We start from the raw sequence: 56,125 nt of genomic DNA, 5'->3' as shown, positions 1-56,125 counted from the left end.
TCGACATCCGCTCGCTGCTGCAGGTGTTCGCCGACTTCACCAACCTGAACATCATCACCAGCGAAAGCGTGCAGGGCAACCTGACCCTGCGGCTCAAGGACGTGCCGTGGGACCAGGCGCTGCAGATCGTGATGGATGCGAAGGGGCTGGCCTCGCGCCGCAACGGCAATGTGCTGTGGGTGGCGCCCAAGGCCGAGCTGCAGACCAAGGAGAAGCTCGAGCTCGAGTCGCAGCAGCAGATCAACGACCTCGAGCCGATCCGCAGCCAGGTGTTCCAGCTCAATTACCAGCGCGCCGAGGACGTGCGCAGGATGCTGCTGGGCATGGGCGCCGGCGGTGGCGCAAGCGCCTCGATCGGCAGCGCGGGGGCGGCGGGCGCCAGCACGCGCATGCTTTCCAAGCGCGGTTCGCTGACCGCCGATGCGCGCACCAACCAGCTCTTTGTCTCGGATATCGCTTCCAAGCTGGAAGAGGTGCAGACCTTTATCGGCAAGATCGACATCCCCGTGCGCCAGGTCATCATCGAGGCGCGCATCGTCGAGGCCACCGACACCTTCAGCCGCAACCTGGGGGTCAAGCTGGGCTTTGCCGGGCAGTACAACAACGCCCGCGTCGGCAACACCTACAACAACGTGCTGCCGGGCTCGACCTCCGACAACGGCCCGTTCCTGAGCCTGCCGGCCGGGTCCATCAACGGCACCAACCCGGCCAATATCGCGGTGAGCCTGTTCAACAGCGCCGCCACGCGCTTCCTGGCGCTGGAGCTGTCGGCGCTGGAGGCGGACGGCAAGGGCAAGATCATCTCCAGCCCGCGCGTGGTCACGGCCAACAACATCAAGGCGCTGATCGAGCAGGGCACCGAACTGCCTTACCAGGCGGCCACGTCCAGCGGCGCCACCTCGGTGCAGTTCCGCAAGGCCAACCTGAAGCTCGAGGTGACGCCGCAGATCACGCCCGAAGGCAATGTGCTGCTCGACGTCGACGTGAACAAGGACAGCGTGGGCATACAGACTACCTCCGGCTTTGCCATCGACACCAAGCACGTGCAGACCCAGGTGCTGGTCGAGAACGGCGGCACCGTGGTGATCGGCGGCATCTACACCCAGACCGAGTCCACCGATGTCGACAAGGTGCCGCTGCTGGGCGATATCCCGGTGCTGGGCTACCTCTTCAAGAACAACGCCAAGGTCCGCAACCGGACCGAGCTGCTGGTGTTCCTGACCCCGCGCATCCTGAACGAAAGCGTATCGCTCAAGTAGGGCCGGGGCGCCGGATACAGTAGACTGGCAGGCCGCATCGACCGATGCGGCCTTTTTTTGCGCCGCGCGCCGCGAACCGCCGGGCCACGAATGCCTGCGCGACGGCAAGAAATGCGGTCTATGCCGCATTCGGCACTTGCCGGCCGCGCCACAACATAAGAAGATGATGCAGTTCCCAACCGGGGAGGACGGCCCGCATGCCGCGCTCCCGAACCACAGTCCCGTGACAGCCTCAGCGACAGGGCCGGCGGCGCAGCGCCAGGCGCCGGATCGGCGCGAAGCCGAACGATCCGGTGCCGACCGCCCGGAATCCGATCGACCCAACCTCTTTTTCGTCGGCCTGATGGGCGCCGGCAAGACCACCGTGGGCCGCACGGTGGCGCGGCGCCTGCACTATCCGTTTTTCGATTCCGACCATGAGCTGGAAGCGCACTGCGGCGTGCGCATCCCGGTGATCTTCGAACTCGAGGGCGAGGCCGGCTTCCGCGACCGCGAGGCCGCGATGATCCGCGAGCTGGCGCAGCGCCAGGGCATCGTGCTGGCCACCGGCGGCGGCGCGGTGCTGCGCGCCGAGAACCGCGAGGTGCTGAAGTCCCGCGGCACGGTCGTGTACCTGCGCGCCAGCCCGCACGACCTGTGGCTGCGCACCCGGCACGACCGCAACCGGCCGCTGCTGCAGACCGACGACCCCAAGGGCAAGCTCGAGGCCCTGTATGCCGAGCGCGATCCGCTGTACCGCGAAGTCGCCGACTTCATCATCGAAACCGGCAAGCCCTCGGTGGCGCAGCTTGCTAATATGGTGTTGATGCAACTTGAAATGGCCGGTTTCCGGATCGATCCCCCGCAGCCGGCGTCCCCGCCCGCGGGCGATGACGGGCCGCCGGCGCAGGACCCCAATCCATGATTACCCTTGAAGTCGACCTGGGCGAGCGCAGCTACCCCATCCATATCGGCACCGGCCTGCTCGACGACGCCGAGCTGCTGCGCCCGCACGTGCGCGGCCAGCACGCCGTCATCGTCACCAACGAAACCGTCGGGCCGCTCTATGCGGCGCGTGTCGAGGCCGCGCTGGCGGCGCTGGGCAAGACCGTGCGCACCGTCACGCTGCCCGACGGCGAGGCCTTCAAGCACTGGGAAACGCTGAACCGCATCTTCGACGCGCTGCTGCAGGCCGGTGCCGACCGCAAGACCACGCTGGTGGCGCTGGGCGGCGGCGTGGTCGGCGACATGACCGGGTTTGCCGCCGCCTGCTACATGCGCGGCGTGCCGTTCATCCAGATGCCGACCACGCTGCTGGCGCAGGTGGATTCGTCGGTAGGCGGCAAGACCGGCATCAACCACCCGCTCGGCAAGAACATGATCGGCGCGTTCCACCAGCCCAACGCGGTGATCGCCGACATCGACACGCTGCGCACGCTGCCGCCGCGCGAACTGGCCGCGGGCATGGCCGAGGTGATCAAGCACGGCGCCATTGCGGACGCCGATTACTTCGGCTGGATCGAGCGCAACATCCAGGCGCTGAACGCCTGCGACCCGGAGCTGATGGCGGTTGCCGTGCAGCGCTCGTGCGAGATCAAGGCGGGCGTGGTGGCGCAGGACGAGCGCGAGGGCGGACTGCGTGCCATCCTCAATTTCGGCCATACCTTCGGCCATGCGATCGAGGCCGGCATGGGCTACGGCGCCTGGCTGCACGGCGAAGCGGTGGGATGCGGCATGGTGATGGCCGCGGACCTGTCGCACCGGCTCGGCTTTATCGATATCGAGACGCTGGCGCGCGTGCGCACCCTCACGCAGGCGGCGATGCTGCCGGTGGTGGCGCCGGAACTGGGCGCCGACCGCTATATCGAACTGATGAAGGTCGACAAGAAGGCCGAGGCCGGCAGCATCAAGTTCATCCTGCTGAAGAAGCTCGGCGAGGCGTTCATCACCAGCGTGCCGGACGCGGATCTGCGCGCGACGCTGGCCCACGCCGTCCTGAAACCTCCCACCGAGGCGCCGGTCGCCTGACCGATCGGTTATGCCTCGCCAACCCGCCCCAGCCACCGGACGCGCTGCATGACCGACTTTGAAAGCCACCTCGCCCCGTACGCCGCCCGCTCCGCGCAGACGCGCGGGCGCGTGCACGCCGAACCCGCGTCGCTGTCGCGCAGCGAATTCCAGCGCGACCGCGACCGCGTGATCCACAGCACGGCGTTCCGGCGGCTCGAGTACAAGACCCAGGTCTTCGTCAACCACGAGGGCGACCTGTTCCGCACGCGCCTGACGCACAGCCTGGAGGTGGCACAGATCGCCCGCTCGATCGCGCGCAACCTGCGCCTGAACGAGGACCTGGTCGAGGCGATCTCGCTGGCGCACGACCTGGGCCACACGCCCTTCGGCCACGCCGGGCAGGACGCGCTGAACCAGTGCATGAAGAACCACGGCGGCTTCGAGCACAACCTGCAGAGCCTGCTGGTGGTGGACGAGCTGGAAGAGCGCTACGGCGGCTTCAATGGCCTGAACCTGACCTTCGAGACGCGCGAGGGCATCCTCAAGCATTGCTCGCGCGTCAACGCCTCGGCGCTGGGCGAACTGGGCCGGCGCTTCCTGGAGGGCACGCAACCGTCGCTGGAGGCCCAGCTGGCCAACCTTGCCGACGAGATCGCCTACAACAACCACGATATCGACGACGGCCTGCGCTCCGGTCTGCTGACGCTGGAGCAGCTCGACGAGGTGCCGATGTGGGGCCGCCACCGGGCCGAGGTGGCCGAGGCCTTCCCCGGCATCAATGGCCGGCGCGCCATCAACGAGACGGTCCGGCGCATGATCAACACGCTGATCGTCGACCTGATAGAAACCACCAGCCGCAATATCGCCGACACCAACCCGCGCAATATCGACGCGGTGAGGGCGGCCGGGCCGCTGGTCGGCTTCAGTGCGCAGATCCACGAGGAAGCCGCCGCGCTCAAGCGCTTCCTGTTCCGGCACTTGTACCGGCACTACCTGGTGATGCGGATGTCGGCCAAGGCCCAGCGCATCGTCGGCGACCTGTTCCAGGCCTTCATGTCCGACCCGCGCCTGCTGCCGCCGCAGTACCAGGCCAGCCATGGCGGCGACCAGTCGCGGCTGATCGCCCATTACATTGCCGGCATGACCGACCGCTACGCCATCCGCGAGCACCGCCGCATCTTCGCTGTCAGCGAGGGTACCGCCCCCTGAAAATTAGGGACGGATCAGGCTATGATGCGGGCATCGCAGCCCGCACGACCCTGTCATGGCCCGCCTTCCCCGTTTTTCCCCCACCGGACTGCCCGCGCTGGTGTTGCAGCGCGGCAACAACCGCCAGCCCGTGTTCCTGGGCACCGACGACTACCTGCATTACCTGGATTGCCTGCGCATGGCGGCGCGCGAGCACGACCTCGCCATCCATGCCTATGCGCTGCGGCCCAACCACGTGCACCTGGTGGCAACGCCGAAAAGTGAGGACGCGCTTAGCCTGACCATGCAGGCGGTCGGGCGCCGCTACGCGCGCTACTTCAATCGCGTGGCGGGCCGCACCGGCACCCTGTGGGAGGGGCGCTTCCGCTCCGCCGTGTTCGATCCGGCCCAGTGGCTGCTGCCGGCCATGCTGTACGTGGAGGGCAACGCGGTGCGCGCGGGCGAGGTCAATACCCCCGAAGCCGACCGCTGGAGCAGCTACCGCCACCACGCCGGCATCGAGGCCAGTCCCTTTGTCAGCGACCACGCCGCCTACTGGGAGCTGGGCAATACCCCGTTCGAGCGGCAATCGAACTACCGCATGCTCAGCGCCGAAGGCCTGTCGGGCAAGACGCTGGACACCTTGCGCGCCCATGCGCATAGCGGCTGGCCGCTTGGAGGCGACGCGTTCCTGGCGCAGCTGGAGAGACATGGCTCACGGCGCGTCCAGCCGTTGCCGAAGGGTCGCCCCAAAAAGGTGCAAAAAGAGCCTGGGAATACGGCGAAAACGCCATAAATTTAATGTGTCCCCGTTTAATTCATTCACCGAAACGGTGCGCGTTTTAATGTTATCAGACCCCATTTAATTTTTTTGCGAGGCGCAGGCGATTCCCATATAGTTGCTCCACCCACAGTCATTGTGCGGCGCGTCACGCTCGTGTACGCCGCTGCGGCCCGCAGACAGCTTCGTCCCCATTTCCCTTCCCGCCGGTCCACCGGTTTGGGTGGATTTAAAGAAAGCGCGCGGTCCCCGTTCCGGTAGTCCAGCAATTCGCGCAGCCATCACCGGAATTCAGCCCGTGGACCAAATGAAGAACCTTTCGGCCCAAGCGCAGACCAGCGAGCAAATCAGCGAGTCTTCCTCCGCCCTCGACCTGCGTCCGCAGGCGCAAGGCATGTACGACCCGAGCAACGAGCATGACGCCTGCGGCGTCGGCATGGTCGCGCATATCAAGGGCAAGAAGTCGCACGAGATCATTTCCCAGGGCCTGAAGATCCTGGAGAACCTGGACCACCGCGGCGCCGTCGGCGCCGACCCGCTGATGGGCGACGGTGCCGGCATCCTGATTCAGATCCCCGACCAGTTCTACCGCGAAGAAATGGCGGCGCAGGGCGTGAGCCTGCCGCCCGCCGGCGAGTACGGCGTGGGCATGATCTTCCTGCCGAAGGAACACGCCTCGCGCCTGGCCTGCGAGCAGGAACTGGAGCGCACGGTCCGCCTGGAAGGCCAGGTCGTGCTGGGCTGGCGCGACGTGCCGGTCGACGCCGCCATGCCGATGTCCCCCACGGTGCGCAAGACCGAGCCGGTGATCCGCCAGATCTTCATCGGTCGCGGCCGCGACATCATGACTACGGACGCGCTGGAACGTAAGCTCTACGTCATCCGCAAGACCGCCAGCCACGCCATCCAGGCGCTCAAGCTCAAGCACGGCAAGGAATACTTCGTGCCGTCGATGTCGGCCCGTACCGTGGTGTACAAGGGCCTGCTGCTGGCCAACCAGGTCGGCGAGTACTACCTGGACCTGCAGGACCAGCGCGCCGTGTCGGCCCTGGCCCTGGTGCACCAACGCTTCTCGACCAACACCTTCCCGGCCTGGGAACTGGCCCACCCGTACCGCATGGTCGCCCACAACGGCGAAATCAACACGGTCAAGGGCAACGTCAACTGGATCAACGCACGTACCGGCGCGATCTCCTCGCCGGTGCTGGGCGACGACCTGCCCAAGCTGTGGCCGCTGATCTACCCGGGCCAGTCCGACACGGCATCGTTCGACAACTGCCTCGAACTGCTGACGATGGCCGGCTACCCGCTCGTCCACGCGATGATGATGATGATCCCGGAAGCGTGGGAACAGCACACGCTGATGGACGACAACCGTCGCGCGTTCTACGAATACCACGCCGCCATGATGGAGCCGTGGGACGGCCCGGCCGCGATCTGCTTTACCGATGGCCGCCAGATCGGCGCCACGCTGGACCGCAATGGCCTGCGCCCGGCACGTTTTTACGTGACCGAGGACGACGTCGTGGTGCTGGCCTCGGAAGCCGGCGTGCTGCCGTTCCCCGAGTCGCGCGTGGTGCAGAAGTGGCGCCTGCAGCCGGGCAAGATGTTCCTGATCGACATGGAGCAGGGCCGCATCATCGACGACAAGGAGCTCAAGGACAACCTGGCCAACGCCAAGCCGTACAAGAGCTGGATCGATGCCGTGCGCATCAAGCTGGACGAGATCGATGCCAAGCCGGAAGACGTCGCCGCCGAGAAGAAGCCCGTGGCCAAGCTGCTGGACCGCCAGCAGGCGTTCGGCTACACCCAGGAAGACGTCAAGTTCCTGATGGCGCCGATGGCGCTGGCCGGGGAGGAAGCCACCGGCTCGATGGGCAACGACTCGCCGCTGGCGATCCTGTCGTCGAAAAACAAGACGCTGTACCACTACTTCAAGCAGCTGTTCGCCCAGGTCACCAACCCGCCGATCGACCCGATCCGCGAGAACATGGTGATGTCGCTGGTGTCGTTCATCGGCCCGAAGCCGAACCTGCTCGAGCTGAACAACATCAACCCGCCGATGCGTCTCGAAGTGTCCCAGCCCGTGCTGGACTTCAAGGACATCGCCAAGATCCGCAACATCGAGCACTACACCGGCGGCAAGTTCCGTTCGTACGAACTGAACATCTGCTACCCGACCGCATGGGGCAAGGAAGGCATCGAAGCGCGCCTGGCCTCGCTGTGCGCCGAAGCCGTGGACGCGGTTCGTTCGGGCTACAACATCCTGATCGTGACCGACCGCCCGGTCGATGCCGACCATGTCGCCATCCCGGCGCTGCTGGCCACGTCTGCCATCCACCACCACCTGGTGGAGAAGGGGCTGCGCACGTCGACCGGCCTGGTGGTCGAGACCGGCACCGCGCGTGAAGTGCACCACTTCGCGCTGCTGGCCGGCTACGGGGCCGAAGCCGTGCACCCGTATCTGGCGATGGAAACCCTGGCCGACATGGCCAGCGGCCTGTCGGGCGACCTGTCGCCGGAAAAGGCGGTCAAGAACTTCGTCAAGGCGATCGGCAAGGGCCTGTTCAAGGTGATGTCCAAGATGGGCATCTCGACCTACATGTCGTACACCGGCGCGCAGATCTTCGAGGCCATCGGCCTGTCGCGCGAGCTGGTGCAGAAGTACTTCCACGGCACGCCGTCGAACGTCGAGGGCATCGGCATCTTCGAGGTCGCCGAGGAAGCGCTGCGCCTGCACACGGATGCGTTCGGCAACAGCCCGGTGCTGGAGAACATGCTCGACGCCGGCGGCGAGTACGCCTTCCGCATCCGCGGCGAAGAGCACATGTGGACCCCGGACTCGATCGCCAAGCTGCAGCACTCGGTGCGCGCCGACGACGGCAAGGGCGCGTACCAGACGTACAAGGAATACGCCAACATCATCAACGACCAGAGCAAGCGCCACATGACGCTGCGCGGCCTGTTCGAGTTCAAGGTCGATCCGGCCAAGGCGATTCCGCTGGAAGAAGTCGAACCGGCCAAGGAGATCGTCAAGCGCTTCGCCACCGGCGCGATGTCGCTCGGCTCGATCTCGACCGAGGCCCACACCACGCTGGCGCTGGCGATGAACCGCATCGGCGGCAAGTCCAACACCGGCGAAGGCGGCGAGGACGAGAAGCGCTACCGCAACGAACTGCGCGGCATCCCCATCAAGCAGGGCGATACCCTGAAGGGCGTGCTGGGCGACGGCGTGATCGAGAAGGACCTGGAACTGCAGGCCGGCGACTCGCTGCGCTCGAAGATCAAGCAGGTGGCGTCGGGCCGTTTCGGCGTGACCGCCGAATACCTGGCCTCGGCCGACCAGATCCAGATCAAGATGGCGCAGGGCGCCAAGCCTGGCGAAGGCGGCCAGCTGCCGGGCCACAAGGTCTCGGACTACATCGGCAAGCTGCGTTACTCGGTGCCGGGCGTGGGCCTGATCTCGCCGCCCCCGCACCACGACATCTACTCGATCGAGGATCTGGCGCAGCTGATCCACGACCTGAAGAACGTCAACCCGTCGTCGGATATTTCGGTCAAGCTGGTGTCCGAAGTGGGCGTCGGCACCGTGGCCGCGGGCGTGTCCAAGGCCAAGGCCGACCACGTCGTGATCGCCGGCCATGACGGCGGTACCGGCGCCTCGCCGTGGTCGTCGATCAAGCATGCCGGCACGCCGTGGGAACTGGGCCTGGCCGAGACCCAGCAGACGCTGCTGCTCAACGGCCTGCGCAACCGCATCCGCGTGCAGGCCGACGGCCAGATGAAGACCGGCCGCGACGTCGTCATCGGCGCGCTGCTTGGCGCCGACGAGTTCGGCTTCGCCACGGCGCCGCTGGTTGCCGAGGGCTGCATCATGATGCGCAAGTGCCACCTCAACACCTGCCCGGTGGGCGTGGCCACGCAGGATCCGCAGCTGCGCAAGAAGTTCCAGGGCAAGCCGGAGCACGTGGTCAACTTCTTCTTCTTCGTTGCCGAAGAAGCGCGCGAGATCATGGCCCAGCTGGGCATCCGCACCTTCGACGAGCTGATCGGCCGCGCCGACCTGCTCGACACCAAGGCCGGCATCGAACACTGGAAGGCGCGCGGCCTGGACTTCAGCCGCATCTTCCACCAGGTGTCGCTGGGCGCGGACGTGCCGCTGTACCACACCGACGTGCAGGACCACGGCCTGTCGGCCGAGGCTGGCAAGGCGCTCGACCACGTGCTGATCGCCAAGGCCCGTCCGGCGATCGAGAAGGGCGAGCGTGTTTCGTTCATCCAGCCGGTCAAGAACGTCAACCGTACCGTCGGCGCGATGCTGTCGGGCGTGGTGGCCAAGCAGTACGGCCACGAAGGCCTGCCTGACGACACCATCCACATCCAGCTGCAGGGCACCGCCGGCCAGTCGTTCGGCGCGTTCCTGGCGCACGGCATCACGCTGGACCTCGTCGGCGACGGCAACGATTACGTCGGCAAGGGCCTGTCGGGCGGGCGCGTGATCGTGCGCGCCCCGCATGAGTTCCGCGGCGATCCGACCCGCAACATCATCGTCGGCAACACCGTGCTGTACGGTGCCATCGCCGGCGAAGCGTTCTTCAACGGCGTGGCCGGCGAGCGCTTCGCGGTGCGCAACTCGGGCGCCGTGGCAGTGGTGGAAGGTACCGGCGACCACGGTTGCGAATACATGACCGGCGGCACGGTGGTAGTGCTGGGCGGCACCGGGCGCAACTTCGCGGCCGGCATGTCGGGCGGCGTGGCCTACGTCTACGACGAGGACGGCCTGTTCGACAAGCGCTGCAACACCTCGATGGTGGCGCTGGAAGCGGTGCTGGCCTCGGCCGACCAGGAGAAGGGCCAGCCCCAGGCTTCGTGGCACAAGGTCGACGGCAAGCGCGTGCTGGATGAAGTCATCCTGCGCAACCTGATCGAGCAGCACTTCCGCTACACCGGTTCCGAGCGCGCCAAGGCGCTGCTGGCCGACTGGACCACGGCACGCCGCAAGTTCGTCAAGGTCTTCCCGACCGAGTACAAGCGCGCGCTGGGCGAGATGTACGCCAAGGAACAGGCCGCCCGCGACAGCGACCGCGAAGCCATCGCGGCCTGAGCGAGACGAGCGCAGCAAACCAACGTAGCGAAGGGCCGCGGCAAGCCGCCGCGGCCCCGACAAGATACTGACCCCACCGCAGGGCCGGCGACGCCGCCGGTCCCGCGCAGCATGACCAAGGACGCAACATGGGTAAGGCGACTGGCTTTCTCGAATTTCCGCGCCAGAATGAGGGCTACGAACCGGTAGTCAAGCGCGTGAAGCACTACAAGGAATTCGTGTTCGCGCTGTCCGACAGCGAAGCGAAGCTCCAGGGTGCGCGCTGCATGGACTGCGGCATCCCGTTCTGCAACAACGGCTGCCCGGTCAACAACATCATCCCCGACTTCAACGACCTGGTGTACCGCCAGGACTGGAAGTCGGCGATCGAGGTGCTGCACCAGACCAACAACTTCCCCGAGTTCACCGGCCGCATCTGCCCGGCACCGTGCGAGGCCGCGTGCACGCTGGGCATCAACGAACTGCCGGTGGGCATCAAGTCGCTCGAGCACGCCATCATCGACAAGGCCTGGGAAGAGGGCTGGGTCAAGCCGCAGCTGCCGCGCCACAAGACCGGCAAGACCGTCGCCGTGGTCGGCTCCGGCCCCGCCGGCATGGCGGCAGCGCAGCAGCTGGCACGCGCCGGCCATGACGTGACCGTGTTCGAGAAGAACGACCGCATCGGCGGCCTGCTGCGCTACGGCATCCCCGACTTCAAGATGGAGAAGTCGCTGATCGACCGCCGCATGGAACAGATGCAGGCCGAAGGCGTGACCTTCCGCGCCGGCGTGATGGTGACCGACGGCGAACTGCCGGCCGGCATCAAGAACTATGCGCGCGAAACCATCTCGGCCCAGGCCCTGATGGAGCAGTTCGACGCGGTGGTGCTGGCCGGCGGCTCGGAAGTGCCGCGCGACCTGCCGGTGCCGGGCCGCGACCTGGCAGGCATCCACTTCGCGCTGGAATTCCTGATCCCGCAGAACAAGGAAGTGGCCGGCGACGGCGCCAACGAGATCCGCGCCGAGGGCAAGAACGTGATCGTGATCGGTGGCGGCGATACCGGCTCCGACTGCGTCGGCACCTCCAACCGTCACGGCGCCACCTCGGTGACCCAGTTCGAGCTGCTGCCGCAGCCGCCGGAAGAAGAGAACAAGCCGCTGGTGTGGCCGTACTGGCCGATCAAGCTGCGCACCTCGTCGTCGCACGACGAAGGCTGCGAGCGCGACTGGTCGGTCGCCACCAAGGAATTCATCGGCGAGAACGGCAAGGTCACCGCACTGAAGGCCTGCCGCGTCGAATGGAAGGACGGCCGCATGCAGGAAGTCGAAGGCAGCGAGTTCATCCTGCCGGCCGACCTGGTGCTGCTGGCAATGGGCTTTACCAACCCGGTGGGCTCGATGCTGGAGGCCTTCGGCGTCGATACCGACGCGCGCAAGAACGCCAAGGCCTCGACCGAAGGCGAGCGTGCCTATCACACCAACGTGCCCAAGGTGTTCGCCGCCGGCGACGTGCGCCGCGGCCAGTCGCTGGTGGTGTGGGCGATCCGCGAAGGCCGCCAGGCCGCGCGCTCGGTCGATGCGTTCCTGATGGGGCATAGCGACCTGCCGCGCTGATCCGGCGTCCGCGCCGCGATAAAAAGCCCGCCTGGCGCAAGCCGGCGGGTTTTTTTTGTCTGTGCGATGGCGGCGTTCAGCCGGCCAGCGTTCGCTCCATCAGCACCGCGCTGGCGCCGTATGCGGCCAGCTTGCCGGCGTGCCGCGCGGCCGTTTGCGCCGGCGCCGGGGCGTACCCGAGCCTGCGCCACCACGGCGCCGCGGACTGCACCGCGATCAGCCGCGAGCGCCGCAGCCCGGCGGCGTGCGCCGCCGCCCGCGCCACCGCGTACAGGCGCGGCGCCAGCCCGGCGCCGCGGCCGGCGGGCGCCACGGCCATGTCGTGCACGAACCAGGTCAGGGTGTCCGGGGCGGCATGCTGGCGCCAGCCATCGTCGAGCACACCATCCAGCGGCGGCAGGCTGTCTTCGGGCCAGGCGTGGGTGAACAGGTAGGCGGCGAGGGTGCCGCGCTGCGCGGGCTCGTGCGCGACCCAGCAGGTGCTCGGCGACAGCGCCAGCCGGCTGGCCAGCGCTGACTCGCCTTCGAGCAGACCCCCGGAATAGCAGCTGGCCTGCACCGCCAGCACGGCCGGCAGGTCGGACAAGACCATGGGCCGCACGGTGAAATTCGTCATCGGCGGATTATAGCCGCGCCCCTCGTCGCCCCTCACGGCGCTCCTCGCCAGGGCGCATTTGGCAAGGCGCAGCAAGGCCTTCAGGGTTCTCCCGGCTATGGTTTACGTGCCTGTGGCGGCCCGGGCATAGTCCTTACAATTTTCAAAAACAAATAACGGAAACTGCCTCGCCAATCCTTTTTCCCCAGAACCAGTTTGCCGTCTCCTCAGGAGACGGGCCGGAGGAAAACGATGTCCGAAGTGCGCAATTTGTCGCGGCTTTGGCGAGGTAAAGCGAAAATCGCGCCGCGCCTGCCCGCGGCCGCTGCCCGGCGCTGGCTCCCGCCCGCGCTGTGCCTGGTCGCCCTGGGATGCGCCACGCTGGCGTTCGCCGTGCCGGCCAGGCCCGCGCTTGCCGGCACCCAGCCGCTTGCGCGCAGCATGTCGTTCCCGGATCGCCCGATGCGCCTGATCGTGCCGTTCCCGGCCGGCGGCGTCGCCGACGCCGTGGCGCGGATGCTGGCCGAGCGCCTGTCGGCCAGGCTCGGCGTGCCGGTCGAGGTCGACAACCGTCCCGGCAGCGCCGGCACCATCGCCGGCGATGTCGTCGCCAAGGCCAGCTCCGACGGCCACACGCTGCTGTTCCACCAGGCCAACATGCTGATCCAGCCAGGGCTGGAGCCGGTGCCCTACGACGTCGTGCGCGATTTCACGCCGGTGGCGCGCGTGGCCACCACGCCGCTGTTCCTGGTGATCGACGCCCGGCTGCCGATGCGCACGCCGGAGCAATGGATGACGGCGGTCAGATCGAGTCCCGGTTCCTACAGCTACGGCTACGGACAACCCGGCAGCCCGTCGCACCTGTACGCCGAGTACGCGGTGCGCGGCCTGCGCGGCGGCGTGCCGTTGGTCACCGGCAAGGGCGAGGCCGCGGTGGTGCAGGAGATGCTGGCCGGCCGCATCAGCGCCTGCTTCTGTTCGTTCGCGGCGGTCCAGAGCCAGGTCAAGAGCGGCGGGCTGCGGCTGGTCGGCGTGACCGGCGTGGCGCGTTCCCCGCTGGCGCCGCTGGTGCCGACGCTGCAGGAATCCGGGCAGGACGGCTATGCCGCGGCGGCCTGGTTTGGCGTGATGGCGCCGGCCAAGACGCCGCGCGCCATCGTGGCGCGGCTGGCCGGCGAGCTCGACGGCGTGATGGCCGAGCGCGAGGTGCGCTCGCGCCTTCAGGCCGCCGGCCTGACGCCGCTGCGCGACTCGCCGGAGGCGTTTGCCACCGCGATCCGCTCGGAATCGATCCAATGGCAGGTCATCCTGAAGGACGTGCCGATCGCGCAGGAGCCCTGAGCGGCACTGCGGCGTGGCGGGACACTGGCCGGTTTCCAGCGGAAACCGGCCAGATTGCCTGGCGGGCAGGAGAATCCTGACGCATACAGGCACGCTTCATGTGGCGCGGGACACACGGGTGCCAGCAGGGCTAGGTAGTACACCTTATAATGCGCCCCTGTCCCGACCGGTGCCAACGTGACCGATTCTCCTCAAAACCTTGTCGAACTGACTGCGGTGGATTTCGCCTACGCGGACCACGGCAAGCCGATCCTGTCCGGCCTGACCATGCAATTCCCGCGCGGGAAGGTGATCGCGGTGATGGGCGGCTCGGGCTGCGGCAAGACCACGGTGCTGCGGCTGATCGGCGGTCAGGTGCGGCCGCAGGCGGGTGCGGTGCGCTTCGCCGGCACGGACATCCACCAGCTCGACACCACCGGCCTGTACGCCGTGCGTCGCCAGATGGGCATGCTGTTCCAGTTCGGGGCACTGTTTACCGACCTGTCGGTGTTCGACAATGTCGCGTTCCCGCTGCGCGAGCACACCGACCTGCCCGAGTCGATGATCCGCGACCTGGTGCTGATGAAGCTCAACGCGGTCGGCCTGCGCGGCGCGCGCGACCTGATGCCGTCGCAGATCTCCGGCGGCATGGCGCGGCGCGTGGCGCTGGCGCGCGCGATCGCACTGGATCCGGCGCTGCTGATGTATGACGAGCCCTTCGCCGGCCTGGATCCGATCTCGCTGGGCCTGACCGCGCGGCTGATCCGCAGCCTCAACGACGCGCTCGGCGCCACCACCATCATCGTGTCGCACGACGTGCACGAGACCTTCCAGATCGCCGACTACGTCTATTTCATTGCCGACGGGCGCATCGCTGCCGAAGGCACGCCCGAGGCCCTGCGCGCCTCCACCGATCCATTCGTGCATCAATTTGTCCATGCCGAGGCCGATGGCCCGGTGCCGTTCCACTACGCCGGACCGTCGCTGGCCGAGGATTTCGTCGGGGGCGCGCGATGACCGGCTTCCTGGCAGGTTTTTTCAGCGCCATCGGCGCAGCCGTGCGCCGCAGCATTTCCGGGCTGGGCCACGCCACGCGCATGTTCCTGAGCGTGCTGGCGCTGTCCCCGGCACTGCTGCGCCGCTTCCGGCTGGTGACCGACCAGGTCTTCTTTGTCGGCAATTTGTCGCTGGTGATCATCGCGGTCTCGGGCCTGTTCGTCGGCTTCGTGCTCGGGCTGCAGGGCTACTACACGCTCAACCGCTACGGCTCCGAGCAGGCGCTGGGGCTGCTGGTGGCGCTGTCGCTGGTGCGTGAACTGGGCCCGGTGGTGACCGCGCTGCTGTTCGCCGGCCGCGCCGGCACCTCGCTGACCGCCGAGATCGGGCTGATGAAGGCGGGCGAGCAGCTCACGGCGATGGAAATGATGGCGGTGAATCCGCTGCAGCGCGTGGTAGCGCCACGCTTCTGGGCGGGTGTGATCGCCATGCCGGTGCTGGCCGCGATCTTCAGCGCGGTGGGCATCCTGGGCGGCTACGTGGTCGGGGTGCAGCTGATCGGCGTCGACGCCGGTGCCTTCTGGTCGCAGATGCAGGGCGGCGTCGATGTGCGCGCCGACGTGCTCAATGGCGTCATCAAGAGCTTTATCTTTGGCATCGCGGTGACGTTCATTGCGCTGTACCAGGGGTTCGAGGCCAAGCCCACGCCGGAAGGCGTCTCGCGTGCGACCACCCGTACCGTGGTAATCGCGTCGCTGGCGGTGCTGGGGCTGGATTTCCTGCTGACGGCGCTGATGTTCAGCAACTGAGGCGGGCGCCCGCGACAATCATGCGGGAAGTACGATAACAAGACGGCGATAACAAACAGCGTCAACAGGGCAGCGACAGACACTACGGGGTTGAAGAAAGAGATTCCAATGAAAAAGAACACACTCGATTTCTGGGTGGGGCTGTTTGTGGCGGCAGGCTTCGTCGCCTTGCTCTTCCTTGCCCTCAAGGCGGGAAACATGAGCGCCTTCAGCTTCCAGGACACCTATAGCGTGCAGGCCCGCTTCGACAATATCGGCGGGCTCAAGCCGCGCGCGCCGGTCAAGAGCGCGGGCGTGGTGGTCGGCCGGGTCGCGGCGATCCGCTTCGATGACAAGACCTACCAGGCCACCGTCGAGATGAGCCTGGAGACGCGCTACCAGTTCCCCAAGGACACCTCGGCCAAGATCCTGACCTCGGGCCTGCTGGGCGAGCAATACATCGGCCTGGAAGCCGGCGGCGACACCGCCATGCTGGCCAACGGCGCGCGCATCACCATGACGCAATCCGCGGTGGTGCTCGAAAACCTGATCGGGCAGTTCCTGTACAACAAGGCCGCCGATGCCGGCGGCGGCTCGTCCCCCGGCGCCAGCGCGCCGGCCCCGGCTGGAGATCTCAAGTGAACGCCGCGCGCCCCATCCGCAACCTCCTGGCCACGGCCGCCGCCGCGGCGGCGCTTGCCGGTTGCGCCACCGGCCCCACCGCCAACCCGAAAGACCCGCTGGAGCCGTTCAACCGCGAAGTCTCGAAGATCAACGAGGACTTCGACAAGGGCATCCTGCGCCCGGTGGCCGAACTCTATGCCGACTACATGCCGACGCCGGTGCAGCGCGCGGTGGAGAATTTCTTCTCCAATGTCAGCGATGTCTATTCGGCGGCGAACAACCTGCTGCAAGGCAAGCCTACGCGCGCGGCCGAAGACACCATGCGCGTGGCGATGAACACGGTGCTGGGCATCGGCGGCCTGATCGACATCGCTACCCCGGCCGGCCTGCCCAAGTACAAGGAAGACTTCGGCCAGACGCTGGGTGTGTGGGGCGTGCCGGCCGGGCCGTACCTGGTGCTGCCGCTGTTCGGCCCGAGCACCTTCCGCGACACCGCCGGCATGCTGGTCGACCGCCAGGCCGATCCGTCGGCGTACTTCTACCCGGTTTCGCTGCGCAATTCGCTGGCTGGCGCGCGCATCGTCGCCGGCCGCGCCCAGCTGCTGGGGGCGAGCAACCTGCTGGAGCAGGCGGCGCTGGACAAGTATTCGTTCCTGCGTGACTCCTATCTGCAGCGGCGCCAGTACCTGATCTACGACGGCAACCCGCCGGGCGCCGACGACGACGCCGAGACCGAAGGCGCTGCGCCGGCCGCGACTGACGCCGGTGCCGCGCCGGCACCGGTCCCGCCGGCGGAGGGTGCTTCGGCGCCTGCCGCCGAGCCGCCCAAGCCTGGCGCCGCGGGCGAGACCCAGCCCGAGGGCCAGAGCATGCCGGTGCCACCGGGACTGCCGGGCGGCCTGCCCGGTGTGCGTTTCCGTTGAGGCGAAGCAAACGTCACTGGCGCTGTGAATGCGCTGTGACCGCTGAAACAAATTGTTTGTAGGTGGTGTCCGGTGCGCTTTTGATGGCAACGCGCGCCACGCCGCTATGTTCCAATCTGCAAGGACCCGTGGCCTTCCCGCCGCGTAGCGAGGCGCCGGCGCGCGGGTCACGACCTCTTTGATAAAGAAGGAAATCTCACATGCTCAAGCGACTGTTGCTCCCCCTCCTGACGGCGGTTGCCTTCGCGGGGACCGCGCAGGCCCAGGTATCGGCTCAGGACGCGGCCACTCCGGACGGACTGGTCAAGGCCGTGGTCAATGACGTGATGTCGACCGTGAAGGCCGACAAGGACATGCAGGCCGGCAATATCGGCAAGATCACCACGCTGGTCGAACAGAAGATCATTCCCAACGCCAACTTCCAGAAGACCACGCAGATCGCCATGGGCCGCAACTGGTCCAAGGCCACGCCCGAGCAGCAGAAGCAGATCACCGAGGAATTCAAGACCCTGCTGATCCGCACCTACGCCGGCGCCATCGCGCAGATCCGCGACCAGACCGTGCAATACCGTCCGTACCGCGGCACCGCCGACGATACCGATGCCACCATCCGCACCCAGGTGATCAACAAGGGTGAGCCGATCCAGATGGACTACCGCCTGGAAAAGACCGCGCAGGGCTGGAAGGTCTATGACATCAACGTGCTGGGCGCATGGCTGACCGAGGCCTACAAGGGCAGCTTCAACACCATCGTCGGCCAGCAGGGCGTCGAGGGCGTGATCAAGACGCTGCAGGACCGCAACCGCCAGCTCGCCAACGCCAAGAGCTGACCGGCGCTTGCGCGGTGCCGTGCGTGCCGTGCCGTGCGGTACTCGCTGCGATGCAGCACGGCGCGCCCGAGTTGCACTACAATGGCCGTTCGCGACACAGGCTCCCGCTCCGCGCGGGAGTCTTCGTTTCAGCCCCTTTCCTTCTTTCCGCATCCAGGCCACTGACGCCATGCTTTCGCCGGGTAATTCGCTGACCAACCAGAATGCCGCCGCGGTGCTGCGCGACGGGCTGGCACGCGTGGCGCAGGGCGACGTCGAGGTGGACTGCACGGGCCTGGCTCAGGTGGATTCCTCCGCCGTCGCCGTGTTGCTGGCATGGCACCGGGCCGCCGTGGCGCGCGGCCAGGCGCTGGTGCTGCGTGGCGTGCCGGCGCAGCTGGCGCAACTGGCCAGCCTGTACGGCGTCGACGGCCTGCTCGGCCTGGCGAGCGCAGCCGCGCCTGCCGCCACCCCACCACGACACCACCACCGACATTGATCCGGCATCGCCGGTCGCCACCCTGGCGGCCACACGCGATGCCGCGGCGACCGCCGGCGCGGCCGCCGAGCCCCCGGGGCGGATCCGGCGGGGATCAAGCGGGACCGACCCCGCATCCCCTATAATTCCGGGTTGTTCGCCCATCCCCCGCCTGTTGCCGGCCCAATCCATGCCGGAGCAGGATATCCGGGCACGCAGTTGCTCCCCATTTCCTGGCGGCTGGCCCCGAAAGAGCCGGACCCGCCACAAACAATCGGCCATGAAAGCCATTGAAATCCACGACGTTCGCAAGCGCTACCGCAACCTGCAGGCGCTCAAGGGCGTCAGCTTCACCGTCGAACGCGGCGAATTCTTCGGCCTGCTCGGGCCCAACGGCGCCGGCAAGACCACGCTGATCTCGATCCTCGCCGGTTTGAATCGCGCCGATTCCGGCCGCGTCAGTGTGCTGGGTCACGATGTCGTCGCCGATTACCGGATGGCGCGGCGTATGCTGGGCGTGGTGCCGCAGGAGCTGGTGTTCGATCCGTTCTTCACGGTGCGCGAGACGCTGCGGCTGCAGTCAGGCTATTTCGGCCTGACCCGCAACGACGACTGGATCGACGAAATCATGGCCAACCTGGACCTGACCGGGAAAGCCGATGCCAATATGCGCCAGCTGTCCGGCGGCATGAAGCGGCGCGTGCTGGTGGCGCAGGCACTGGTGCACCGTCCGCCGGTGATCGTGCTCGACGAGCCCACCGCCGGCGTCGATGTTGAGTTGCGGCAAACGCTGTGGAAGTTCATCTCGCGCCTGAACCGCGAAGGGCACACCATCATCCTGACCACGCACTACCTCGAAGAGGCCGAGGCCCTGTGCGACCGCATCGCCATGCTCAAGTTCGGCGAAGTGGTGGCGCTGGACCGCACCAGCAACCTGCTGACGCAGTTTGCCGGCCTGCAGCTGGTGCTGACCTTCGCGCGCGGCGCCCTGCCGCCCGGGCTGGAGCCGCTGCGCATGCCGGCCAACCCCGGCGAGCGCGCGGTGCGCCTGCGGCTGTCGGGCTACCAGGCGGTCGAGCCGATCCTGGCCGCCTGCCGCGAAGCGGGCTGTGACATCGAAGACATGGAAATCAACAAGGCCGACCTCGAAGACGTATTCGTGCAGATCATGCGCCGCGAGGGGCATATGCCCGGCGCGCTGCCCGACCCGGCGATGGAGGCCGCGGCATGAAGCAGCCTGGCGACATCGAAATCCTCGACGACACCCGCCTCGGCCCGATGGCGGTCGGCGGCCTGGTGGGCTTCCGCACGCTGCTTTACAAGGAAGTGCTGCGCTTCTGGAAGGTGAGCTTCCAGACCGTGGCCGCGCCGGTGCTGACCGCGGTGCTGTACCTGCTGATCTTCGGCCATGTGCTGGAAGACCGGGTCAAGGTCTATGACCAGATCAGCTACACCGCCTTCCTGGTGCCCGGGCTGGTGATGATGAGCGTGTTGCAGAACGCGTTCGCCAACAGTTCTTCGTCGCTGATCCAGTCGAAGATCACCGGCAACCTGGTGTTCGTGCTGCTGCCGCCGCTGTCGCACTGGGAAATGTTCGGCGCCTACGTGGTGGCCTCGGTGATCCGCGGGCTGACCGTCGGCCTGGGCGTGCTGCTGGTGACGGCGTGGTTCGCCAACCTGCATTTCGCCAACGTGGGCTGGATCCTGGTGTTCGCGCTGCTGGGCGCCGGCATCCTGGGCACGCTTGGCGTGATCGCCGGCATCTGGGCCGAGAAGTTCGACCAGCTGGCCGCGTTCCAGAACTTCCTGATCATGCCGGCGACCTTCCTGTCCGGCGTGTTCTATTCGATCCATTCGCTGCCGGCCTTCTGGCAGGCGGTGTCCCATGCCAATCCGTTCTTCTACATGATCGACGGCTTCCGCTATGGCTTCTTCGGCGTCTCGGACGTGTCGCCGCTGTTCAGCCTGGCGGTGGTCGGTTCGGCGTTCGTGGTGCTGGCCGCGCTGGCGCTGCGTCTGTTGAAGTCCGGGTACAAGCTGCGCCACTGAGCGGCGGCCGGCCCTGTTGAATCAAGCTGAATCACGCTGAAGAGAACCCCATGCTGCCTACACCGGAACAAGTCAGGGACTACATTGCCCAGGGACTGCCCTGCGAACATCTGCAAGTCGAGGGCGATGGCCAGCATTTCTTTGCCACCATCGTCAGCAACGAATTTGAAGGCAAGCGGCTGATCCAGCGCCACCAGCGTGTCTACGCGGCGCTGGGCGACCGCATGCGCGCCGAGATCCATGCGCTGTCGATGAAGACCCTGACCCCCGCGGAGTGGCAGGCGGACGCAGGCAAGTAAGGCACTATGCGCCGCGCGCCTGCGCGGCTCCAGAACAATGATGCCGGGCGCGTGCCCGGAACAAACCATAGAACATGGACAAATTCCAGATCCACGGCAACGGCCCGCTCAAGGGTGAAATCCGCGTCTCGGGCGCCAAGAACGCCGCCCTGCCGATCCTGTGCGCGGGCCTGCTGACGGCCGACACCGTCGCGCTGGACAACGTGCCTAACCTGCAGGACGTGCGCACCACGCTCAAGCTGCTGCGCCTGATGGGGATGCAGGCCGAGTTCGACGGCGCGCGCGTGACCCTGAACGGCGCCGACGTCAATGTGCTCGAGGCCCCGTACGAGCTGGTCAAGACCATGCGCGCCTCGATCCTGGTGCTGGGCCCGCTGGTGGCGCGCTTTGGCGAGGCCCGCGTGTCGCTGCCGGGCGGCTGCGGCATCGGCGCGCGCCCGGTCGACCAGCACATCAAGGGCCTGCAGGCGATGGGCGCCGAGATCACGATCGAGCACGGCTTTATCCATGCCCGCGCCAAGCGCCTGAAGGGCGCGCGCGTGGTCACCGACATGATCACCGTGACCGGCACCGAGAACCTGCTGATGGCCGCCACCCTGGCTGAAGGCGAGACCGTGCTGGAAAACGCCGCACGCGAGCCCGAGGTGACCGACCTGGCCCAGCTGCTGGTCAAGATGGGCGCGAAGATCGACGGCATCGGCACCGACCGCCTGGTGGTGCACGGCGTCGAGCGCCTGCACGGCGCCAGCCACAGTGTCATCGCCGACCGCATCGAGGCCGGCACCTTCCTGTGTGCGGCGGCCGCGACGCTGGGCGACCTGGTGCTGCGCGGCGTGCAGCCCGAGATCCTCGACACCGTGCTCGACAAGCTGCGCGAAGCCGGTGCCAGCATCGAGACCGGCGCCGACTGGATCCGACTGGCGATGCCGCACCGCGCCCGCGCGGTGAGCTTCCGCACCTCCGAATATCCTGCCTTCCCGACCGACATGCAGGCCCAGTTCATGGCCCTGAACGCCGTCGCCGAAGGCACCGCGCGCGTGACCGAGACCATCTTCGAAAACCGCTTCATGCACGTGCAGGAACTGAACCGCCTGGGCGCCGACATCACCGTCGAAGGCAACACCGCGGTGGTCAACGGCGTGCCGCGCCTGTCGGGCGCCAACGTGATGGCGACCGACCTGCGCGCCTCGGCCAGCCTGGTGATCGCCGGCCTGGTGGCCGAGGGCGAAACCGTGATCGACCGCATCTACCACCTGGACCGCGGCTACGACCGCATGGAAGACAAGCTGTCGGCAGTGGGCGCGAAGATCCGCCGCATTGCCTGAGCACCAAGGACTGAAGCCCGATGAGCCCCGCTTTCAACGCATCGCCCAACCAGCTGACGCTGGCTTTGTCCAAGGGCCGCATCTTCACCGAGACGCTGCCGCTGCTGGAAGCGGCCGGCATCCGCGTCACCGAGGATCCCGAGACCTCGCGCAAGCTGATCCTGCCGACTTCCGATCCGGCGGTGCGCGTGGTGATCGTGCGCGCCTCGGACGTGCCGACCTACGTGCAGTACGGCGCGGCCGACTTCGGCGTGGCCGGCAAGGACGTGCTGATGGAAAGCGGCATGGCCGGCCTGTACGCGCCGATCGATCTCAACATCGCGCGCTGCCGCATGTCGGTGGCGGTGCCGGCCGGGTTTGACTACGCCAAGGCCGTGCGCCAGGGCGCGCGCCTGGCCGTGGCCACCAAGTACGTGCAGACCGCGCGCGAGCATTTTGCGAAAAAGGGCGTTCACGTCGACCTGATCAAGCTGTACGGTTCGATGGAGCTGGGCCCGCTGGTGGGCCTGTCCGATGCCATCGTCGACCTGGTCAGCACCGGCAGCACGCTGCGCGCCAACAATCTTGTGGAAGTGGAAGAGATCGTGCAGATCTCGTCGCGGCTGGTGGTGAACCAGGCCGCGCTCAAACTCAAGCGCGAGCGGCTGGCACCGATCCTCGACGCCTTCGAACGCGCTTCAGCGGCGCTGGCCTGAGGCCGGGTCGCCGCCTGACAGGAACAGAAGTCATGAACCCAACCGAAATGGAAAGCCTGCCGATCCGCCGGCTCGATTCCAGCGAGCCGGGCTTTGCCGAGGCGCTGCGCCAGGTGCTGGCCTTCGAGGCCGGCGAGGACGAGGCCATCGATCGCGCCGCCGCGCAGATCCTGGCCGACGTGAAGTCGCGCGGTGATGCCGCGGTGCTGGAATACACGCGCCGCTTTGACCGCGTCGAGGCGGCGTCGATGGGCGCGCTCGAGGTATCGCAGCAACAGCTCGAAGCCGCGCTCGAAGACCTCGAGCCCAAGCGCCGCGCCGCGCTGGAGGCGGCCGCCGCGCGCGTGCGCGCCTACCACGAGAAGCAGAAGATCGAATGCGGTAGCCACAGCTGGGAATACACCGAGGCCGACGGCACCATGCTGGGCCAGAAGGTGACGCCGCTGGACCGCGTCGGCATCTACGTGCCGGGCGGCAAGGCCGCCTACCCGTCGTCGGTGCTGATGAACGCGATCCCGGCGCGGGTGGCGGGCGTCAAGGAAATCATCATGGTCGTGCCCACGCCCGGCGGCGTGCGCAATGAACTGGTGCTGGCCGCGGCGCAGATCGCCGGCGTCGACCGCGTGTTCACCATCGGCGGCGCCCAGGCGGTCGGCGCGCTCGCCTACGGCACCGCGACGCTGCCGCAGGTCGACAAGATCGTCGGCCCCGGCAACGCCTATGTGGCCGCGGCCAAGCGCCGCGTGTTCGGCACCGTCGGCATCGACATGATCGCCGGCCCGTCCGAGATCCTGGTGATCTGCGACGGCACCACCGACCCCAACTGGGTGGCGATGGATCTGTTCTCGCAGGCCGAGCACGACGAACTGGCGCAGTCGATCCTGCTGTGCCCGGACGCGGACTATATCGCCCGCGTGGAAGCCAGCATCCAGCGCCAGCTTGGCACCATGCCGCGCCGCGACGTGATTGCCGCGTCGATCTCCGGCCGGGGCGCGCTGGTCAAGGTGCGCGACATGGAAGAGGCTTGCGAGATCGCCAACGCGATCGCGCCGGAGCATCTCGAGATCTCGGCCGAGAACCCGCGCCAGTGGAGCGAGAAGATCCGCCACGCCGGCGCCATCTTCCTGGGCCGCTATACCAGCGAGTCGCTGGGCGACTACTGCGCCGGCCCCAACCACGTGCTGCCGACCTCGCGCACCGCGCGCTTCTCGTCGCCGCTGGGCGTCTATGACTTCCAGAAGCGCTCGAGCCTGATCGAGGTGAGCGAGGGCGGCGCGCAGATGCTCGGACAGATCGCCGCCGAACTCGCCTATGGCGAAGGGCTGCAGGCCCACGCCCGCAGCGCGGAATACCGTTTCAAGCGTAGCTGAACCCCTGACCCAACCCACACTGGAGCTTCCATGTCAGCCGTAGAGCCCTCCCTGATCGAACGCATCATCCGTGACGACGTGCGCGCCATGGGCGCCTACCACGTGCCGGATTCGCACGGTCTGGTCAAGCTCGACGCGATGGAAAATCCGTACCGCCTGCCGCCCGCGCTGCGCCAGCAACTGGCCGAGCGGCTGGGCGAGGTGGCGCTGAACCGCTACCCGGTGCCGAGCAGCGAAGCGCTGCGCGCCGCGCTCAAGCGCGTGATGCAGGTGCCGGCCGGCATGGACGTGCTGCTCGGCAACGGCTCGGACGAGCTCATCAGCATGCTGGCGCTGGCCGCGGCCAGGCCGGGCGCGAAGGTGATGGCGCCGGTGCCGGGTTTTGTCATGTACGCGATGTCCGCGCAGTTTGCCGGCCTGCAGTTCGTAGGCGTGCCGCTGCGCGAGGACTTCACGCTGGACCGCGCCGCGATGCTGGCGGCGATGGCCGCGCAGCAGCCCGCCATCATCTACCTGGCCTACCCGAACAACCCCACCGGCAACCTGTTCGACGCCGCCGACATGGAGGCCATCATTCGCGCCGCGCAGGGCGAGGTGTGCAACAGCCTGGTGGTGGTCGACGAGGCCTACCAGCCGTTCGCCCAGCACAGCTGGATGCCACGGCTGACGGACTTCGGCAACCTGCTGGTGATGCGCACCGTATCGAAGCTCGGCCTGGCCGGCATCCGCCTGGGCTACCTGGCCGGCGCGCCCGAATGGCTGGCGCAGCTGGACAAGGTGCGGCCGCCCTATAACGTCAACGTGCTGACCGAGGCCGCCGCGCTGTTCGCGCTCGAGCATGTGGCGGTGCTGGACGAACAGGCCGCGCAACTGCGTGCCGAACGCACGCGCGTGGCCGACGGCATGGCCGCGCAGCGCGGCGTTACCGTGTTCCCCAGCGCCGCCAATTTCCTGCTGGTGCGCGTGCCGGATGCCGCACAGACCTTCGAGCGCCTGCTGGCGCGGAAGGTATTGATCAAGAACGTGAGTAAAATGCACCCGTTGCTGGCCAATTGTCTGCGCGTCACGGTCAGCACGCCCGAAGAAAACGCGCAGTTCCTTGAGGCATTCGCAGCGTCGCTGCAGGATTAACACCATGCGTGTTGCAGAGGTCACCCGCAATACTTCGGAAACGCAGATTCGCGTTTCCCTGAATCTCGACGGCAGCGGCCGCCAGAAACTGGCGTCGGGCGTGCCGTTCCTCGACCACATGCTGGACCAGATCGCCCGGCATGGCATGTTCGACCTGGAGGTCGAAGCCACCGGCGACACGCATATCGACGACCACCATACGGTGGAAGACGTCGGCATCACGCTCGGCCAGGCGGTGGCCAGGGCCATCGGCGACAAGAAGGGCATCACCCGCTACGGCCACAGCTACGTGCCGCTGGATGAATGCCTGTCGCGCGTGGTGATCGATTTCTCCGGCCGCCCGGGCCTGGAGTTCCACGTTCCGTTCACGCGTGCGCGCGTGGGCAGCTTCGACGTGGACCTGACCATCGAGTTTTTCCGCGGCTTCGTCAACCATGCCGGGGTGACCCTGCATATCGACAACCTGCGCGGCATCAATGCCCATCACCAGTGCGAGACCGTGTTCAAGGCCTTTGGCCGGGCGCTGCGCATGGCGGTGGAGCTGGATCCGCGCGCGGCCAACACGATCCCTTCGACCAAGGGTACGCTCTGAGCTTGCTGAAACCGTAGGCGTGCCGGCTGGTTGCGGCGCCCGCTGACTTTCCCAGCCCCGAATCCGGCCAGCGAATGCTGGCGACCCGCAACCAATGGACACGCTCAAGTCGTTTATCTCGCTGCTGGCGCTGATCAACCCGATCGGGGCGATCCCGTTCTTCATCAGCCTGACCACGCAGCAGACCGAAGCGGAAAAGCGGCATACCATCAAGATCGCATCGATCTCGGTGGCGATCGTGGTGGCGGTGTCGGCATTGCTGGGGCAGCAGATCATCGAGTTCTTCAATATCTCGGTGGCATCGCTGCAGGTGGGCGGCGGACTCATCATGATCATGATGGCCATGAACATGCTGAATGCGCAGACCAGTCGCACCAAGGCCACGCCGGAAGAAGAGGACGAGGCCGGAGTCAAGTCCAGTATCGCGGTGGTGCCGCTGGCGCTGCCGCTGCTGACCGGGCCGGGTTCGATCAGTACGGTGATCGTCTATGCGGGCAAGACCCAGCACTGGTATCAGTTGCTGATTCTGGTCGGCATCGGCGCGCTGCTGGGTTCGGTGGTGTACCTGGTATTCCGCGCGGCGGACCCGATCGCCCGGGTGATCGGGCGCACCGGCATCAATATCGGCACGCGCCTGATGGGCTTGATCCTGTCGGCGCTGGCCGTGGAATTCATCGTGGACGGGCTGAAGACATTGTTGCCTGTTTTGAAATCATGACTACCATAGCAATTGTGGATTACGGCATGGGCAACCTGCGCTCGGTGGCGCAGGCGCTGCGTGCCGCGGCGCCGGAGGCCGATGTCCGGGTGGTGGATGCGCCCGAAGGCATCCGCTCGGCGGACCGCGTGGTGCTGCCGGGCCAGGGCGCGATGCCCGACTGCATGTCGGCGCTGGGGGCGTCGGGACTGCAGCAGGCGGTGGTCGAGGCCGCCGCGAACAAGCCGATGCTGGGCGTGTGCGTGGGCGAGCAGATGCTGTTCGAGTTCAGCACCGAAAGCCGGGCCGGCACGGATCGCACCCCGGCGCTGGCGCTGATGCCCGGGCAGGTCGTACGGTTTGCGCTGGATGGCATGACGCAACCCGACGGCTCGCGTTTCAAGGTGCCGCAGATGGGGTGGAACCGGGTGCGCCAGGCCAGGCCGCACCCGCTGTGGGACGGTATCCCGGACGACAGCTGGTTCTATTTCGTCCACAGCTACTATGTGCAGGCGCAGGATCCGGCCCATATTGCCGGCGAAACGGAATACGGAGTCGTGTTTACCAGCGCGGTAGCGCGCGATAATATTTTCGCGACGCAGTTCCACCCCGAAAAAAGCGCGGCCATGGGCCTGCAGCTGTACCGGAACTTCGTCCACTGGAATCCCTGAAGCGCAGCTTGCCGATTCGCGATTCGCTTGTTTTCGCTTGTTGACCCGATGCTCGACCGCTGACCGACCCGGCACCTGACCCGTTTCCGATCGACTATCGACCCGACCTGACCGGCATGCGCCGGTCTCGCTCAATCTCACTCACTCAACCACGCTCGTCACGCATATGTTGCTCATTCCGGCCATCGACCTGAAGGACGGTCAGTGTGTACGCCTCAAACAAGGCGACATGGACCAGGCCACCGTCTTTTCCGAAGATCCCGCCGCCATGGCACGCCACTGGGTGGAGCAGGGCGCCCGCCGCCTGCACCTGGTGGACCTGAACGGCGCGTTCGTGGGCAAGCCCCGCAACGAGGCCGCCATCAAGGCCATCATCGCCGAGGTCGGCGACGAGATCCCGGTGCAGCTGGGCGGCGGCATCCGCGACCTGAACACCATCGAGCGCTGGCTGGACGACGGGCTCTCGTACGTCATCATCGGCACCGCGGCGGTGAAGAACCCCGGGTTCCTGAAGGACGCCTGCTCGGCTTTCGGCGGCCATATCATCGTCGGGCTCGATGCCAAGGACGGCAAGGTGGCCACCGATGGCTGGAGCAAGCTGACCGGCCACGAGGTGGCGGACCTGGCGCGCAAGTATGAAGACTACGGCGTCGAGGCCATCATCTACACCGACATCGGCCGCGACGGGATGCTGCAGGGGATCAATATCGATGCCACCGTCAAGCTGGCGCAGTCGATGTCGATCCCGGTGATCGCCAGCGGCGGGCTGTCCAACCTGGCCGATATCGATAACCTGTGCGCGGTGGAGGGCGAGGGCGTGGAAGGCGTCATCTGCGGCCGTGCGATCTATTCCGGCGACCTCAACTTTGCCGACGCGCAGGCGCGCGCGGACAAGCTGCGCAACGGGCAATAAGGCAACGGCGCCGCGGGGCGCGGCCGCCCGGCCACTGCCGGCACGGCAGCGGTGGCGGACAAGGAATCTCATGCTAGCCAAACGTATCATCCCCTGCCTGGACGTGACCAACGGGCGGGTGGTCAAGGGTGTCAACTTTGTCGAGCTGCGCGACGCGGGCGATCCCGTGGAAATCGCGCGCCGCTATGACGAGCAGGGCGCCGACGAGATCACATTCCTGGACATCACCGCGACCAGCGACGGGCGCGACCTGATGCTGCATATCATCGAGGACGTCGCCTCGCAGGTGTTCATCCCGCTGACGGTAGGCGGCGGCGTGCGCACCGTCGAAGACGTGCGCCGGCTGCTCAATGCCGGCGCCGATAAGATCAGTGTGAACTCGTCGGCGATTGCCAACCCGCAGCTGGTGTCGGATGCCACCGCGCGCTATGGCTCGCAGTGCATCGTGGTGGCGATCGACGCCAAGCGCAGCTCCGCCCCGGGCGAAGCGCCGCGCTGGGAGGTCTTCACCCACGGCGGGCGCAAGGCAACGGGGCTGGACGCGGTGCAATGGGCACGCGAGATGGCCACGCGCGGCGCCGGCGAAATCCTGCTTACCAGCATGGACCGCGATGGCACCAAGAGCGGCTTTGACCTGGAGCTGACCCGCGCGGTCAGCGATGCGGTGCCGGTGCCGGTGATCGCCTCGGGCGGCGTCGGTGGCCTGCAGGACCTGGCCGACGGCATCACCCAGGGCCGCGCCGACGCGGTGCTGGCCGCCAGCATCTTTCACTACGGCCAGCATACCGTGGGCGAAGCCAAGGCATTCATGGCCCGCGAGGGCATTCCCGTGCGGATCTGATCATGCCGAAGAAGTGGCTCAACAAGGTGAAATGGGACGACAACGGCCTGGTGCCGGTGATCGTGCAGGAAGTCGGCTCGAACGACGTGCTGATGTTCGCGTTCATGAACCGCGAGGCGCTGCTGCGCACCGTGGAACTGGGCGAGGCCGTGTTCTGGTCGCGCTCGCGCAAGCGCCTGTGGCACAAGGGCGAAGAATCGGGCCACGTGCAGAAGGTGCACGAGATCCGTCTGGACTGCGATGAAGACGTGGTGCTGCTGAAGGTGACGCAAATCGACAGCATCGCCTGCCATACCGGGCGCCATTCCTGCTTCTTCCAGAAATTCGAGGGCGATGCCGACGCCGGCGACTGGCAGACGGTCGAGCCGGTGCTGAAGGACCCTGCCCAGATCTACACCAAGCCATGAGCGACAACGCACTCAGCAGCAACGATGTCCTGGCGCGCCTGGCCGAGGTGCTGGAATCGCGCAAGCCCGCCAACGGCGGCGATCCCGACAAGTCCTACGTGGCGCGCCTGTTCAGCAAGGGCGACGACGCCATCCTGAAGAAGATCGGCGAGGAAGCCACCGAGACCGTGATGGCCGCCAAGGACGCGCGCGCCGCCGGCGAAAGCGGCGCCGCGGCCGGCAAGGTGGTCTATGAAGTCGCCGACCTGTGGTTCCACAGCATGGTGCTGCTGGCAAACTTCGGCCTGACGCCGGCTGACGTGGTCAACGAACTGGCGCGGCGCGAAGGGCTGTCCGGCCTGGAAGAAAAGGCCCGGCGCAAGGACTAGCCGGCGCGCGGGTGCCGGCCGGTCTCCCGCCTGCCGCGAGGCAGGCTTCCAACCGAGGGCGATTATGGCGAACGACTACACCGGGCAGGTCACCACTCCCAACGGCCAACAGCTGAGCAGCCTGCGCAAGCTGCTGCACATCCTTTACGCGCTGTATGCGATCTTCTGGCTCACCGGCGGCATCACCGCGCTGATCGCCATAGTGATCGACTACGTCAAGCGCGATGACGCCCGCGGGTCGCTGTATGCCTCGCACTTCGCCTGGCAGATCCGCTCGTTCTGGTGGTCGGTGGCCTGGGGCGCGCTGGGCGGGGTGCTGTTCGCGACAGTCGTGCTGATGCCGCTGGCCTTCGCGGTCTGGGGCGTGCTGTCGCTGTGGATGCTGTATCGTATCGTCAAGGGCTGGCTGTATCTGAACGACAGCAAGCCGATGTACCCGGACCAGCAGTTTTGATGCCGGGATGCCGGTCAGCCTTGCGCATGAGGTGGTCATCGGGGCCGCGGCCGTCGCAATGAAATTTTCATGAACGCTCGGGATAATTGCATCTTCTGCAAGATCGTGGCTGGCCAGCTGCCGTCGAACAAAGTCTATGAAGACGACGACATGCTGGCTTTCCACGATATCCATCCCAAGGCCCCGGTACACTTGCTGGTCATTCCCAAAGCGCATGTCGACTCGCTTGCCGATTGCGGCGCCGGCGAAGGAGAGCTGCTTGCTAGAATGATGCTGAAGGTGCCAGAACTGGCGCGCGCGGCCGGCTGTTCCAACGGCTTCCGGACGGTGATCAACACCGGCCCGGACGGCGGACAGGAGGTCTACCACCTGCACCTGCATGTGCTGGGTGGACCGCGCCACGCCTGGAAGGGACCGCTGCCCTGACCGGGCAGCCTTGGCAGGGGAGTGTCCGCGGCGGCAACGCCCGGGCAGAAGCTGCGCCGGCAACCGTCGCCCGGCGCGGCCATCACGGGACGGAACAACGGGTCCGGGCATCAATGATTGCGCCCGCGGCTGCATCAGGAGCAAGAGATGGGTTCGTTTAGCATTTGGCACTGGCTGATCGTGCTGGTGATCGTCATGCTGGTGTTCGGCACCAAGAAGCTGCGCAATATCGGCCAGGACCTGGGCGGCGCGGTCAAGGGCTTCAAGGACGGCATGAAGGACGGCGAGGACAAGGCGGCCCAGCCGGGCGCGTCCAAGGAACTGCGCGATTCCACCACCATCGACGTCGACGCCAAGGAAAAGACCCGCCAGCAATAAGCCGGCGGTGTGCCCTCCCTTCCACGCAAACCTCGCTGCGCGTGTCGTTGCGCGCCTGCGCCATTCCGCATGTTGTCCGCATGATGTGTCCGCATGATTGATCTCGGCATTTCCAAGCTGGCGCTGATCGGCGCCGTGGCACTGATCGTGATCGGTCCCGAACGGCTGCCCAAGGTCGCGCGCACGGTAGGCGCGCTGGTCGGCCGTGCGCAGCGCTATATCAGTGACGTCAAGGCCGAAGTCAGCCGCGAGGTGGAACTGGAAGAACTGCGCAAGATGCGCACGGAATTCGAGGACGCCGCGCGCGATGTCGAGCGCACCATCCACAAAGAAGTCAGCGAGCAGACCCAGGCGCTCAACGAAGCGCTCGGCGGCGCCGAAACCGGCGCAGCCTCCGGCCCAGGCGGCAGCAGCGACGCGGGCGGCGGCTTCGTGCCCAGCTGGGACGCGGCGCACAAGGCGCACAACGGGCGCAAGAGCTGGCGCGTCAAGCAGGGCGCGCGTCCGCTGTGGTTCAAGCGCCAGCACAATGTCCGCGTCTGGGTGCAGTCGGGCGCGGCGCGCGTCAAGCGGCACCGGCCGGCGAGCCGGCCCTCCCGTTCCTTCTTCGAATAAGCATGGCGCGCGGCGAACTCCTGCCGGCCGCCGTGGCCGCTGTCGTTGTGTCCGCCTCCTCACGCCGCCACGTTGCGGTTTCATCGATCCACTTGCCAGCCCTCGCGGCTGAGCGGTTCACGCCATGAGCGACACCAGGTCCTCCGATCCCCAAGACCCGCAAGACGAGTCGCAGCAGGAAACCTTCATCTCCCACCTGATCGAGTTGCGCCAGCGACTGGTCAAGGCGGTGGCCGGCATCATCCTGGTGTTCGTCTCGCTGGTCTACTGGGCGCCGGTCATCTTCAACCTGTTCTCCGCGCCGCTGATGGAATCACTGCCCAAGGGCGGCAAGATGATCGTCACGGACGTGACCGGCTCGTTCTTCGTGCCAATGAAGGTGACCTTGCTGGTGGCGTTCCTGATCGCGCTGCCATGGGTGCTGTACCAGGTCTGGCAATTTGTCGCGCCCGGCCTTTACCAGCATGAGAAGCGCCTGATCCTGCCGCTGGTATCGAGCAGCTATTTCCTGTTCCTGTGCGGCGTGGCGTTTGCCTATTTTCTGGTGTTCCCCACGGTGTTCCATTTCATGGCCCACTACAACGCGCCGCTGGGGGCGGAGATGTCCACCGACATCGACAAATACCTCAGCTTCGCCATGACCACCTTCCTGGCCTTCGGCATTACCTTCGAAGTGCCGGTGGTGGTGATCGTGCTGGTTCGGTTCGGCGTGGTGGAACTGGAAAAGCTCAAGCAGATCCGCCCCTATGTGATCGTCGGGGCCTTCATCATCGCCGCCATCGTCACGCCGCCGGACGTGCTGTCGCAACTGCTTCTCGCGGTTCCTCTCGTGGCTCTCTACGAACTCGGCCTGATCCTGGCGCGGTTTGTCGGCCGACCGGCAGCCGAGGAGGCCACTTCCGCAGAAACTCAGCCGGACGAATCGCGCTGAGGCAGGCTTTTTCGCAGGCTGGGGTGCTCGTTTGCACCAAAATGGGGATTTTTGCCCGCATTCCTGTTGCTCCCCGACAACAAAAAACGCCAGTAAGCATGGTTTACGCCGAAAAAGCCTTCTGACGGCCGGGGGGGCTGGCACATAATACGCAGCAGACGTGAATGTAAATGCGTCGCCCAAGCACTTGGGCAACCAAGATTTCCCAATCAGTTGACAAGGAAAGTGTCGATATGAAGATGAAACTGTTTGCTGCTGCCGTCGCCGCTCTGGCCGCTGGTGGCGCGTATGCCCAGTCGAGCGTGACCCTGTACGGCGTGGCTGACGTCGGCCTCGAATACGTCAGCAAGGCCAACGCTGCCGGCGACGATCTGTTCCGCATGTCGTCGGGTAACCAGTCCGGTTCGCGCTGGGGCCTGCGTGGCGTGGAAGACCTGGGTGGCGGTCTGAAGGGCGTGTTCGTCCTGGAAAGCGGTTTCGACCTGGATGACGGTCGTTCGGCCCAAGGTGGTCGTCTGTTCGGTCGTCAAGCCTACGTCGGTCTGCAAAGCAACTTCGGTTCGCTGCTGCTGGGCCGTCAACAGACCGCCTTCTATGACTTCGGTCTGATCTATGACCCGATGGCCATCTCGTCGCGCTACGGTATCCTGGCTCAGGACGCCGCTTTCGCTTCGCGCGCTGACAACACCGTCAAGTACATCGGCAAGTTCGGTGGCCTGACCGCCTCGGCCTTCTACAGCTTCAACAACAACGGCCAAGAAGTCGCCGGCGCCTTCCGCCGCGGCCAAGAGTACGGCGCCATGCTGAACTACGCAGCCGGCCCGTTCTCGGTTGGTGCTGCCTATGACGAAGCCCACGGTACCACGGGTACCGTTGGTGGTGTCACCGTTGACCAGAGCGGTCAGCGTATCCGCCGCGCCACCGTGGGTGCCAACTATGCCTTCGGCCCGGCCAAGGTCTACGCTGGCTACCGTTGGGCCAAGGCTGCCGACGGCGCAAGCCTGCCGGGCCAGGTCGCTACGACCGCCAACCCGGGTGCCATCAACGGTACCTCCAACCTGTACTGGCTGGGTCTGGGTTACCAGCTGACCCCGGCGTTCTCGCTGTCGGGCGCTGCGTACTACCAAGACTTCCGCAAGAGCGATGCGGATCCGTGGCAATTCGTCGTGACCGCCGACTACGCGCTGTCGAAGCGTACCGACGTGTACACCTCGCTGTCGTACGCTCTGAACGACAACGGTTCGCTGCTGGGCGTGAACGGCTTCAACACCGTGCAAGCAGGCAAGGACCAGTTCGGTGCTGTGGTTGGTCTGCGTCACAAGTTCTAATTTGACGCGGGTGCAAGCCCGCATCAGGTTGGCTTGAAAAACGCCGGTATCCGCAAGGATGCCGGCGTTTTCTTTGTACGACGAGGCGGCGGGGAAATGCGCGAGCGACTAATACCCTGTGTCATGCGCCATATGAGCCGGCACGCGGTTGTCCTGGCTGCTGCGATGCCCCCGACTTCCGCGCACGCCTGGCAGCCGGATAGAGGCCGCCGCGACAATCGGCACGCCAGCTAACGCCAGGACGAACGAGGCCTGGTTTCCGGGGTAGCAGCTGGTGCCGTCAGGCAGGACTCGGTCGCGCTGGCGAATCCGGACGCAAGCCGACGTCCCGATCTTGCCGCCACCCCAAGAGCCGGCAGGCGTCGGCAGCCATAAAAAAACCCGCCATCGCTGGCGGGTTTTGCTTACTCCGGCACTGGCGACGCCGGCGTTATTCTTCCTCTTCAAACGGCAGCGAGCGGCGCGGCGGGGGAGGCCGCTTGCCGATGGTAACCGTCAGGTCCGTCGGCTTGCCGCGGCGGATCACCGTCATCTTGATGTCCACGCCGGGCTTGAGCTGCGCAATGGCATTGAGCAGCGCCGTGGTATCGGTGATCGACAAGCCATCCACCTTGGTCAGCACGTCGCCGGGCCGCACGCCAGCCTTGTCGGCCGGGCCGCCCTGGACCACGGCGGCAATCAGTGCGCCTTCCTTGGCATCGAGCCCGAACGATTCGGCAATCTCCGGCGTCATGTCCTGCGGCTCGACGCCGATCCAGCCGCGCGTCACGCTGCCGGTCGAGATAATCGACTCCATCACCTGCTTGGCCGTCGATACCGGGATGGCGAAGCCGATACCTAGCGAGCCGCCCGAGCGCGAATAGATCGCCGTGTTGATGCCCAGCAGGTTGCCCTGCGCATCGACCAGCGCGCCGCCCGAGTTACCGGGGTTGATCGCGGCATCGGTCTGGATGAAGTTCTCGAAGGTGTTGATGCCCAGGTGGCTGCGGCCCAGCGCGGACACGATGCCCATCGTCACGGTCTGGCCCACGCCGAACGGGTTGCCGATGGCCAGCACCACATCGCCGACCTTCACGTTCTCGAGCCGACCCAGGGTGATCGCGGGCAGGTCCTTGAGCGTCACCTTCAGCACGGCCAGGTCGGTTTCGGGGTCGGAGCCGACCACCTTGGCATTGGCCTTGCGGCCGTCCGTCAGCGCGATCTCGATCTCGTCGGCGCCATCGACCACGTGGTGGTTGGTTAGAATGTAACCTTCGGCGCTGACAATGACGCCCGACCCCAGGCTCGAAACCGGCTCCTGCCGCTCAGGCAGGCGGTCGCCGAAGAAGAAGCGGAACCACGGATCCTCGGCCTGCGGATTGGGCGAGCGCTTGTTGCCGTTCTTGCTGGTAAAGATATTGACCACCGCCGGCATGGCGAGCTGGGCGGCTTCGCTGTATGACCCTTCCGCCGCAGGACCGGACACGTTGGGCACGACCTCCTTGAGCGCCACGATGGGCGAGCCGGATTGGACCGCGACGCGCCCCCTCTGCAGCCATTCAGGCTTGAGCGTTGCCACGACGAACCAGACCGCCAGCACGACGGTGACAGCCTGGGCAAAGAACAGCCAAAAGCGCCGCAACATATTGGAGTTTTGAGCAGAAAATGAAAACAAAAGAGCTTGAATTGTACTTGAACGGCCTGTTGGAAGTTTCCCGCTACAAGGACTATTGTCCCAACGGGCTGCAAGTGCAAGGTCGCTCGGAGATCACACATGTGGTGACCGGGGTGACGGCAAGCCTGGCGCTGGTCGATGCCGCGGTCGAGGCGGGCGCCGACGCCATCCTCGTGCATCACGGCTATTTCTGGAAAAACGAGGATGCGCGCGTGGTGGGGCAGAAGCACGCGCGCCTGAAGCGCCTGCTCGGGGCCGATATAAATCTGTTCGCCTACCATCTGCCCCTGGATAATCACCCGGAATTCGGCAATAACGCGCAACTTGGCCTGCAGCTCGGTTTCACGCCCACCGGCCGCTTCAGCGACGACCAGCTGGGCTGGACCGGCACGCTGCCCGCGCCGATGCCGCTCGCCGCGCTGGCTGCGCATGTCGGCGGCGTGCTCGGGAGGGAGCCGCTGGCGATCGGCGCTCCGGAGCAGATGATCCGCACCGTTGGCTGGTGCACGGGCGGGGCGCAGGGGTATTTCGATGCCGCGGTGGCTGCCGGCGTCGACGCCTATCTGAGCGGCGAAGTCTCGGAACAGACCACGCACCTGGCGCGCGAGAGCGGCGTGGCCTATCTGGCGGCGGGCCATCACGCGACCGAGCGCTATGGCATCCGCTCGCTGGGCGAGCATGTGGCCGAACGCTTTGGCCTGCGCCATACCTTTATCGATATTCCGAATCCGGTCTGATCTGACAAAAAACAAAACGGCCCCAGCGGGGCCGTTTTATCGTTCGGGATTCGAATCAGCGGGTCTTCAGGCTGTCGCGGATTTCTCGCAGCAGCGCGACTTCCTCGGGCGGAGCGGCGGGCGGCGGCGGCGGTTCCGCGGCGCGCATGCGGTTGAAGGCACGCACCATCAGAAAGATGATGAAGGCCAGGATGATGAAGTTGACAACGATGGTCAGGAAATTGCCATAGGCAAATACCGGTACGCCGGCCTTCTTCAGGGCATCGAGCGTCAGCGGTGTCCCCGGAGGGGGATCCGCCAGAACAATGAACATGCTGGAGAAATCCAGCTTGCCCACAACCCGGCCCACCAACGGCATGATCAGGTCGTTGACCACGGAATCCACGATCTTGCCGAAGGCCGCGCCAATGATCACACCGACCGCCAGGTCGATGACGTTGCCGCGTACGGCGAAGGTTCTGAATTCCGAGATCATGCCCATGGGGGGTTCTCCTTCTTGTGGCGATGGGTGAACGGTTTCAAGCTGGAAGCCTGCCGCATCACTCACCGGAAATCAAGCGTGGAGGCGGATTTCCGGGATGCATGTCCGATAATCGCGCGAGGCCGTGGCATTTTCTGCCTATCTAGTGCGCAGGTCTCTAAGGTACACTTTATGGTTGACGCAAAATCTAAATTGACTTCCCCTGGGGTTTGGAATGAGTGACCAGCAAGACGTGAAGAGCGTGGATAAAGGTCGCCGCAATTGGTTGATCGCGACATCCGTCGCTGGCGGCGTCGGAGGCGTGGCGGTAGCGGTTCCTTTCGTCAGTACCTTTGCACCATCGGAGAAGGCCAAAGCCGCGGGTGCTCCAGTCGAGGCGGATATCGGCGCCCTGAAGCCGGGCGAGATGATGACCGTCGAGTGGCGTGGCAAACCGGTCTGGATCATGCGGCGCACGGAGGAGCAACTGGCGTCGCTGAAGAAGACGGACGGCGAAGTGGCCGATCCCAATTCCGATATTCCGTTCACCATGCAGACGCCCGAGTACTGCAAGAACGAAACCCGTTCGCGTCCGGAACACAAGGACGTGCTGGTAGTAGTTGGCATCTGTTCCCATCTTGGCTGTTCCCCCTCGGGCCCCTTCGCCCCCGGTGCCAATCCTCAGCTCGGCACTGATCCCGGTTTCCTTTGCCCCTGCCACGGATCGACCTTCGACCTGGCCGGGCGCGTCTTCAAGAACAAGCCGGCTCCGCAGAATCTCGATGTTCCCCCCTACCAGTTCCTGTCCGAAAGCAAGATCGTGATCGGCAAGGACGAGAAAGGAGAAGCCTGATCATGGCGGCCGAAAAACAAGTCAAGACGACCGGCCTGATGGGCTGGATCGACGCCCGCTTTCCCGCGACCCAGCTGTGGGAAGACCACCTGTCCCGCTACTACGCGCCGAAGAACTTCAACTTCTGGTATTTCTTCGGTTCGCTGGCGCTGCTGGTGCTGGTGATCCAGATCGTCACCGGGATCTTCCTGGTGATGAACTACAAGCCGGACGGCACGCTGAACGCCGCCGGCATTCCGGTGGCCTTTGCCAGCGTGGAATACATCATGCGCGAAGTCCCGTGGGGCTGGCTGGTGCGCTACATGCACTCGACCGGCGCCTCGGCCTTCTTCGTCGTGGTCTACCTGCACATGTTCCGCGGCCTGCTGTACGGTTCGTATCGCAAGCCGCGCGAGCTGGTCTGGATCTTCGGCTGCCTGATCTTCCTGTGCCTGATGGCCGAAGCCTTCATGGGCTACCTGCTGCCGTGGGGCCAGATGTCGTACTGGGGCGCCCAGGTGATCGTGAACCTGTTCTCGGCCATCCCGGTGATCGGCCAGGACCTGTCGCTGTTTATCCGCGGTGACTACGTGGTCAGCGACGCGACCCTGAACCGCTTCTTCTCGTTCCACGTCATCGCCGTGCCGCTGGTGCTGCTGGGCCTGGTGATCGCCCACATCATCGCGCTGCACGAAGTGGGTTCGAACAACCCGGACGGCGTCGAGATCAAGGCCAAGAAGGACGAAAACGGTGTCCCGCTGGACGGCATCCCGTTCCACCCCTACTACTCGGTGCACGACCTGCTCGGCGTGGGCGGCTTCCTGATCCTGTTCTCGGCCGTGATCTTCTTCTTCCCCGAAGTAGGCGGCTATTTCCTGGAAGCCAACAACTTCTTCCCGGCCGATCCGCTGAAGACCCCGCCGCACATCGCGCCGGTCTGGTACTTCACGCCGTTCTACTCGATGCTGCGCGCCACCACGTCGAACTTCCTCCCCATCCTGTGGGTGTTCTTCGCGCTGCTGCTGGGCATGGTGTTCCTGCGCAGCAAGGATGCGCGGGTGAAGATCGGTGCCGTCGCCATCGCGGTGATCCTGGCCGTGGGCTTCTACTTCATCGACGCCAAGTTCTGGGGCGTGCTGGTGATGGGCGGCTCGGTGGTGATCCTGTTCTTCCTGCCGTGGCTCGACTGCTCGCCGGTCAAGTCCATCCGCTATCGTCCCGCTTTCCACAAGACCATCCTGATCGTCTTCGTGGTGGTGTTCCTGGTGCTCGGCTATCTCGGCGTGCAACCGCCGTCGCCGGTTGGTGAGAAGGTGTCGCAGCTCGGTACGCTGCTGTACTTCGCCTTCTTCCTGACCATGCCGCTGTGGAGCCGTGTCGGCGAGTTCAAGCCGGTCCCGGAGCGTGTCACGTTCCACCCGCACTGAGCGAAGCGAACCCCGACAAGAGCACAAGGACACAAGATGAAAAAGCTGCTTTCGATCCTCGCGCTGGCCGGCGCCTGCATTGCCGGCGCGCCCGCCATGGCATCCGAGGGGGGCTTCCCCCTCGAGCCGGCGCCGGTGAACACCGCCGACCTGTCGTCGCTGCAGCGCGGCGCCAAGGTGTTCGTCAACTACTGCCTGAACTGCCACGGCGCATCGATGATGCGCTACAACCGGCTCAAGGACATCGGCCTGACCGACGACCAGATCCGCGAGAACCTGCTGTTCACCGCGGACAAGGTGGGCGAGACCATGAACATCGCCATGCAGCCGAAGGAAGCCAAGGCCTTCTTCGGCGCGCAGCCGCCGGACCTGTCGGTGATCGCCCGCGCCCGTGGCGACGACTGGCTCTACACCTACCTGCGCACCTTCTACCGCGACGACAGCCGTGCCACCGGCTGGAACAACCTGGTGTTCCCGAGCGTCGGCATGCCGCACGTGCTGTGGGAACTTCAGGGCCAGCGCGCCGCCAAGTTCACCGAAGTGGAAGAACACGGCGAGAAGGTGCACAAGTTCGCCGGCTTCGAGCAACTGAGCCCGGGCAAGCTGAGCAAGGTCGAGTACGACCAGATGACTGCCGACCTCGTCAGCTTCCTGGACTGGATGGCCGAGCCCGCGCAGAACCACCGCAAGCGCCTGGGCGTGTGGGTGCTGCTGTTCCTGGGCGTGTTCACCGTGTTCGCCTGGCGCCTGAACGCGGCGTACTGGAAAGACGTGAAGTAAAACTGTGACGGGCCTGATCGGGCCCGGATCCGACAAGGCCAGGGGCGGTCGCTGCCAAAAGGGTAGCGCCGCCCTTGGCCTTTTTTGCTGGTCACGACCCCGAAAAGCGCCGTATTTGCCACTTATTTGCTTTTCGGTAGGCGACTTTGGCAGAATGGCAGACCTTACTGTCCGACCCAGCTCCGGCTAAGCCCAAGGAATCCAACCATGATGGTGTTGTATTCGGGTACGACTTGCCCGTTTTCCCAACGTTGCCGCCTTGTCCTGTTCGAAAAGGGCATGGATTTTGAAATCCGCGACGTCGACCTTTTTAACAAGCCCGAAGATATTTCGGTGATGAACCCGTACGGCCAGGTACCCATCCTGGTCGAGCGCGACCTCATCCTGTATGAGTCGAATATCATCAACGAATACATCGACGAGCGCTTCCCGCACCCGCAGCTGATGCCGGCCGATCCGGTGCAGCGCGCCCGCGCCCGCCTGTTCCTGTTCAACTTCGAAAAGGAACTGTTCACCCACGTCTACACGCTGGAGAACGAAAAGGGCAAGGCCGCGGAAAAGAACCACGAACGCGCCCGCGCCGCCATCCGCGATCGCCTGACGCAACTGGCGCCGATCTTCGTCAAGAACAAGTACATGCTGGGCGAAGAATTTTCGATGCTCGACGTCGCCATCGCGCCGCTGCTGTGGCGCCTGGACCACTACGGCATCGAGCTCTCGAAAAACGCCGCGCCGCTGCTGAAGTATGCTGAACGCATTTTCAGCCGCCCTGCGTACATCGAAGCGCTCACCCCGTCCGAAAAGGTGATGCGCCGCTAACCGGCACCGGCCCGACGGCATCCGCCCTCGGGCCCTCGCGGCGCCATTGGAAGCACAATGCCTGAAACCTCCACCAAGCCCTACCTGATCCGCGCCATCTACGAATGGTGCACGGACAACGGCTTCACGCCGTACATCGCCGTCTTCGTCGACGCCAACACCAACGTGCCGCGCGAGTTCGTCAAGAACAACGAGATCGTGCTCAACGTCAGCTTCGACGCCACCAGCGGCCTGGACATGGGCAATGAGTGGATCACCTTCAGCGCACGCTTCGGCGGTGTCTCGCGCAAGATCGACGTGCCTGTAGAGAACGTGCTGGCGATCTACGCCCGCGAGAACGGACAGGGCATGGCCTTCCCGGTCGAACGCAGCCTGCCGGAAACCCAGGCCGCCACCGAGCGTGAAAACAACCCGCCGCCCAAGCTCGCCCCGGTCGAAGCCGAAACCCCGGCAACCACCAGCGACACCGGCCCCGGCGACGACGACACGCCGCCCCCGGTGCCCCGCATCGGCGGCAAGAAGCCTGCACTGAAAGTGGTGAAGTAAGCCATCCCAAAGCCGACCGCAATGCAGTAGAATCGCGGTCTGCACCAGACATGCCGGCTTAGCTCATCAGGTAGAGCAGTTGATTTGTAATCATCAGGTGGCGGGTTCGAGTCCTGCAGCCGGCACCAGAATTGAAGAACGGGCTACGCATTGCGTAGCCCGTTTTGTTTTTGCGCATCAGCACTCGAGAAGAGTCGCTATTTGCCCTTCTCAGCTAACACCTGCGCCCCGTCGCTACAGCGATCAGCATAGACGGGCGGCTGAGCAAAACCTGCAAGGCCATGCTTGACAGTCGGAGAAGCTCTCCAGATCCACACGCCGAAGTGGATTTGGTCCAACGGACACGGTCCGTCAACGCTCAGCGGTGTCCGGGGCATATTGTTCATCTCACGTCAGTCGATCCTTGTCTTGATCTGACACTCCGCCCACGCCAATCGAGTGATACTATTTATGTTAGGCGCAAGTCACGTGCCTCCATGCGTGGCCTTTCATGTTGATCGAGAACACAAAATGCTGACAAAGCTCGAAGCGCACGGCTTCAAGAATCTCCTTAATTTTGAAGTGTCGCTGGGCCCTTTTAATTGCATCGCCGGACTCAATGGTGTCGGTAAATCAAATATCTTTGATGCGATAAGATTTCTTTCGCTACTGAGCGATAAGTCGATAATTGAGGCGGCGTTGGCGGTACGTGATTCCGAATCCAATGATCCGCTCGATATATTTTGGACAAACGGTGACTACCGGAGTGAGCGCCTCAAGCTGGCCGTCGAAATGATCGTTCCGTTGGACGTGATTGACGATTTTGGTAGAAAGGCCCGGGCAAAATCCACTTTCTTGCGCTATGAAGTCGAGATCGCTAGGGACTTGCACGAAGAGGAATCAAATTCGCTGGGATTGTATCTCGCGCGCGAAAGTCTCGTGCATATTAATAAAGGTGAAGCGGTAAATCTGCTGCAATTTCCTTTGAGTGCTGCCCAGTTTCGCGATAAGGTTATCGTCAACAAAAGAAAGGGCGCGGGTTTCATTTCCACTCAAGTTGTCGAGGATGACGGAATTATCGAAATCCATCTGCACCAAGATGGGGGAAGTAGTGGCCAGCCGCAGAAAATTCCGGCGCGACATATTCCTAAGACAGTGATTGCAAATACTAATAGTTCGGTGTGGCCCACCATTCTTTCTGCCCGAAGAGAAATGCAATCGTGGCGCTTCCTCTCGCTTGAGCCGAGCGCAATGCGCCGCTCAAATAAAATGCATGAAGAGGGAACCGTAGGGGCTGATGGGGGAAAGCTTGCTGCGGCTCTGTATAGATTGTTCCGTAAAGATGAGAACGTCTACTCTCGCATTGCAAGTAGGCTTTCGGAGATTATGCCTACGTCTGATGTAAGGGTTGACGTAGACCCCGTGAGGCAATTGTTAACCGTGGAGGTGCGCGAGCGATCTGGAGCTTTTCTTCCTGCGCGGGCGCTTTCGGATGGGACATTGCGCTTCCTCGCACTCTGCATTATGGCGGAAGATCCCGATTTCATGGGGCTCCTCTGTTTCGAAGAACCAGAAAATGGGATTCATCCGGCAAAGATGAGTGCAATGCTTTCATTGCTAAAGGAATTGGCTGTCGACCCAACTCAGTCGACCGGTGAAAACAACCCCATGCGGCAGATTCTCATTGCCACGCATTCTCCGGTATTGGTAAAGCTAGAGACACCCGACGATCTAATATACGCCGATATCGTAAAGGTTCGGGGGCTAGATGGAAAACCGGCTTCCACGATCCGTTGCAAGAGTTTGCGCGAAAGTTGGCGATCGGCGGCAGGCCGTGAGTGCATTGATAAGGGTTCGATTATTTCATATCTTACCCTGCCGCCTGGTAGTCAAATTTCGTTGGATTTGGCCGAATAAATTAATTGCCTTAAAAATGAAAATTAATTTTGTCCTTACTGGGGAGGGGCCCTCAGATTTACGCTTGGTCGATCATATTGAGAATGTTTTGATTGACGAGGGGTTTGCGGAAGTTAGTGGGGATGCGCCCGATTTGAGTATATTTAACCCGCCCGTTGGTCGAACTGTTCGGGATAAGCTTGTTGCGTTATTGCGGCATTATCCAAATGCTGATGCCATATTTGTTCATCGTGACGCCGACAATGCTGGCGATGTCGCTCGGCAACTCGAGATTGAAGAAGCCGCGGATGGTCTGATCCCTTTGGAGCGCGTTATTCCTATTGTCCCTGTTGCAATGCTCGAGACATGGTTGCTAGCGGATCCGTCGGTCATAAAGAGAGTTGCAGGAAATGAGCGCTTGAAAGGGCCTATCAACTGTCTACCGCCGGTAGCGCAGTTGGAACAGACTACAGATACGAAGCGAGTGTTGTTGGACGCACTATGTGAGGCAAGCCAGACGCAAGGGGGAAGGCTAAAGAGCTTTAAGGCTCGCTATCCCGAGATGCGGGCACGGTTGACCTTCGATCTTGATCCAAATGGACCAGTACAACGGCTACCATCCTATCGGCGTTTTCGCGAGCAAATCCGGGCGTTTGCGAGAAATAGGCTTGGAGCGTAGTAGCCGCGTTTGACGGGATTTGGACGGCAGGCATAGTTTTCGCGAGTAGGGACTTGCACGCAATGTAACGCGAAAGACTCCGGGGTGTCCGCAGGCCGTTTGGGAAAGTAGTCGCCGCCGTAGTTGAGCTCATGCCGCTGGCGTTCATCAGACAATTGCATCGGTCGTGGACGCGCAGTACGAAGGCAGCGCAGATACTAGTCCGGACTGTCTGCATTCCCTTACGCTAAGTTACTTAATCTAAAGTACCTTAGATTTTTGCTACATACGGATCTCTTTGCTTAATAATGAATATATTGAGTAATTGAAAATTTATAACCATCAGGTGGCGTGTTCGAGTCCTGCCGCCGGCACCAGCATTGAAGAACGGGCTACGCATTGCGTAGCCCGTTTTGTTTTGGCGGCACCCGAGGCGTTGTCACCAAGAGCCTGACACGCATCCCCAGAGCTTCGCCGATGACTGTGACGCCGCGCCATGCGTGAGCCCCAATTGCAGGCAACCCGGAGATCGACGCCCGTTATCCGTCGCTTCGCGCCGCCATCCTGTCGATTCCCGGCACCCGCATAACAGCCCCGTTAGCCCGGTGGTAACCTGCACAAATTTCCGCCCCAACCACCCCCGTGCCTTTCCCCAACTCCCGCCTCTGGCGCTCGGCCCCCGAGCAACGCGCCTATGAAGAAGCCCGCCACCGCGTGCGCGCGTTGCGCTTCTTCTATCTGCACGCCATGGTCTACGTGGTGGTGAACGCGATGTTGATCGGCTTCCATCTGATGGGCTCGTCGCATCGGCCCTGGGCGGGTGGCCCGCTGATGGGTTGGGGGATTGGCCTGGCGGTGCATGGCATCATGACCTGGGGCCGTGTGGGCCTGCTCGGGCGGCGGTGGGAAGAGCGCAAGATTGCCGAGTACATGGCGCAGGAACAGGTGCGCACGCTGTCGACGGAGAAGCAGCTGGTCGAGGCTCGCATGAAGCTACTGCAGGCGCAGATCGAACCGCACTTCCTGTTCAACACGCTGGCCAACGTGGTCAGCCTGATCGAGCCCGCGCCGCAGAAGGCGACGATGATGCTGGAGCATTTCATCGCCTATCTGCGTGCCTCGCTGGCCGCCAGCCGTGCTACGCAAGGTACGGTGGCGCAGGAGGCAAAGCTGCTGCGCGATTATCTGGCACTGATCCGTATCCGCATGGGCGAGCGCCTGCAATACACGGTCGACGTCGACCCGCAACTCGAAGCGATGCCGCTGGCGCCAATGCTGTTGCAACCGGTGGTCGAGAATGCGATCAAGCATGGCCTGGAGCCGAAGATCGAAGGCGGGCGCTTGCTGGTCCGGCTGGAGCGGCACGGCGCGCGCATGCTGGCGACGATCGAGGACGATGGCATGGGGTTTCGGCCCTCGGCCGGCGCTGGTGTCGGGCTGTCTAACCTGCGCGAGCGGCTCGCCGTGCTGTATGACGGTGACGCCCACGTCAGGATTGAAGAGCGCTCGCCCGGCACCGCCGTACTGATCGATCTTCCGCTGCCACCGGCATCCTGAACCGGAGATGCACATGACGCCCACCGCCCTGATTGCCGACGATGAAGAGCATCTGCGTGCGTACCTGCGCGGCAAGCTGCAGCGCCTGTGGCCGGAGTTGCAGATCGTTGCCGAGGCGACCAACGGCATCGAAGCCGCCGACGCCATCGCGCGCTTGTCGCCGAGCGTTGCCTTCCTCGATATCAAGATGCCGGGCCTGTCGGGGCTGGAAGTGGCGCAGGGGTTGGAAACCGAAACCCGGGTGGTGTTCGTCACAGCCTATGACGAGTTTGCGCTCGATGCGTTCGAGCGCGCCGCAGTGGACTACCTGGTCAAGCCGGTCAGCGAGGAGCGCCTGGGCCGCACCATCGAACGATTGCGCAAGGCGTTGCAGGAAGCGGCGCCACTGCCCGAGCTGGCGCAGTTGCTGAACCAGCTGACACGTGCCCAGCCGCGCGCGGAAGCTTCCAGCCAGCTGCGGTGGGTCCGGGCTAGCCGTGGCAATACCACCAGCCACGTGCCGATCCAGGACGTGATGTATTTCCAGAGCGACGACAAGTACGTGGTGGTGCATACCCCGGATGGCGAGCACCTGATTCGCACGCCGCTGGCGGAGCTGATTGCCGGTCTCGATCCCGAGGTGTTCTGGCAGATCCACCGCTCATCCATCGTCAATATGGAATACGTGGCCGGCACGCGGCGCGACGAGTCGGGGCGGCTCTTTGTCAGGCTGCGCGACAGCGATGCCGAACTGCCGGTATCGCGCGCCTACATGCATCGGTTCCGGCAGATGTAGGCCGGCTGGCGCGCGCGTCGCCAGCCAGTGATCTGGCTAGTGTCGATCCATGAATTCCTGGATCTTGCGCTGTTCCCAGTCACGGCCGCGGCGCGACAGCCGCATCCAGACCAGTAACCCGTGCACGGTGAGCCCCAGCCCCCAGGCCAGCGTGGTGGTCAGCGGCCACGGCCAGCCCGTGGTGGCGTAATGCGACCAGGGCGGCGACGGGAAGTAGAAGAAGCGGAACCACAGCCATGCATTGACCACGGTATAAACCAGCAGGTGGATATACCAGCCGCGCAGCGCGCGCACCATGCGGCGCGCGCGCCAGTAGGCCATGGCGTGGGGGTCGTTGGGCGGGAAGGCGTGGTGCATGGGATACCTCGTCATCAGGAAGGTTGGCATGCGACAGGTATAGGCCACCGCCAGGCGCCGTTCCAGGCCCATGGGCTGAATCGACGGATTTCGTTCGCGAGCGTGCACGCAGTCAGCGTGAATGTCGCGCCGTCGCCACCTTCATGATTGCGCTTTCAGCGCATTCCAGACGGCTTGCACCCCTGGCAGCGGCGCGACGGCGCCGTGGCCCGTGGTGGCCAGCGCGGCCGCCACCGCCGCCCATCGCGCAGCGGACACAGGGTCATCTCCGGCCACCAGCCGCGCGAGATAGGTTCCGTCGAAGCAGTCGCCCGCGCCGGTCGCATCGACCGCGTCGACGCGGAACGGCGCCACGGCGGTCAACTCTTCGCCGTCGGATACCAGGCAACCCTGGCTGCCCAGTTTCAATACCACATGCGGCGCGCCCATCTGGTGGCACCAGTCGACGATGCCCGTGGGATGGTCGATGCCGGCAAGCTGGCGCACGTCGTCCAGGCTCGGCAGGAACAGGTCGCACAGGGGCAGCGTGGCGACGATGACTTCACGGGCGCGCTCCAATGGCCAGAGTGTAAGGCGCAGGTTGGGGTCGTAGGACACCCTGGTGCCGGCCTGGCGGGCGATGCGGATGGCCTCGCGCACGGTACGCGTGGCTGACGTGCTGATGGCCTGGCTGATGCCCGAGACGTGGAGCCAGGTGGCCCTTTCCAGCAATGCGACCGGCAGGTCGCCGGGTTGCATCCGGCTCGCGGCGGACCCGGAGCGTCGATAGGTGAAGACGTGGCCATCCGGGCCATGATGGACGAAGTAGAGTCCGGTAGGCGCCGACGCATCGAGGACGACGCCGCTGGTGTCGACGTGCTCGCGGCGCAACAGGCACCGGCACATGCGGCCGAACTCGTCGTCGCCCAGCCGCGTCACGTAGGCGCACCGGGCACCCTGGCGCGCCGCGGCGATGACGGCGTTGGAGGTATCGCCGCCGAAGCCCTGCAGATAGGTGCGCGAACCGCGCGGGCCGGCGTGGTTGAACTCGACCATGGCCTCGCCCAGCGCGACGATGTCGAACCGCGCGCGCATGTCAGGCGTCCTCGCCCAGGTCGAGCAACACCTTGCAACTGACGCGCGGCTGGTTTTCGGCGAGGTCGAACGCGTAGGCCACGTCGCGGACATTGACCTGGTGCGTGACGATCCGGCCCGGATCCACCAGACCGCGCATGATCCAGTCGATGACGGTGGGAAACATCGCGCAATTCAGGCGCGAGGCATACAGGGTCAATTCCTTGCTGGTCAGCGCTTGCTGCGGCAGCGACGATGGCGTGGCAGAAAACCCGAGCACGCCGATGCGGCCAGCCGGCGCGGCGAGGCCAACGGCTTCTTCCAGGATGGCGGGATGGCAGACGGCATCGTAGATCAGCGTCGGCCCGCCCGCCGCGCCGCGGCGCTCCAGCGCGCGGGCAAGCGGCTCGCGCGCGGTGTTGATGATTTCGTCGTCCGCGGCGCCGCAGGCTTGCGCCAATGCCAGCCGTTCATCGACATGGTCGGTGATGAAGGTGCGTATGCCATATACGCGCTTGAGCACCTGCAGCAGGTTGAGTCCGACCGGCCCGGCGCCATAGATCAGCGCCACGTCCGAGGGCAGTACGCCGGTGCGGTGGGTGGCGTTGGCGGCCACGGCAAATGGCTCGATCACCGCAGCGCTGGCCGTCGGCATGCCATCGGGCACCGCGTAGGCGTTACGTGCCGGCACGCATGCGAATTGGCTGAAGCCGCCATCGCGGTGCACGCCGATCACCTGTAGCCGCTGGCAGACATTGTGCCGGCCGATCCGGCAGGCATGGCATTGACCGCAGCTGACCACCGGATCCACCACCACCCGCTCGCCGATGCGCAAGGCGCTGACGCCAGCGCCGACCGCATCGACATGGCCGACGAACTCGTGGCCGATGACGCGCGGATAGGTCACGAACGGATTCTTGCCATGGAAGATGTGCAGATCCGAACCGCAGACGCCAGCCAGGCGGACGCGCACGCGCACCTCGCCTTCGGCCGGGACCGGGTTGGGGCGCTCGCATACGGCCATGCGGTGCGCTTGCTCGACGACTACGCTCAACATGCTGGCTCCTTGTTTCCGTCTACTGGCGCGGCGGCTACCAGTTCCACATCGCGCCATCGCGCAGCCGCGCCACCGGCAGATAGGCGCGTTCGTACGGATATCGGGCCGCCAGCCGCTCGTCGATGTCGACGCCAAGACCGGGCACGTCGTCCATCACCAGGTAACCGTCCTCCAGGCGGTAGTTGTGCGGAAACACCGCGTCAACCAACGAGCCATGCGGCATCAGTTCCTGGATGCCGAAGTTTGGCGTCCACAGCCCGAAGTTGACGGCTGCGGCCATGCATACCGGTGACAAGTCGGTGGCGCCGTGGAAGCCGGTGCGGACCTGATGGATCGCTGCGAAGTCCGCGATGCGGCGCACATGCGTGATGCCCCCGGCGTGGACGATGGTGGTGCGGATGTAGTCGATCAGCTGATGGCTGATCAGGTCCTTGCAGTCCCACAAGGAATTGAAGATTTCGCCCGCCGCGAGCGGCGTGGTGGTGTGCTGGCGAATCAGCCGGAACGCCTCCTGGTTCTCGGCCGGCGTTGCATCCTCCAGCCAGAACAGGCTGAAGGGTTCCAGCGCCTTGCCGAGGCTGGCCGCTTCGATCGGTGTCAGCCGGTGGTGCGCATCGTGCAGCAGATGCGGGCCGAAGCCGACCGCCTCGCGCACCTTGCGGAACAGTTCCGGCGTGTGGCGCAGGTACAGCGCGGTGTCCCATGGCTCCTCCGGCGGCAGGCCCTTCTGCGCCGGTTCATAGTGACCCGGTTGGGTGCCGACGCCATACACCTTGGACAAGCCAGGCACGCCCGACTGGACTCGAATCGCCTTGTAGCCTTGCGCGATATGGCTGTGCACCGCGTCGATGGCTTCGGCGTGGTCGCGCCCGGTGGCGTGGCCATACACCATCAGGCCATGGCGGCTGCGCCCGCCAAGCAACTGGTAGACAGGCATGCCGGCCAGCTTGCCCAGGATGTCCCACAGCGCCATATCGATGGCGGCGATGGCGGTCATCGTCACCGGCCCGCGCCGCCAGTAGGCGCCGCGGTAGAGGTATTGCCAGATGTCCTCGATCCGGCGCGGATCGCGGCCTGTCAGGCACGGAATCACATGTTCGTCCAGATAGGTCCGCACCGCCAGTTCGCGGCCATTGAGCGTGGCGTCGCCCAGCCCGTACACGCCGGCATCGGTGACCACCTTGACCGTCACGAAGTTGCGCCCGGGGCAGGTGACGATGGTCTTTATCTGTTCGATTTTCAAAGGGTGTCTCCGGCCGGATCGTCGTTGTCGTGGCCCGACGGCGCTGCCTGGTTGCGCAACGCCCGCATCGGTGTGGATGCAGCCAGAGTACTGCGGGCCGATTGCGGCGGAGTACGGCAGATTCCGCAATCAAATGCAGCGTTCGCCGCAGTTGAATCGCGAAAGCACCGCACGTTGGACACCACGGGTGCGTGCAAACTTCTTCGCATCGAAGACAACGCCGGATGCACGCACGATGCTGCTGCCAACAGACCTGCCGAGGTACCGCCGATGAGGCTCACGCAACGCAACCGTTGCCGCGCCAATGCTGAAGTGCGCCAGCCGGGCTACGACCGCAGCCGCTTGTCGCGCGGCGTGCTGCACCTGGGCCTGGGCGCGTTCCATCGCGCGCACCAGGCGCTGTACACGGAAGCCGCGATCCACGCCGGGGATAGCCGCTGGGGCATTGTCGGCGTCAGCCTGCGAGAGCCGCGCATGCCCAGGACGCTGGCGGCGCAGGACTTCCTGTATTCGGTGACCGAGCGCGAAGGCGCGACGGCCACCACCCGCATTGTCGGCGCCGTGGTGCAGGCCTGGTATGCGCCGCATGCGCTGGGCGAGGTGCTCGGCGCGCTGGCCGATCCCGGTATCGCGGTGGTGACCTGCACGGTGACAGAGAAGGGTTACTGCCAGCATCCGTCCAGCGCCGACCTGGACACGGACCACGCCGATATCCGCCACGACCTGGCCCATCCCGACACCCCCAGAAGCACGCTCGGCGTACTGGCTGCCGGCCTGCGCCGGCGGCCCGCCAGGGCGCCCCTCAGCATCGTCTGCTGCGACAACATGCCTGCCAATGGCGAGACGCTGCGCAAGCTGCTGGCGCAGTACGCCGCGCTGACGGACCCGACGCTGGCACGCCGCGTGCGCGACGACGTGGCGTTTCCCAACACCATGGTGGACCGGATCGTGCCCGCCGCCACGCCGGCATCGCGCCGTGACGCGCAGCGCCGCCTGGGTTTGCGCGACGAGGCCGCCATTGTCTGCGAAGCCTTCACGCAGTGGGTGATCGAGGACCGCTTTGCCGGACCCAGGCCGGCATGGGAAGCGGGCGGCGCGCTGATGACCGGCGATGTCCGGCCGTTCCAGGCGATGAAACTGCAGCTGCTCAACGGCACGCATTCCGCCATCGCCTACGCCGGACAACTGTGCGGGCTGCAGACCGTTGCCGAGGCCATGGACGATCCGCAGGTCGGCGCCTTCGCGCGCGGCGTGATGGCAGACCTGTGCGCCACCGTGCAAGCGCCGCCCGGGTATGACGTGGCCGGATACACCGAGGCCCTGCTGCAGCGCTTCCGCAATGCCGCGCTCGACCATCGCACCGTGCAGATTGCAGCCGACGGCACGCAGAAAGTGCCGGTGCGCTGGCTGCCCGCCCTGCGTGCCAGTGCAGGGACCGAGCGGCCGTGGCTGGAACGCGCGCTCGCGGCCTGGCTGCATTGCCTGCGCAGCGGACGCAGCGATGGCGGCCAGGCACTTGCCTTCGACGATCCCGGCGCACCTGCGCTGGCGGCGTGCCTGCGTGGCGCGCACAGCGATGCCGACGCCGTCAGACAGGCACTCGCGCACGCCCCTGTTTTTGGCAGCGAACCGTGGCCCGCACCATTGGCTGATCGCCTGGCCCGCCACCTGGCGGTGCTCCGCGCCGGCGGCGCCGCTGCGCTGCTGTCGTCCTGAGCCATCCCCACCCGATAACTAGGAGACCACCGCACCATGGCCATGCTGTTAACCCGACGCCGCTTTGGCGCGCTAGCCGCCGGCACGCTGGCGATGACGCTGCCGGCAGCCCACGTACTGGCCCAGGCTGGCACCATCCGCCTCAAGTACGGCACCGCCTTTCCCGCCGACCATCCGGGCACGCTGCGCATCCAGCAGGCGGCGGTGGCGATCCGACAGGACACCGGCGGCAAGGTCGACCTGCAGGTCTATCCCAACAGCCAGCTCGGCAGCGAGCCCGACATGATCGCGCAGGTGCGCACCGGCGCGATGGATTTCATGTCCACGGCCGGCACCAACCTGCAAACGCTGGTACCGACCGCCGGCATCAACGGCGTGGCCTTTGCCTTCAAGGACTACGCCACGGTCTGGGCTGCGATGGACGGCGACGTCGGCGCCTATGTCCGTGCTGCCCTGGGCAAGGTGAACCTGCACGTCTTCGACAAATGCCTGGACAACGGCTATCGCAACATCACCTCGGCGAGCCGGCCGATCAACACGCCGGCGGACCTGAAGGGCTTCAAGGTGCGCGTGCCCGGCATCCCGTTGTGGATCTCGATGTTCAAGGCACTGGGCGCGTCGCCCACGGCCATTCCGTTCGGCGAGCTCTATTCGGCGCTGCAAACGCGGGTCGTGGACGGGCAGGAGAACCCGCTGGCGCTGATCCGCAGCGCCAAGCTGTATGAAGTGCAGAAGTTCTGCGCGCTGACCGGACACACCTGGGATGGTCACTTTATCTTCGGCAATGCGAAGAAATTTCGGGCGCTGCCAGCGGAGGTGCAGGCCGCTATCACGACGCACTTCACCGCGGCGGCGCTGAAGCAGCGCGAGGACATCGCGCGCCTGAATACCGATGCGCAAACCGAGCTGAGTCGCCTCGGCATCGTCTTCAACCAGCCAGATCCCGCGCCATTCCGTGCCTTGCTGCAAGGCGCCGGCTTCTATGCCGAATGGAAGAAGAAGTACGGCGACGAAGCGTGGTCGCGGCTGGAGCAATACGCAGGCCGACTGGCATGACGGCTGGCACGAACGATAAAAACGGAGAGGAGACATCGATGGAGCACACCGCTGAAGCCATTGCGCCAGCGCTCTCAGCGCCGTCAGCCGCCACGGCGTGCTGGCGCCGCCTGATGGCCTGCATGGTGGAGGTTCCGGCCGCCCTGATCGTGCTGGCAGAAATCCTGCTGCTGGGCGGCGGTGCCTTCGCGCGCTACGCGCTGCACCAGCCGGTTCCCTGGACGGATGAACTGGCCAGCATCCTGTTCCTGTGGCTGGCAATGCTCGGCGCCATCATTGCGCTGGACCGCGGCGCGCATATGCAACTGACCACCTTTATCAAGAACCTGCCGCCGGCAAGGCGCGCCTGGGTGGACGCGCTCGGCATGTGGCTGGTGGTGGCGTTCCTGTCGCTGTTGCTGAGGCCCGGCTGGGAACACCTGACCGAGCACCTGGAAGTCTCGACGCCGACGCTGGAGATCAGCGAGGGCTACCGCGCCGGCGCGGTGCTGGCCGGTATCGTGCTGATGCTGGTCGCGGCAATCTTGCGCCTGCTTGCGGCGCACTGGAAGCCGGTGATCGCGACGGGCCTGATGGTGGCATTGTGTGGTGGCGTCCTTTGGCTGCTGTCGCCCACGCTGATGACGCTGGGTAATGCCAACCTCGTGATCTTCTTCCTCGTGATGCTGGTCGTGTGCGTGGCCATCGGCGTGCCGATCGCCTTCGCCTTTGGCCTGGCGACGCTGTGCTACCTGTCGCTGTCCACGGCCACGCCGCTGTCGATCATCCCGAACCGCATGCAGGAGGGCATGTCGCACCTGATCCTGCTGGCGGTGCCGCTCTTTGTCTTCCTGGGCGCGCTGATCGAGATGACCGGCCTCGCGCGCGCGATGATCCACTTCCTGGTCAGCCTGATCGGCCATCTGCGCGGCGGATTGCAGTATGTGCTGCTGGGCGCGATGTATATCGTTTCCGGCATCTCCGGCGCCAAGGCCGCCGACATGGCCGCCGTGGCGCCGAGCCTGTTTCCCGAGATGAAGCGGCGCGGTGCCAAGGATGGCGACCTGATCGGGCTGCTGTCGGCTTCGGGCGCGATGTCCGAGACCATCCCGCCCAGCATCGTGCTGATTACGGTGGGATCGGTGACCGGCGTGTCGATCACCTCGCTGTTCATCGGTGGGCTGATGCCCGCGGCGGTAGGGTTGGTGATGATGTCGCTGGTGGTCTGGTTCCAGACCCGCAAGGAAGACATGAGCGGCGCGCCGCGGCCGTCGCGGCCGGCGATCGTGAAAGCGCTGCTGGTTGCGCTGCCGGCACTGGCGCTGCCCGTCATCATTCGCACGGCGGTGGTGGAGGGCGTGGCCACTGCCACCGAGGTGTCTACCATCGGCATCTTCTATGCGGTGGTGGCAGGCGTCCTGGTTTATCGCCGCTTCGCGTGGCGTCGCGTCTATCCGATGCTGCTGGATACTGCCGCGCTGTCCGGCGCGATCCTGCTGATCGTCGGCTGTGCCACGGCCATGGCCTGGGCGCTGACGCAATCCGGTTTTGCGCAGGACCTGGTGAGCATCCTGTCGGCAGTCCCTGGCGGCAAGGTTGGCTTCCTGCTGGTATCGGCATTGGCGTTCGTCATCCTCGGGAGCCTGCTGGAAGGTATCCCGGCCATTGTGCTGTTCGGGCCGTTGCTGTTTCCGATAGCGAAACTGGTCGGCGTGCATGAAGTGCATTACGCCATGGTGGTGATCTTTGCGATGGGGCTGGGGTTGTTCGCGCCACCGTTCGGGGTGGGGTTCTATGCTGCCTGCGCGATCGGGCGGGTGTCACCGGACGTGGCGATGCCACGGGTGTGGCCACATATGGCGGCGTTGTTTGTGGCGCTGGTGTTGTTGACGCTGGTGCCCTGGTTTTCGGTGGGGTTCTTGTGAGCGGGCGGCGTGGCTCGCGTGCCCGACGGCAAGCAGAGGACCACCGGGACGGAACGGGAAAGGATGCACAGTTTCGCGCCGGATGCCGGCGGCCACCGCAAGAAGCACTGCCGGGTCCATGCGCCCGATCAATGACCTGAATCGGGGATGGGCAGGCCACGCTGTCGCGGCCCTGCGCTTCCAGCAGCCCATCTCCTATCATGAAGTCACGCCTTGCTTCATGACGAGCAGGCAAGTGGGGCCGGCGCGAACCAGTTGCACATCGATGGCGTCCGCGACGCCATTCTCGCGCCGGTTGCGCGGCGGCGGTTCCTCCTTTGGCCAACGTGGCGGCGCCGAAGCTGCGCGCCGCCAGAGCGCGTGTTGGGAGAATGCCATGGGCGACAACCAGCAACAAACTGTCTTGGCGCTGAATCAGCTGATCGAAGCGGGCAAGGACAGTGAACTGGCCTGCATGAGCGGCGCCGCTGAAGTGCGCGATGCGCAGCTTCGCGACATCCTGGCCACTACCGCGGAAACCTACCGGGCGTCGGTGCAGGAATTGCAGTCCCTGGTCAGTGCCATGGGCGGCCAGCCGGCTGACCGCGGCAGCATGAACGGCACGCTGTTCCGCGGCTGGATGGCGTTCCGCCACATGCTGCAGCCAAACAATGACGACGCCGTGCTGGGTATGTGCGAGCACGAAGAAGATGCCGCCAGGCGCGAATATCAGTCCGTGCTGATGAAGACGCTCCCGCCTGATGCCAGCGCGACACTTCAGCGCCAGTATGAAGCGTTGAAGCGACAGCATGAGCGGATCCATGCCATGCGCGGTATGCAGATTCACTGAGGGTTAGCAGTCGGGCCTTGCCGCGGCAAGGTCAGGTTTTCGTGACGAATCGGGCACTGATCCGCCTTGCCGCCGCAAAACTCCTGGCGGGCGCTCCGCATCGTTCAGAGAATGCCGGCTCACTGATCAAACTGAGGGTGAGCCGTTATCTGTTCTGCACATAAAAAAAAACAGCCCCGCAGGCGAGGCGCGCAGGTCACAGAGTGGCTTAGGACCACCCACATCTGACGTCTGAATGTGTCAACCATGTCTTCGCACGGGTGTCCACCATCCGCCATCGGCGACTGTTCGGTTGAGACATTCGGGTTTCCACACTCCTCTGTCATCGCTGTTCGATGACAGTCTCAGTTCGCGCGGTACGGCGCGCGACGCAATGGGAAACTCGCGTTTCCATACGAGACGCCGCGCCCTGCCGGGCCGTCGTTCGCCATTGCCGAAATTCGCATTTCGAAGTGAAATCTTGCCCCGCTGAATGGCTGAATCTTGTGGGTATTTGATCGAGATAAATATTGTGCTTCGTAGCGGGATCTCTTCAGTTGATTTCCTTTAGATGCAAAGGCACAAATAGCCGATGCTATGCGCCGAGGTCGTAGTAGCGCGTCCGAACAACAAGGCGGTTTGATGCATCGGTAAATGGATCCTGCAAGCTTCCATCAACAGTTTTCTTCTGCCCATCGCTTGTATGCCTTGGACAGTGACGGCGCGCTGGCCGAACTGGCGATAGAGGCCTGGATTGGCCGCGAGGCCATCTCTGCGATATTCGAATGGCGCATCGTTGCGGTCAGCGCCAACGCCGATATCGCGCTCGACAGCCTGCTCGGCCAGCGCGTCACGCTGCTGACCACGCTCGCCGA

The 56,125-nt window shown here is 65.1% G+C and carries 56 protein-coding genes and 1 tRNA gene (1 of these 57 cut by a window edge); 50 read left to right on the top strand and 7 right to left on the bottom strand.

Annotated features, from left to right (window positions below):
• The 7 genes from GA0116996_RS26160 to GA0116996_RS26130 all read left to right on the top strand — a co-directional run.
• Positions 1-1,259: the 3' portion of a type IV pilus secretin PilQ gene (locus tag GA0116996_RS26160; RefSeq protein WP_092317561.1), read on the top strand. It extends 877 nt beyond the left edge of the window; the window shows 1,259 of its 2,136 coding nt (coding positions 878-2,136); its start codon lies off the left edge, out of view; it ends in the stop codon at positions 1,257-1,259.
• A 223-nt stretch (positions 1,260-1,482) separates the two neighbouring features.
• Entirely contained in the window at positions 1,483-2,163 is a 681-nt protein-coding gene (locus tag GA0116996_RS26155; protein WP_407935343.1) for a shikimate kinase, read from the top strand.
• Positions 2,160-3,266, top strand: a complete 1,107-nt coding sequence (gene aroB / locus GA0116996_RS26150; RefSeq protein WP_092317555.1) for a 3-dehydroquinate synthase — start codon at positions 2,160-2,162, stop codon at positions 3,264-3,266. Before GA0116996_RS26155 ends, aroB begins: the two co-directional genes overlap by 4 nt.
• Before the next feature lie 48 nt (positions 3,267-3,314).
• Positions 3,315-4,457: a deoxyguanosinetriphosphate triphosphohydrolase gene (locus tag GA0116996_RS26145; RefSeq protein WP_092317552.1), complete on the top strand. Its 1,143-nt coding sequence runs from the start codon at positions 3,315-3,317 to the stop codon at positions 4,455-4,457.
• A gap of 55 nt (positions 4,458-4,512) precedes the next feature.
• Positions 4,513-5,232, top strand: a complete 720-nt coding sequence (locus GA0116996_RS26140) for a transposase (protein WP_092317549.1) — start codon at positions 4,513-4,515, stop codon at positions 5,230-5,232.
• Between the two features lie 292 nt (positions 5,233-5,524).
• Entirely contained in the window at positions 5,525-10,321 is a 4,797-nt protein-coding gene (locus GA0116996_RS26135) for a glutamate synthase-related protein (protein WP_181487077.1), read from the top strand.
• 128 nt (positions 10,322-10,449) lie between these two features.
• Positions 10,450-11,913 carry a glutamate synthase subunit beta gene (locus tag GA0116996_RS26130; RefSeq protein ID WP_092317546.1) on the top strand — a complete coding sequence of 488 codons (1,464 nt, stop codon included), beginning with the start codon at positions 10,450-10,452 and terminating at the stop codon, positions 11,911-11,913.
• A 76-nt stretch (positions 11,914-11,989) separates the two neighbouring features.
• Here the strand turns inward: GA0116996_RS26130 and GA0116996_RS26125 are convergent, their stop codons facing one another.
• A complete protein-coding gene (locus GA0116996_RS26125) occupies positions 11,990-12,529 on the bottom strand; it encodes a GNAT family N-acetyltransferase (protein WP_092317662.1) in 540 nt (179 codons plus the stop codon).
• Between the two features lie 231 nt (positions 12,530-12,760).
• On the opposite strand from GA0116996_RS26125, the gene GA0116996_RS26120 reads away from it, so the two are divergent.
• The 27 genes from GA0116996_RS26120 to GA0116996_RS25990 all read left to right on the top strand — a co-directional run bounded on the left by GA0116996_RS26120 (position 12,761) and on the right by GA0116996_RS25990 (position 33,936).
• A complete protein-coding gene (locus tag GA0116996_RS26120) occupies positions 12,761-13,849 on the top strand; it encodes a tripartite tricarboxylate transporter substrate binding protein (RefSeq protein ID WP_092317543.1) in 1,089 nt (362 codons plus the stop codon).
• Positions 13,850-14,026: 177 nt separating this feature from the next.
• On the top strand, positions 14,027-14,845 hold the full coding sequence (locus GA0116996_RS26115) for an ABC transporter ATP-binding protein (protein WP_092317540.1): 819 nt from the start codon (positions 14,027-14,029) through the stop codon (positions 14,843-14,845).
• A gap of 8 nt (positions 14,846-14,853) precedes the next feature.
• The gene (gene mlaE / locus GA0116996_RS26110) at positions 14,854-15,633 is read left to right on the top strand and encodes a lipid asymmetry maintenance ABC transporter permease subunit MlaE (protein WP_092317659.1); all 780 of its coding nucleotides are present in this window, start codon (positions 14,854-14,856) and stop codon (positions 15,631-15,633) included.
• Between the two features lie 108 nt (positions 15,634-15,741).
• A complete protein-coding gene (mlaD, locus tag GA0116996_RS26105; RefSeq protein ID WP_092317537.1) occupies positions 15,742-16,254 on the top strand; it encodes an outer membrane lipid asymmetry maintenance protein MlaD in 513 nt (170 codons plus the stop codon).
• Positions 16,251-17,159 carry an MlaA family lipoprotein gene (locus GA0116996_RS26100; protein WP_092317534.1) on the top strand — a complete coding sequence of 303 codons (909 nt, stop codon included), beginning with the start codon at positions 16,251-16,253 and terminating at the stop codon, positions 17,157-17,159. The genes mlaD and GA0116996_RS26100 overlap by 4 nt, the downstream gene beginning before the upstream one ends.
• Before the next feature lie 200 nt (positions 17,160-17,359).
• The gene (locus GA0116996_RS26095) at positions 17,360-17,989 is read left to right on the top strand and encodes an MlaC/ttg2D family ABC transporter substrate-binding protein (RefSeq protein WP_092317531.1); all 630 of its coding nucleotides are present in this window, start codon (positions 17,360-17,362) and stop codon (positions 17,987-17,989) included.
• A 169-nt stretch (positions 17,990-18,158) separates the two neighbouring features.
• The gene (locus tag GA0116996_RS26090; protein WP_092317528.1) at positions 18,159-18,467 is read left to right on the top strand and encodes an STAS domain-containing protein; all 309 of its coding nucleotides are present in this window, start codon (positions 18,159-18,161) and stop codon (positions 18,465-18,467) included.
• 259 nt (positions 18,468-18,726) lie between these two features.
• Entirely contained in the window at positions 18,727-19,677 is a 951-nt protein-coding gene (locus GA0116996_RS26085) for an ABC transporter ATP-binding protein (protein WP_092317525.1), read from the top strand.
• Positions 19,674-20,495: an ABC transporter permease gene (locus tag GA0116996_RS26080; protein WP_092317522.1), complete on the top strand. Its 822-nt coding sequence runs from the start codon at positions 19,674-19,676 to the stop codon at positions 20,493-20,495. Before GA0116996_RS26085 ends, GA0116996_RS26080 begins: the two co-directional genes overlap by 4 nt.
• A gap of 50 nt (positions 20,496-20,545) precedes the next feature.
• On the top strand, positions 20,546-20,794 hold the full coding sequence (locus tag GA0116996_RS26075; protein WP_018004929.1) for a BolA family protein: 249 nt from the start codon (positions 20,546-20,548) through the stop codon (positions 20,792-20,794).
• A 74-nt stretch (positions 20,795-20,868) separates the two neighbouring features.
• A complete protein-coding gene (gene murA / locus GA0116996_RS26070) occupies positions 20,869-22,119 on the top strand; it encodes a UDP-N-acetylglucosamine 1-carboxyvinyltransferase (protein ID WP_092317519.1) in 1,251 nt (416 codons plus the stop codon).
• 20 nt (positions 22,120-22,139) lie between these two features.
• A complete protein-coding gene (hisG, locus tag GA0116996_RS26065) occupies positions 22,140-22,814 on the top strand; it encodes an ATP phosphoribosyltransferase (RefSeq protein ID WP_062801929.1) in 675 nt (224 codons plus the stop codon).
• 32 nt (positions 22,815-22,846) lie between these two features.
• On the top strand, positions 22,847-24,184 hold the full coding sequence (hisD, locus tag GA0116996_RS26060) for a histidinol dehydrogenase (RefSeq protein ID WP_092317516.1): 1,338 nt from the start codon (positions 22,847-22,849) through the stop codon (positions 24,182-24,184).
• A 30-nt stretch (positions 24,185-24,214) separates the two neighbouring features.
• Complete coding sequence (hisC, locus tag GA0116996_RS26055) at positions 24,215-25,315, top strand: histidinol-phosphate transaminase (RefSeq protein ID WP_092317513.1); 1,101 nt, start codon at positions 24,215-24,217, stop codon at positions 25,313-25,315.
• 4 nt (positions 25,316-25,319) lie between these two features.
• Complete coding sequence (gene hisB, locus GA0116996_RS26050) at positions 25,320-25,907, top strand: imidazoleglycerol-phosphate dehydratase HisB (RefSeq protein WP_010812330.1); 588 nt, start codon at positions 25,320-25,322, stop codon at positions 25,905-25,907.
• Positions 25,908-26,001: 94 nt separating this feature from the next.
• Positions 26,002-26,625, top strand: coding sequence for a YchE family NAAT transporter (locus tag GA0116996_RS26045; RefSeq protein ID WP_092317510.1), 624 nt, complete (start codon positions 26,002-26,004; stop codon positions 26,623-26,625).
• Positions 26,622-27,275 carry an imidazole glycerol phosphate synthase subunit HisH gene (hisH, locus tag GA0116996_RS26040; protein WP_165835223.1) on the top strand — a complete coding sequence of 218 codons (654 nt, stop codon included), beginning with the start codon at positions 26,622-26,624 and terminating at the stop codon, positions 27,273-27,275. The genes GA0116996_RS26045 and hisH overlap by 4 nt, the downstream gene beginning before the upstream one ends.
• 166 nt (positions 27,276-27,441) lie before the next feature.
• On the top strand, positions 27,442-28,188 hold the full coding sequence (hisA, locus tag GA0116996_RS26035) for a 1-(5-phosphoribosyl)-5-[(5-phosphoribosylamino)methylideneamino]imidazole-4-carboxamide isomerase (protein ID WP_092317507.1): 747 nt from the start codon (positions 27,442-27,444) through the stop codon (positions 28,186-28,188).
• 70 nt (positions 28,189-28,258) lie between these two features.
• Positions 28,259-29,029: an imidazole glycerol phosphate synthase subunit HisF gene (hisF, locus tag GA0116996_RS26030; RefSeq protein WP_062801924.1), complete on the top strand. Its 771-nt coding sequence runs from the start codon at positions 28,259-28,261 to the stop codon at positions 29,027-29,029.
• Positions 29,030-29,031: 2 nt separating this feature from the next.
• Positions 29,032-29,436, top strand: coding sequence for a phosphoribosyl-AMP cyclohydrolase (gene hisI, locus GA0116996_RS26025; RefSeq protein ID WP_092317504.1), 405 nt, complete (start codon positions 29,032-29,034; stop codon positions 29,434-29,436).
• Positions 29,433-29,804, top strand: coding sequence for a phosphoribosyl-ATP diphosphatase (locus GA0116996_RS26020; protein ID WP_012354084.1), 372 nt, complete (start codon positions 29,433-29,435; stop codon positions 29,802-29,804). The genes hisI and GA0116996_RS26020 overlap by 4 nt, the downstream gene beginning before the upstream one ends.
• A gap of 64 nt (positions 29,805-29,868) precedes the next feature.
• Positions 29,869-30,258 carry a DUF4870 family protein gene (locus tag GA0116996_RS26015; protein ID WP_165835222.1) on the top strand — a complete coding sequence of 130 codons (390 nt, stop codon included), beginning with the start codon at positions 29,869-29,871 and terminating at the stop codon, positions 30,256-30,258.
• 69 nt (positions 30,259-30,327) lie between these two features.
• Entirely contained in the window at positions 30,328-30,684 is a 357-nt protein-coding gene (locus GA0116996_RS26010) for a histidine triad nucleotide-binding protein (protein ID WP_092317498.1), read from the top strand.
• Between the two features lie 147 nt (positions 30,685-30,831).
• Complete coding sequence (tatA, locus tag GA0116996_RS26005; RefSeq protein ID WP_092317495.1) at positions 30,832-31,062, top strand: Sec-independent protein translocase subunit TatA; 231 nt, start codon at positions 30,832-30,834, stop codon at positions 31,060-31,062.
• A gap of 93 nt (positions 31,063-31,155) precedes the next feature.
• Complete coding sequence (gene tatB / locus GA0116996_RS26000) at positions 31,156-31,677, top strand: Sec-independent protein translocase protein TatB (protein WP_092317492.1); 522 nt, start codon at positions 31,156-31,158, stop codon at positions 31,675-31,677.
• A gap of 124 nt (positions 31,678-31,801) precedes the next feature.
• Positions 31,802-32,608 (top strand): twin-arginine translocase subunit TatC, encoded by an 807-nt coding sequence (tatC, locus tag GA0116996_RS25995; protein WP_092317489.1) that lies wholly within the window; start codon positions 31,802-31,804, stop codon positions 32,606-32,608.
• A gap of 233 nt (positions 32,609-32,841) precedes the next feature.
• Complete coding sequence (locus GA0116996_RS25990; RefSeq protein WP_092317486.1) at positions 32,842-33,936, top strand: porin; 1,095 nt, start codon at positions 32,842-32,844, stop codon at positions 33,934-33,936.
• A gap of 430 nt (positions 33,937-34,366) precedes the next feature.
• On the opposite strand, the gene GA0116996_RS25985 is transcribed toward GA0116996_RS25990, so the two are convergent.
• The gene (locus GA0116996_RS25985) at positions 34,367-35,560 is read right to left on the bottom strand and encodes a Do family serine endopeptidase (protein WP_018004945.1); all 1,194 of its coding nucleotides are present in this window, start codon (positions 35,558-35,560) and stop codon (positions 34,367-34,369) included.
• 20 nt (positions 35,561-35,580) lie between these two features.
• On the opposite strand from GA0116996_RS25985, the gene GA0116996_RS25980 reads away from it, so the two are divergent.
• Positions 35,581-36,327, top strand: coding sequence for a Nif3-like dinuclear metal center hexameric protein (locus GA0116996_RS25980; protein ID WP_092317483.1), 747 nt, complete (start codon positions 35,581-35,583; stop codon positions 36,325-36,327).
• A gap of 55 nt (positions 36,328-36,382) precedes the next feature.
• On the opposite strand, the gene mscL is transcribed toward GA0116996_RS25980, so the two are convergent.
• Entirely contained in the window at positions 36,383-36,808 is a 426-nt protein-coding gene (mscL, locus tag GA0116996_RS25975; RefSeq protein ID WP_092317480.1) for a large conductance mechanosensitive channel protein MscL, read from the bottom strand.
• Between the two features lie 214 nt (positions 36,809-37,022).
• Between mscL and petA the strand changes: the two genes are divergently transcribed.
• The 10 genes from petA (at position 37,023) to GA0116996_RS25930 (ending at position 46,056) form a co-directional block, all read left to right on the top strand.
• On the top strand, positions 37,023-37,640 hold the full coding sequence (gene petA / locus GA0116996_RS25970; RefSeq protein WP_018004948.1) for a ubiquinol-cytochrome c reductase iron-sulfur subunit: 618 nt from the start codon (positions 37,023-37,025) through the stop codon (positions 37,638-37,640).
• A gap of 2 nt (positions 37,641-37,642) precedes the next feature.
• Positions 37,643-39,046, top strand: coding sequence for a cytochrome b (locus tag GA0116996_RS25965; RefSeq protein ID WP_092317477.1), 1,404 nt, complete (start codon positions 37,643-37,645; stop codon positions 39,044-39,046).
• Between the two features lie 36 nt (positions 39,047-39,082).
• Positions 39,083-39,826 (top strand): cytochrome c1, encoded by a 744-nt coding sequence (locus GA0116996_RS25960; RefSeq protein WP_012354072.1) that lies wholly within the window; start codon positions 39,083-39,085, stop codon positions 39,824-39,826.
• A 207-nt stretch (positions 39,827-40,033) separates the two neighbouring features.
• Complete coding sequence (locus GA0116996_RS25955; RefSeq protein WP_010812311.1) at positions 40,034-40,645, top strand: glutathione S-transferase N-terminal domain-containing protein; 612 nt, start codon at positions 40,034-40,036, stop codon at positions 40,643-40,645.
• Between the two features lie 57 nt (positions 40,646-40,702).
• A complete protein-coding gene (locus tag GA0116996_RS25950; RefSeq protein WP_012354071.1) occupies positions 40,703-41,191 on the top strand; it encodes a ClpXP protease specificity-enhancing factor in 489 nt (162 codons plus the stop codon).
• A gap of 52 nt (positions 41,192-41,243) precedes the next feature.
• A tRNA-Thr gene (locus tag GA0116996_RS25945) sits at positions 41,244-41,319 on the top strand.
• Between the two features lie 382 nt (positions 41,320-41,701).
• Positions 41,702-43,087: an AAA family ATPase gene (locus tag GA0116996_RS25940; protein ID WP_092317473.1), complete on the top strand. Its 1,386-nt coding sequence runs from the start codon at positions 41,702-41,704 to the stop codon at positions 43,085-43,087.
• Positions 43,005-43,745, top strand: a complete 741-nt coding sequence (locus GA0116996_RS28150; protein WP_141693772.1) for a hypothetical protein — start codon at positions 43,005-43,007, stop codon at positions 43,743-43,745. The genes GA0116996_RS25940 and GA0116996_RS28150 overlap by 83 nt, the downstream gene beginning before the upstream one ends.
• 621 nt (positions 43,746-44,366) lie before the next feature.
• Positions 44,367-45,281 carry a sensor histidine kinase gene (locus tag GA0116996_RS25935; RefSeq protein ID WP_092317470.1) on the top strand — a complete coding sequence of 305 codons (915 nt, stop codon included), beginning with the start codon at positions 44,367-44,369 and terminating at the stop codon, positions 45,279-45,281.
• A 13-nt stretch (positions 45,282-45,294) separates the two neighbouring features.
• Positions 45,295-46,056 carry a LytR/AlgR family response regulator transcription factor gene (locus tag GA0116996_RS25930; protein ID WP_092317467.1) on the top strand — a complete coding sequence of 254 codons (762 nt, stop codon included), beginning with the start codon at positions 45,295-45,297 and terminating at the stop codon, positions 46,054-46,056.
• A 36-nt stretch (positions 46,057-46,092) separates the two neighbouring features.
• On the opposite strand, the gene GA0116996_RS25925 is transcribed toward GA0116996_RS25930, so the two are convergent.
• The 4 genes from GA0116996_RS25925 to manD all read right to left on the bottom strand — a co-directional run bounded on the left by GA0116996_RS25925 (position 46,093) and on the right by manD (position 49,766).
• Positions 46,093-46,413 (bottom strand): 2TM domain-containing protein, encoded by a 321-nt coding sequence (locus tag GA0116996_RS25925; RefSeq protein ID WP_092317654.1) that lies wholly within the window; start codon positions 46,411-46,413, stop codon positions 46,093-46,095.
• 141 nt (positions 46,414-46,554) lie between these two features.
• Positions 46,555-47,487, bottom strand: coding sequence for a sugar kinase (locus GA0116996_RS25920; protein WP_092317464.1), 933 nt, complete (start codon positions 47,485-47,487; stop codon positions 46,555-46,557).
• 1 nt (position 47,488) lies between these two features.
• A complete protein-coding gene (locus GA0116996_RS25915; protein WP_092317461.1) occupies positions 47,489-48,523 on the bottom strand; it encodes a Zn-dependent oxidoreductase in 1,035 nt (344 codons plus the stop codon).
• 34 nt (positions 48,524-48,557) lie between these two features.
• A complete protein-coding gene (manD, locus tag GA0116996_RS25910; protein WP_092317458.1) occupies positions 48,558-49,766 on the bottom strand; it encodes a D-mannonate dehydratase ManD in 1,209 nt (402 codons plus the stop codon).
• Positions 49,767-50,036: 270 nt separating this feature from the next.
• On the opposite strand from manD, the gene GA0116996_RS25905 reads away from it, so the two are divergent.
• From GA0116996_RS25905 to GA0116996_RS25885, 5 genes are all read left to right on the top strand, one after another.
• Positions 50,037-51,482 carry a mannitol dehydrogenase family protein gene (locus GA0116996_RS25905; RefSeq protein WP_092317455.1) on the top strand — a complete coding sequence of 482 codons (1,446 nt, stop codon included), beginning with the start codon at positions 50,037-50,039 and terminating at the stop codon, positions 51,480-51,482.
• A gap of 36 nt (positions 51,483-51,518) precedes the next feature.
• Positions 51,519-52,538, top strand: coding sequence for a TRAP transporter substrate-binding protein (locus GA0116996_RS25900; RefSeq protein ID WP_092317452.1), 1,020 nt, complete (start codon positions 51,519-51,521; stop codon positions 52,536-52,538).
• A 38-nt stretch (positions 52,539-52,576) separates the two neighbouring features.
• Complete coding sequence (locus GA0116996_RS25895) at positions 52,577-54,442, top strand: TRAP transporter large permease (protein WP_092317449.1); 1,866 nt, start codon at positions 52,577-52,579, stop codon at positions 54,440-54,442.
• Between the two features lie 376 nt (positions 54,443-54,818).
• Positions 54,819-55,271 (top strand): PA2169 family four-helix-bundle protein, encoded by a 453-nt coding sequence (locus tag GA0116996_RS25890; RefSeq protein WP_092317446.1) that lies wholly within the window; start codon positions 54,819-54,821, stop codon positions 55,269-55,271.
• Between the two features lie 633 nt (positions 55,272-55,904).
• Positions 55,905-56,125 (top strand): hypothetical protein (locus GA0116996_RS25885; protein ID WP_141693771.1); only part of this gene is annotated, 221 nt, incomplete at its 3' end.

It is taken from the genome of Cupriavidus alkaliphilus (genome assembly GCF_900094595.1).
Classification (GTDB): Bacteria; Pseudomonadota; Gammaproteobacteria; order Burkholderiales; family Burkholderiaceae; genus Cupriavidus; species Cupriavidus alkaliphilus.
This window is presented reverse-complemented; position numbering and strand designations above follow the sequence as displayed.

What these genes read in the sequence shown, in the direction of transcription:
- GA0116996_RS26140 (WP_092317549.1), top strand. Translation starts at nt 4,513, where the DNA reads ATGGCCCGCCTTCCCCGTTTTTCCCCCACCGGACTGCCCGCGCTGGTG.
- GA0116996_RS25955 (WP_010812311.1), top strand. Translation starts at nt 40,034, where the DNA reads ATGATGGTGTTGTATTCGGGTACGACTTGCCCGTTTTCCCAACGTTGC.
- hisF (WP_062801924.1), top strand. Translation starts at nt 28,259, where the DNA reads ATGCTAGCCAAACGTATCATCCCCTGCCTGGACGTGACCAACGGGCGG.
- GA0116996_RS26130 (WP_092317546.1), top strand. Translation starts at nt 10,450, where the DNA reads ATGGGTAAGGCGACTGGCTTTCTCGAATTTCCGCGCCAGAATGAGGGC.
- GA0116996_RS25960 (WP_012354072.1), top strand. Translation starts at nt 39,083, where the DNA reads ATGAAAAAGCTGCTTTCGATCCTCGCGCTGGCCGGCGCCTGCATTGCC.
- GA0116996_RS25990 (WP_092317486.1), top strand. Translation starts at nt 32,842, where the DNA reads ATGAAGATGAAACTGTTTGCTGCTGCCGTCGCCGCTCTGGCCGCTGGT.
- GA0116996_RS25895 (WP_092317449.1), top strand. Translation starts at nt 52,577, where the DNA reads ATGGAGCACACCGCTGAAGCCATTGCGCCAGCGCTCTCAGCGCCGTCA.
- hisG (WP_062801929.1), top strand. Translation starts at nt 22,140, where the DNA reads ATGAGCCCCGCTTTCAACGCATCGCCCAACCAGCTGACGCTGGCTTTG.
- hisC (WP_092317513.1), top strand. Translation starts at nt 24,215, where the DNA reads ATGTCAGCCGTAGAGCCCTCCCTGATCGAACGCATCATCCGTGACGAC.
- GA0116996_RS25925 (WP_092317654.1), bottom strand. Translation starts at nt 46,413, where the DNA reads ATGCACCACGCCTTCCCGCCCAACGACCCCCACGCCATGGCCTACTGG.
- GA0116996_RS26015 (WP_165835222.1), top strand. Translation starts at nt 29,869, where the DNA reads ATGGCGAACGACTACACCGGGCAGGTCACCACTCCCAACGGCCAACAG.
- mlaD (WP_092317537.1), top strand. Translation starts at nt 15,742, where the DNA reads ATGAAAAAGAACACACTCGATTTCTGGGTGGGGCTGTTTGTGGCGGCA.
- GA0116996_RS25950 (WP_012354071.1), top strand. Translation starts at nt 40,703, where the DNA reads ATGCCTGAAACCTCCACCAAGCCCTACCTGATCCGCGCCATCTACGAA.
- GA0116996_RS25985 (WP_018004945.1), bottom strand. Translation starts at nt 35,560, where the DNA reads ATGTTGCGGCGCTTTTGGCTGTTCTTTGCCCAGGCTGTCACCGTCGTG.
- murA (WP_092317519.1), top strand. Translation starts at nt 20,869, where the DNA reads ATGGACAAATTCCAGATCCACGGCAACGGCCCGCTCAAGGGTGAAATC.
- GA0116996_RS26125 (WP_092317662.1), bottom strand. Translation starts at nt 12,529, where the DNA reads ATGACGAATTTCACCGTGCGGCCCATGGTCTTGTCCGACCTGCCGGCC.
- GA0116996_RS26145 (WP_092317552.1), top strand. Translation starts at nt 3,315, where the DNA reads ATGACCGACTTTGAAAGCCACCTCGCCCCGTACGCCGCCCGCTCCGCG.
- hisA (WP_092317507.1), top strand. Translation starts at nt 27,442, where the DNA reads ATGTTGCTCATTCCGGCCATCGACCTGAAGGACGGTCAGTGTGTACGC.
- petA (WP_018004948.1), top strand. Translation starts at nt 37,023, where the DNA reads ATGAGTGACCAGCAAGACGTGAAGAGCGTGGATAAAGGTCGCCGCAAT.
- GA0116996_RS26010 (WP_092317498.1), top strand. Translation starts at nt 30,328, where the DNA reads ATGAACGCTCGGGATAATTGCATCTTCTGCAAGATCGTGGCTGGCCAG.
- GA0116996_RS26095 (WP_092317531.1), top strand. Translation starts at nt 17,360, where the DNA reads ATGCTCAAGCGACTGTTGCTCCCCCTCCTGACGGCGGTTGCCTTCGCG.
- mscL (WP_092317480.1), bottom strand. Translation starts at nt 36,808, where the DNA reads ATGGGCATGATCTCGGAATTCAGAACCTTCGCCGTACGCGGCAACGTC.
- GA0116996_RS26080 (WP_092317522.1), top strand. Translation starts at nt 19,674, where the DNA reads ATGAAGCAGCCTGGCGACATCGAAATCCTCGACGACACCCGCCTCGGC.
- GA0116996_RS25920 (WP_092317464.1), bottom strand. Translation starts at nt 47,487, where the DNA reads ATGCGCGCGCGGTTCGACATCGTCGCGCTGGGCGAGGCCATGGTCGAG.
- GA0116996_RS25915 (WP_092317461.1), bottom strand. Translation starts at nt 48,523, where the DNA reads ATGTTGAGCGTAGTCGTCGAGCAAGCGCACCGCATGGCCGTATGCGAG.
- GA0116996_RS26020 (WP_012354084.1), top strand. Translation starts at nt 29,433, where the DNA reads ATGAGCGACAACGCACTCAGCAGCAACGATGTCCTGGCGCGCCTGGCC.
- GA0116996_RS26085 (WP_092317525.1), top strand. Translation starts at nt 18,727, where the DNA reads ATGAAAGCCATTGAAATCCACGACGTTCGCAAGCGCTACCGCAACCTG.
- GA0116996_RS25930 (WP_092317467.1), top strand. Translation starts at nt 45,295, where the DNA reads ATGACGCCCACCGCCCTGATTGCCGACGATGAAGAGCATCTGCGTGCG.
- hisB (WP_010812330.1), top strand. Translation starts at nt 25,320, where the DNA reads ATGCGTGTTGCAGAGGTCACCCGCAATACTTCGGAAACGCAGATTCGC.
- GA0116996_RS26120 (WP_092317543.1), top strand. Translation starts at nt 12,761, where the DNA reads ATGTCCGAAGTGCGCAATTTGTCGCGGCTTTGGCGAGGTAAAGCGAAA.
- aroB (WP_092317555.1), top strand. Translation starts at nt 2,160, where the DNA reads ATGATTACCCTTGAAGTCGACCTGGGCGAGCGCAGCTACCCCATCCAT.
- GA0116996_RS25940 (WP_092317473.1), top strand. Translation starts at nt 41,702, where the DNA reads ATGCTGACAAAGCTCGAAGCGCACGGCTTCAAGAATCTCCTTAATTTT.
- hisI (WP_092317504.1), top strand. Translation starts at nt 29,032, where the DNA reads ATGCCGAAGAAGTGGCTCAACAAGGTGAAATGGGACGACAACGGCCTG.
- GA0116996_RS26135 (WP_181487077.1), top strand. Translation starts at nt 5,525, where the DNA reads ATGAAGAACCTTTCGGCCCAAGCGCAGACCAGCGAGCAAATCAGCGAG.
- GA0116996_RS25905 (WP_092317455.1), top strand. Translation starts at nt 50,037, where the DNA reads ATGAGGCTCACGCAACGCAACCGTTGCCGCGCCAATGCTGAAGTGCGC.
- GA0116996_RS25965 (WP_092317477.1), top strand. Translation starts at nt 37,643, where the DNA reads ATGGCGGCCGAAAAACAAGTCAAGACGACCGGCCTGATGGGCTGGATC.
- GA0116996_RS25980 (WP_092317483.1), top strand. Translation starts at nt 35,581, where the DNA reads ATGAAAACAAAAGAGCTTGAATTGTACTTGAACGGCCTGTTGGAAGTT.
- GA0116996_RS26045 (WP_092317510.1), top strand. Translation starts at nt 26,002, where the DNA reads ATGGACACGCTCAAGTCGTTTATCTCGCTGCTGGCGCTGATCAACCCG.
- GA0116996_RS26075 (WP_018004929.1), top strand. Translation starts at nt 20,546, where the DNA reads ATGCTGCCTACACCGGAACAAGTCAGGGACTACATTGCCCAGGGACTG.
- hisH (WP_165835223.1), top strand. Translation starts at nt 26,622, where the DNA reads ATGACTACCATAGCAATTGTGGATTACGGCATGGGCAACCTGCGCTCG.
- GA0116996_RS25900 (WP_092317452.1), top strand. Translation starts at nt 51,519, where the DNA reads ATGGCCATGCTGTTAACCCGACGCCGCTTTGGCGCGCTAGCCGCCGGC.
- GA0116996_RS25890 (WP_092317446.1), top strand. Translation starts at nt 54,819, where the DNA reads ATGGGCGACAACCAGCAACAAACTGTCTTGGCGCTGAATCAGCTGATC.
- tatB (WP_092317492.1), top strand. Translation starts at nt 31,156, where the DNA reads ATGATTGATCTCGGCATTTCCAAGCTGGCGCTGATCGGCGCCGTGGCA.
- tatA (WP_092317495.1), top strand. Translation starts at nt 30,832, where the DNA reads ATGGGTTCGTTTAGCATTTGGCACTGGCTGATCGTGCTGGTGATCGTC.
- GA0116996_RS26090 (WP_092317528.1), top strand. Translation starts at nt 18,159, where the DNA reads ATGCTTTCGCCGGGTAATTCGCTGACCAACCAGAATGCCGCCGCGGTG.
- tatC (WP_092317489.1), top strand. Translation starts at nt 31,802, where the DNA reads ATGAGCGACACCAGGTCCTCCGATCCCCAAGACCCGCAAGACGAGTCG.
- hisD (WP_092317516.1), top strand. Translation starts at nt 22,847, where the DNA reads ATGAACCCAACCGAAATGGAAAGCCTGCCGATCCGCCGGCTCGATTCC.